A 55,414-nucleotide genomic window follows, 5' to 3' on the forward strand; every position below is an offset into this window, starting at 1 on the left:
TGAGACCGGCACGGTCGCCCCGAACCTGCTCGAGCGCGATTTCGAAGCCAGCGCACCGAACCAGAAATGGGTCACCGACGTGACCGAGTTCCGCGTCGGTGAGGACAAGCTCTACCTGTCGCCGGTGATGGACCTGTTCGACCGACAGATCATCGCCTTCTCGGTCGGCACATCACCGAACCTGCAGTTGACCAACAGCTCCCTGCGTGCCGCGATCGCGACCCTCGGCGACGGGCACACCCCGCTGGTGCACTCGGATCAGGGATTCCAGTACCAGCACGAGTCCTGGCGACGCTTGCTCGCCGATGCCGGCGCGACCCAATCGATGTCCCGCAAGGGCAACTGCTTCGACAACGCCGTGATCGAGAACTTCTTCGGCCACCTCAAAGAAGAACTCTTCCACCACGTCCGATACCTGAACAGCGACGCATTGGCCACCGCGCTGGACGAGTACATCCACTGGTACAACACCGCACGCATCTCCACAAAGCTCAAGGGCCTGAGCCCGGTGCAATACCGGACCCAGGCCCTTTGCCGCTTAGGCTCCTACTTGGCCAGTCCAACTTTCGGGGACCAGTTCAAGGTCGGGGGCCCTTCTCGTCTCTGCTGCGATCAGAGCGGGATGTTCTTGTGCTGTCCGCGGCCCGCAGGGGCGGCCGCCAGCGCGGCGGTGACCCGGCTGCGGGTCTTCGCGGGGTCGATCAGCTCGTCGACGACGCCGATCGCCATGGCGCGGCCGACGCCGCCCGCGATGGCCTCGTGCTCGGCGGCGAGGCGATCGTGCAGTGCCTCACGCTCCTCCTCAGGCGCGGCGGCCAGTGCCCGCTTGTGCAGGATGCCGACGGCGGCCTTGGCGCCCATCACGGCGACCTCGGCATCCGGCCAGGCGTAGACGGCGGTGGCGCCGAGGGCCCGCGAGTTCATCGCGATGTACGCGCCGCCGTAGATCTTCCTGGTCACCACGGTCACGCGGGGGACGGTGGCCTCGGCGAACGCGTGCAGCAGCTTGGCGCCGCGACGGACGACGCCCTCCCACTCCATGCTCACGCCGGGCAGGTAGCCCGGGACGTCGACGATCACGACCAGCGGGATGCCGAACACGTCGCAGAGCCGGACGAAGCGCGCGGCCTTCTCGGCACTCTCCGAGTTGAGGCAGCCGCCGAGGCGCAGCGGATTGTTGGCGATCACGCCGACGGTGCGACCGCCGAGGCGACCGAGACCGGTGACGATGCTGCGGGCGTAGTTGCCCTGCAGCTCCTCCAGGGTCGACTCGCCCTCGACGTTGTCGAGCAGCTCGTGCACGATCGGACGCACATCGTAGGCACGCTTGGCCGATTCGGGCATCAGCGCACGCAGGTCGGTGTCGCCGTGTTCGGCCGCGGCCTGGTCGAAGGTGCCCTGGTCGCAGAACATCGACACCAGGCGGCGCGCACGGTTGAGCGCATCCAGCTCGTCGGTGGCCGCGATGTGCGCGACGCCCGACTTCTTGGTGTGGGTGTCCGGGCCGCCGAGGGACTCCATGTCGACCTGCTCGCCGGTGACCGAGCGGACCACGTCGGGGCCGGTCACGAAGACCCGTCCCTCGGGCGCCATGATCACGACGTCGGTGAGCGCGGGGCCGTAGGCGGCGCCGCCAGCGGCGAAGCCGAGGACGACGGAGATCTGGGGGATGAGGCCGGACGCGCGCACCATCGCCTCGAACACGAGGCCGACCGCGTGCAGGGCCTCCACGCCCTCCGCGAGCCGCGCACCGCCCGAATGCCAGATGCCGACGATCGGGGACTTCTCCTCGATCGCGGTGTTGATCGCGTTCACGATGTGCTTGCAGCCCTCGACACCCATCGCGCCGCCCATGACGGTCGCGTCGGAGCAGTAGGCGATCGTGCGAACTCCGTCGATCTCGCCGGTAGCGGCGAGCACACCGGACTTGTCACGATCGTGCAGCGGGACGGTGGTCCCTGCGTCGAAGAGGTTCTCGAGTCGCGCCATCGGGTCGCGGGGATCGAGCTGGGCATCGGATCGGGTGATCGGGGCCAAGATGGTCATCGCTTGTCCTCCTTGTACTGGCCGCCTGAGGCGGTAGTCGGGGTGGGGGCCCCGGGATGCGAGGCCCCCACCATCGAGCTAGTCCGACCGGTCAGGCGCGGCCGAAGGCGAGCGCGACATTGTGCCCACCGAATCCAAATGAATTGTTGAGCGCGAAATCGATCTGGCCGTAACGGGGTTCACCCTTCACGACATCGAGATCGATCTCTGGATCCTGGTTGTCGAGATTGAGCGTGGGCGGAATGACTCCGTCACGCACAGACAGGACCGTGAGCACGGCTTCGAGCGCACCGACGGCGCCGATGGAGTGCCCGAGAGCTGACTTCGGTGCGTACACCGCAGCGTGGCCACCGACCGCGGACTTGATGGCAAGGGCCTCGGCCGTGTCCCCGATCGGCGTCGCCGTGGCGTGCGCGTTCACGTGGGTGATGTCGGACTTCGCCAGACCGGCGGTCTGGATCGCCCGGGTCATCGCACGGGCCGCGCCCGTGCCCTCGGGGTGCGGCGCCACGATGTGGTAGCCGTCCGAGGTGATGCCAGCACCCATCAGGCGTGCGTGGATGGTGGCCCCGCGCGCCTTGGCGTGCTCCTCGGTCTCGAGGACCATCAGTGCCCCGGCCTCGCCGAAGACGAAGCCGTCGCGATCCTTGTCGAAGGGGCGCGAGGCGGCCTTCGGATCGTCGTTGCGCGAACTCAGTGCCCGCATCATCGCGAAGCTCGCGATCGGCACGGGATCGATCTGGCCTTCGACTCCACCGGTGACGACGATGTCGGCGTCACCCATGATGAGCATCCGGTACGCGTGCGCGATCGCTTCCGAGCCCGACGAGCACGCCGAGACGGGAGTGATCACGCCTGCGCGGGCGCCGAGCTCGAGCCCGACGACCGCGGCGGGACCGTTCGGCATCACCATCTGCACAGAGAAGGGCGACACCTTCCGGTATCCCTGGGTCTTGATCTTGTCGACGGCGTCGATCAGTGCCTCGCCGCCCCCGAGTCCGGTACCGAGGACAACGGCGAGCCGGTCCTTGTCCACCTCGGGGCTGCCCGCGTTCTGCCACACCTGGCGTCCGAGCACGAGAGCGAGTCGCTCCACGAAGCTCATCCGCCGGATCTCGACCCGGGAGAGTGCATCGTCGGGGCTCACCTTCAGGTGCCCGCCGATGCGGACCGGAAGGTCGTACTCCGCGATGAACGGATCGTCGAGGACGTCGATCCCGCTCTCGCCTGCGAGCAGGCCCTTCCACGTGGCATCCACGTCACCAGCGATCGACGTCGAGGCCGCGAGGCTGGTGACGACGATGTTGGGGAAGTTCCTGGTGGAGGTCACGGGCCTGCTCACTCCTCGTTCGCGGAGTCGAGCTTCGCCTTGACGGCGTCAGCGGCTTCGCCACCCTCGGCCTCGAGCTTCTGGATGTAGCTGACGGCGTCGCCGACGGTGCGCAGGCTGGCGAGATCCTCGTCGGGGATCTTCACGCCGTACTTGTCCTCGGTCTGCACGGCGATCTCCACCATGGAGAGCGAGTCGATGTCGAGGTCGTCGACGAAGGACTTCTCGATGGTCACCTCGGACGGCTCGATGCCGGTGACCTCCTCGATGATCTCCGCGAGTCCGGCAATGATGTCTTCCTGGGTGGTGGCCACTTCGTGGCTCCCTTCTTGTTTGGTGTTACTTGGGTCTGGCCTTGGCCGGTCGGCAGACCGGCCAATGTGGTGTGTGATCCTGCTGCGAGGCGCCTAGGGCCGCAGGATTGCGGCGGTCCTCATCCGAGTCCTGTGAGCTCGGACAGCGCTGGGATGTCGTCCGGCGTCTTGAGCGCCAGGGTGGGCGTGCCCTTCATCTCCCGCTTGGCGATACCCACCAGGGTGCCGGCCGGGGGGAGTTCGGCGATCGCCGTGACCTGGGCCGCGCGCAGCGATTCGGTGCACAGGTCCCAGCGCACGGGCCTCGTCACCTGGGCCGCCAGCTTGGCCAGCGCGTCGGCGCCGGAGGTGACCGGCTGACCGTCGGCGTTGGACAGGAGGGTGCGCGTCGGATCCGCGGGGCTGATGCGGGATGCCGCTTCGGTGACGGCTTCCTGCGCGGGCGCCATGAACGCGGTGTGGAACGCGCCCGCCACGGGCAGGGCCCGGACGCGGGCCTTCTCCGGCGGCGCGGCGGCGAGCTCCTCCAGGGAGCTGAGCAGGCCTGCCGCGACGATCTGGCCTGCCGCGTTCCGGTTCGCGGGCTCGAGGCCGAGCTCGGCGAGGCGGGCGAGGACGACCGCTTCGTCGCCGCCGAGCACCGCGGACATGCCGGTCGGCTGGAGCGCGCACGCCTTGGCCATCTCGGAGCCGCGGAGCGCGGCGAGCGCGACGGCGTCGTCCGAGGAGATCACTCCGGCGATGGCGGCCGCGGCCAGCTCACCGACCGAGTGGCCCGCGGCGATCACGTCCGCGGGGACGAGGCCACGGCGCTCGAGTTCCTCGAAGGCGAGCAGCGCGGCGGCGACCACGAGCGGCTGGGTGACCGAGGTGTCGGTGATCTCGTCGGCCGTGGCGGTGGTGCCAAGGCGTTCGAGGTCGAGGCCGGAGGCCTTCGACCAGATGGAAATGCGGTCTGCAGTGCCCGGCAGCTCCAGCCAAGGGCTGAGCATGCCGGGGGTTTGGGAGCCCTGACCCGGGGCAAGCAACGAAATCACAAGATAAGGGAACACTGTCCAGCGGTATGTGGGTGATGTTTTTGACCATCAACCTTGGACAAGTGTTTTGTAGGGTTCCCACAAAATCGCATGTGGGGAACCGGCATCGGAAGTGGGCGGCGGAACGTTACAAGTCGATCGCACGGTTTGTGAAGAATGTGATTGGAGTGACTGGATGGGTTGTTTCGTGACCGGCTTGAGCCAAGCGACCCACCGTTGACGCGACTCTGAGAACGTAGGCGTCGCGCGGGTTCATGGGGTCCCGGCCGGTGATCTCACTGATCCTTTTAAGTCGATACCGGACAGTGTTGGGGTGCACGAACAGCTTGCGGGCGCAGGTCTCGACGGCGGCCCCGCAGTCGAGATAGGTCTCGAGGGTGTCGGTCAGTGCGGACCCCGCGACGGCCAGCGGCCGCACGAGCAGATCGATGAGCGAATCGAGGGCCGCCCGGTCGCCGAGCAGGGCCCGCTCGGGTAGCAGTTCACCCGCGTGGACCGGCCGCGGGGCGCCCCGCCAGCCGGCAACGGCCTCCATGCCCGCGAGGGCCTCCACCGCGCTGAAGTGCGCGGCGCTGAGGGTGCGGGTGGTCGGCCCGATCACCACGGGACCGTCGGAGAAGTTGGTGAGCAGATCCGTCATGAACTGATCGCCGTAGGGATCCTGCATGTCGCCGCTGACGACCATCACCAGCCGGGACCCCTGCACGACCGCGAGCGCGGCCCGCTCGTGCTTCTGGGCGATCGAGTGCACGGTGCTGACCACAGACACGCCCTGGTCCGGCGGCGGGGTGCCGACGAGAACGGTCGCGGGCGCGGTCGCGTCCCAGTTGAGTGTCGCTGCGCGGGAGAGCATGTCGGAGCCGGTGTCGCCGCGGACCACCGCATCGACGACGAGGGCCTCCAGTCGGGTGTCCCACGCGCCGCGGGACTCGGCGGCGCTCGCATAGACGGAGGCGGCGGCGAACCCGAGTTCGCGGCCGTAGCGCAGCACCGCCTCGGTGAGGGCGATGAGCTGTTGCTCGTTCCTGGCCAGCGCGGGCAGCCATTGCTCGAAGAACTCCATTGCCACCCGCACCATGTCGACGGTCTGGCGCAGGGTCAGCCTGCGGGCCAGGTCCTGGGGGATGACCTGGAACGCCTCCATGCTGAACCGGATGTCGCCCTCGGGGTCCTTGAGCCATTCGAGGAAATTGACCACCGCGGTCTGCACGAGCAGTTGCACACTCGCCCGCTGGGCGGCGTCGAGGTCGCCGACGAACGGGAGCTGGTCCTGCATCGAGGTGATCGCCTCGGTGGAGAGTCGGCCGGAGAACTGCTTGACCCGGCGCAGCAGCGCGTCGGGCAGGGGGTCGCGGGGCTGACGTTGCCTGCCGAAAGCAGGCGCGGCCGTCGTCTGTGTCCCGTCGTCGGCGGAGCCGTCCACCGGGGTTTCCTGCTCGCCCATAGTCTCGAAACTTACGCCCATCGAGACCTCAGGCGCCCGGGGGCACGATCGACGTGCTCCCCGGGCGCCTGATTTGTCAGGTGTCTATAAACGCCCGTGTACAGATAGTCGTCAGGCGCTGCCGGGGTCCTTCAGCGACTTCGGCGCCGCGAGGACGTCGTCGATCCGGTACTGCTTGGCGGCCGCCGCGGGGGTGTTGTGCTCGATCTTGCCCTCCTTGGCGAGGCCGGCCAGCACCGCAACCACGATCGACTCTGCGTCGACGTTGAAGTAGCGCCTGGCCGCGGTCCTGGTGTCGGAGAAGCCGAACCCGTCGGTGCCGAGCGTCGTGTACGCGCCGGGCACCCACTGCCGGATCTGGTCCGGGACCGCGCGCATCCAGTCCGAGGCCGCCACGAACGGGCCCTCGGCTCCTGCCAGCGCGGTGGTCACGTACGGCACCGCTGCGGTGGCCTGCGGGTTCCGCAGCGCCTGCCGCTCGCACTCGACGCCGTCGCGGCGCAGCTCGCCCCACGACGTCACCGACCACACGTCCGCCGCCACGCCCCAGTCCTCGGCCAGCAACTCCTGGGCGCGCAGGCCCTCCGGCATCGCGACGCCGGAGACCAGGATCTGTGCTCGCGCACCGGTGCCCTCGCTCTTGCTGTAGAGGTAGATGCCCTTGAGCAGGCCCTCGACGTCGAGGTCCGCCGGCTCGGCGGGCTGCACGTACGGCTCGTTGTAGATGGTCAGGTAGTAGAAGACGTTCTCGCCACCGAAACCGTCCTCGCCGGGCGTGCCGCCGTACATCCGGCGCAGGCCGTCCTTGACGATGTGCGCGATCTCGTACGAGAAGGCCGGGTCGTAGGTCACCGCGGCGGGGTTCGTCGACGCCAGCAGCAGCGAGTGTCCGTCGGCGTGCTGGAGGCCCTCGCCCGTGAGCGTGGTCCGGCCGGCAGTGGCGCCGAGCACGAAACCGCGGGCCATCTGGTCGGCGGCAGCCCACAGCCCGTCGCCGGTCCGCTGGAAGCCGAACATCGAATAGAAGATGTACAGCGGGATCATCGGCTCGCCGTGGGTGGCGTAGGAGGTGCCGACCGCGGTGAACGAGGCGGTGGAGCCTGCCTCGTTGATGCCCTCGTGCAGGATCTGGCCGATCGAGCTCTCCTTGTAGGCGAGCATCAGGTCGGCGTCGACGGAGGTGTACAGCTGGCCGTTGCGGTTGTAGATCTTCAGCGACGGGAACCACGAGTCCATGCCGAACGTGCGGGCCTCGTCGGGGATGATCGGCACGATCCGCTTGCCGATCTCCTTGTCGCGGAGCAGCTCCTTGAGGACCCGCACCAGCGCCATGGTGGTGGCGACCTCCTGCTTGCCCGAGCCCTTGCGGATCGCGTCGAGGGCGCTGATGTCCGGCACCGTCAGCGGCGCGACGTCGGTGCGGCGGGAGGGCAGGAACCCGCCCAGCTGCTTGCGGCGGTCGAGCATGTACTGGATCTCGGGGGCGTCCGCGCCGGGGTGGTAGTACGGCGGCAGGTACGGGTCCTTCTCCAGCTCCGCGTCGGAGATCGGGATCCGCTGCAGGTCGCGGAACGCCTTGAGGTCGTCGAGGGTCAGCTTCTTCATCTGGTGGGTCGCGTTGCGGCCCTCGAAGTGCTTGCCGAGGGTGTAGCCCTTGATGGTGTGCGCCAGGATGACCGTCGGCTGGCCCTTGTGTGCCAGCGCCGCCGCGTACGCCGCGTGGATCTTGCGGTAGTCGTGCCCGCCGCGCTTGAGGTTCCAGATCTCCTGGTCGGAGAGGTCCTTGACCAGTTCCTTGGTGCGGGGGTCGCGGCCGAAGAAGTGCTCGCGGACGTACCCGCCGTCGTTGGCCTTGTAGGTCTGGTAGTCACCGTCCGGGGTGGTGTTCATCAGGTTGACCAGCGCGCCGTCCTTGTCGGCGTGCAGCAGCGCGTCCCACTCGCGGCCCCAGACGACCTTGATGACGTTCCAGCCGGCACCGCGGAAGAACGACTCCAGCTCCTGGATGATCTTGCCGTTGCCGCGGACCGGGCCGTCGAGGCGCTGCAGGTTGCAGTTGACGACGAAGGTGAGGTTGTCCAGGCCCTCGGTGGCGGCCACGTGCGCCAGGCCCCGCGACTCCGGCTCGTCCATCTCGCCGTCGCCGAGGAAGGCCCAGACGTGCTGGTCGGAGGTGTCCTTGATGCCGCGATCGTGCAGGTAGTGGTTGAACCGGGCCTGGTAGATGGCGTTCATCGGGCCGAGGCCCATGGACACCGTGGGGAACTCCCAGAAGTCGGGCAGCAGTCGCGGGTGCGGGTACGACGGGAGGCCGCCGCCCGCGTCCGCGTGGCTGTGCTCCTGGCGGAAGCCGTCCATCTGCTCGGCCGGGATCCGGCCCTCGAGGAAGGCGCGGGCGTAGATGCCGGGCGAGGCATGACCCTGGATGAAGATCTGGTCGCCGCCGCCGGGGTGGTCCTTGCCGCGGAAGAAGTGGTTGAACCCGACCTCGTAGAGGGCCGCGGAGGACGCGTAGGTGGAGATGTGGCCGCCGACGCCGACGCCGGGGCGCTGCGCGCGGTGCACCATGACCGCGGCGTTCCAGCGGATCCAGGCGCGGTAGCGGCGCTCCACCTCCTCGTCGCCGGGGAACCACGGCTCGTTCTCGGTCGGGATGGTGTTCACGTAGTCGGTGGAGGTCAGCGCGGGAATGGACACGTGGTTCTCGCCCGCGCGCTCGAGCAGTCGCAGCATCAGGTAGCGGGCGCGCGCCGGGCCCGAGTTCTGCAGCAGGCCGTCGAAGCTGTCCAACCACTCGCTGGTCTCGTCGGGATCGATGTCGGGGAGATATGAGGCCACCCCCTCACGAATCACGCGGACGCGGCCGTCGCCGCTGGGTGCGGGCTGCTGCGCTGGCGAGAATTGGTCCTGGGTGCGCTCGGACAACGTATGACTCTCCTTCATCGGGGAGGACGCTCGGTGCGGCGCCCAATCCATGCGAATCGCCTGTGTGACGGCGGTCCGCTTTACGCGTGATGGTGATCTGGCTCAATCCTGCCGTATCGGCCAGCGAGGGTCGACGGCGAGTCACAATCTGGTACGTCACAAAATCTTTGTTCGGTTTTTCGGTGGCGTCGGCTTGCGCGAGAGCCGTTCACCCTGTTCGCTTTCACTACTGATCCACACGGACCGGGTGCTGGAGGTTTCGGCCCCGACAACAAAAGGAGGACACCACCGTGGTCGCCGCGGCGGACGCCCAGAACTATGCCCAGAAACTCGGCATCACCAATGACATGGTTGTTCAGGAACTGGGTTGGGACGAGGACACCGACGATGCGCTGCGCGCATCGGTGGAGGAGACCATCGGTGGGGAGCTCCTCGACGAGGATTCAGATGAGGTGATCGACGTAGTCCTGCTGTGGTGGCGGGACGGCGACGGAGACCTCGTCGACGCACTCATGGACGCGATCGGCCCCCTGGCCGACGAGGGTTTCGTGTGGGTACTCAGCCCCAAGACCGGACAGCCTGGCCATGTCGAGCCCAGCGAGATCGCCGAGTCGGCGCCGACGGCGGGTCTGACCCAGACCTCGGCGGCGAACCTCGGCATGTGGAGCGGCAGTCGGCTGGTTCAGCCGAAGGCCCGCCCGGCCAAGCGCTGATCGCACTACTCCAGAAGGAACCCCCATGCCTCTCGACGTCGGTGCGATCGCTCCCGATTTCACCCTCAAGGACCAGAACAACCAGGAAGTGTCGCTCTCGGACTACCGGGGCAAGAAGAACGTCCTGATCGTGTTCTATCCGCTCGCCTTCACCGGTACCTGTCAGGGTGAGCTCTGCAAGGTCCGGGACGGGCTGCCGAAGTTCGAGAACGACGATGCCGCGGTGCTCGCGGTCTCCGTCGGTCCGCCGCCCACGCACAAGATCTGGGCGGCGGAGCAGGGGTACACCTTCCCGCTGCTGTCGGACTTCTGGCCGCACGGTGAGGTGGCCCAGGCCTACGACGTGTTCAACGACAAGGCCGGGTTCGCGAACCGCGGAACCTTCGTCGTGGACAAGGAGGGCTACATCCGGTTCGCCGAGATGAACGGTCCAGGAGAGGCCCGTGACCAGGCAGCTTGGGAGAATGCGCTCGCCGCGCTAGATTCCTGAGTGCAATTCGACGGGAAACCGTCGGATTTCGGGCGTGTAGCTCAGTGGTAGAGCTCTGGTTTTACACACCAGCGGTCGGGGGTTCGAAACCCTCCGCGCCCACCCGCAGCCCGGACAGCTGAGTCGTCGATCTCGCTGTCGGACAGCCAACAAGCCCCCCGCCTCGACGAGGCGGGGGGCTTGTTCTGTTTCGTGGAGTGTGGGCCGTAGCCGGTCGGTCAGGAACCCAGCGGGAGGTAGCCGAAGAACACGTCGTCCACGCTGCCGAACATGCCCAGGAAGCCGAAGTCCGTCGACCCTGCCGACCCGAACGGGTTGCCCTGCCGGTGCCAGGTGGTGCAGCCGACGGAGTCGAGCCGGTCGCCGACCTTCAGATCGACGATCTGGTATTTGAAGTCAATGTTGTGGCTCGGCGGATTGTCGCCGTCGGGGGTCATGACGACCTTGCAGGTCCAGCGCGTGCTCTCCGTCATGCGGGAGTAGTACGACCCCGGCTCCACGTCGACACCCGCCACGTAGGCGTGGCTGGTGGTGCCGGGAATGCTCACCGGGAGCGCGCTGGCGACTCCCGCGGTGCCGATGATGAGGCCGACTGCGGCGATGGTGGCGCCGACGATTCCTGCGGATCTACGCACTGTGGTTCCCCTCGTGGGTTGTGGAGTGAACCAGGCCACGCTAGTGGCCTCACGACGCTCGGGTCGTGAAAGTCGGCAATTCACGTGTGCCGTCCGCGCGGGTGGTCAGCCGCCGTATTGCGAACTCCACCAGGCGTCCTCGGCCGCGAGCCGATCGGCCACGCTCTGCGGCATGACGGCGCAGCTGTGCGGACCGAGTGGGTTATCGCTGGCCGCATCGGTGATGCCGACTGTCGCGACCGCTCCTTCCCAGCCGCCCATCTGCCGAATCCGCCCCGGTAGCTTGTTCTGGGCATTCGCGACGGTGCTGGCCACCAGCCATGTCCCGTCGCTCTCGATGTCGACGCCTCCACCCGGCGCTCGTCGGACGTCTTCGCCGAGCGGAAGAAGACCGGCCAGAGTTGCTGCGTCCCAGGGGTTGCTGTCCCACGGCGGACGGTTGAAGTAGTACCAGCTGGCGGCGCAGACGCCGTACAGGTTCGGCCCGAACTGGGCATAGTTCAGATACAGCTCGAGCTGCCGCTTGTCGCCCACGAGGCTGAAGGGCCAGGACAGCCCGGCCTCCACGCCCTTGCGGAAGACTCTTGCTCCTGCCGACTCGCCCCGGACGAGGAAGATGTTCTTCACGAGCTGCTGGGGGATGGTCGAGCCGGAGAGGTCCTTGCCGGTCTCGAGATAGGTCTGCGTCCGGTCGATGAATTCGCCGATGTGGAACGGCCCCTTGCGCGTGCCGAGTTCGGCGTCCTCGTGGGCGAGTACGGCCGCGACGTAGTGCCTGCTGATGTAGTCGAGTGAGACTTCCTCGAAGACGGTGTTGCCGTCGGCGCTGTCCGTCAGCATGAACATCGTGCGGGGCGGCGTCCACACGCGATAGATCGCGGGCGTCATGACGAGCCACACGACGAATCCGATCGCCATCCGTTTCGTCCACCGCCGCCAGGCGGGCCTCCGCGACCTGGGTGCTGCGGTGTCGGGGAACTCCGGGGTGGGAGGGACCGGAGGAGGTGGCCCCGGGTTCGGCGGCAGTGGTGGCGGCCATGCCGGGGCTTCCTGCCTCGCCTGCCGGAACCTCCGCCTCGCCGGGGGAGGTGGCCCGTACGGCGCGAGGTCGGCGGGCCTCGGGGTGTCGGGCGGCAGTGCGGGCCACGGCCGCCGCGACGTCGCGGCTGAGTACCGGGGCTGGGGCCGGGGAATCGGGCGGTTCTGGCTGTCGCCGGGTCGCTTGTTCATGGTGCCTTGGAGAGCGGTGAGCGCGCGCCCGCGTTACTGCCCGTCCGTGACGGTCGGCCCGTGAACGACGAGGCTCCGGTCGGCAGGCACCATGAGCACCGTGCGCTGCGCGCCGTCGACATCTCCTTCAGCGGCGGACCGCGCGAATCTCGTGAACACACCTAAAGGTTACCTAAGGCGAGTTGTGGCTCAGGTCACATGGATTGGCGGTCCGGTCGGTCAGGCGATCTGGTCGCTGCGTTCCGCGGGCGTGCCGTAGAGGTCGTCGAGGAGCCTCTCGCGGGCTCCCGCCCGACGCAGGCTCTCGAGCAGATCCGGCGACCGCAGCAGGTATGAGGTTTCTCGGAGGGCCTCGTAATGGGACCGTGAGATCAGGACAGCGCTACCGTGCTTGCCGCCGATCTCGATCGCGGCGGACTCGTCGTTTGCCCTCCGGATCAACTTCTTCAGTCGCTTCCTCGCGGTCTTCACTTTCATTGCGGCCACAACGCATCTCCATTCCCGACGGATCTGACTCGTGAATCCTGCCACTACGTGGTCGGGTTGAACCCACTTCTGTGCCTCGGACACTCCCAAATTCTGTATCCGCCGCACGGAATGGCGCGTCTTCGACCTCGTCCCGCGCCCGGGGGCCGGCCGGATCGCACGGACTAGGGTCACCTGTGTGCGCCTGATCAACATCATCCAGTCCTGGCGGCTCGTCCCGGTGTGGCTGCGAATCCTGCTGCTGCTCGCCGGCGGCGCGAAGGTGTGGGGAGCCGGGATCTACGCGGGATGTCACTTCGGCGGCAAGGACATCCGGATGGGCCTCGGCACTTTCGTGAACAGGGGCGTGTTCTTCGACGGCACCGCGCCGATCACGCTTGGCAGGCAGGTCGCGGTCGGGCACCAGGTCGCGTTCATCACCAGCACCCACGAGATGGGCCCGGCCGACGGGCGTGGTGGTCGCGTCTACGACCTGCCGATCGTCGTCGGGGACGGCTGCTGGATCGGTGCGAGGGCGACGATCCTGCCCGGCGTCACCGTCGGGCCCGGTTGCATGATCGGCGCGGGCGCGGTGGTGACCAAGGACTGCGAGCCGAACGGCCTGTACGCCGGGAATCCGGCGCGACGGGTGCGGGATCTGCCCGCCTGATCACCGATTCCCTCGCGCGGCTTCGCGATTCGCGCGCCGTGCAGCGCGCGCCGTGCAGCGCGCGCCGTGCAGCGCGCGCGATCCTGCGGGCGGCGCGGGAACTCGCGCCGCCCACGGATGGGCGGCCCTACTTGTCGCAGGCGATGCCGTCCTTGTCCCGGTCCAGTTTGGGGCTGTAGCCGGGGTCGCCCTTGTACAGCGGTGCCGCTCCCGCCGCGATCGCGTCCTCGCACGATGAGAACTTGCCCGACGGCGAGGGCGCTTCGACGAGTGGTTGCGGCTTCGTGATCACCGGCGGCGGGGCAGGCATGCGTGTCGAAGTATCCGGAACGTAGGCGGGCGCGGGTGCACGGGTGGTGAGGGGGACGTCAGGAACGTAGGTCGTCGGCCTCGGCACGTCGACCAGCGGCGCAGACTTCACGGGCGCGGGCAGCGCAGAGGAGCGGGCCGGTGTGGTCGCGGGCGTGGACGGGCGCGCCGTCGTCGTGGGTACGGTCCTCGAGATGGTCGGGGAGGAGGCGGGTGCGCTCGTGGACGAGCCCATCACCCCTGCGGTGACGGCGAGCACCGCTACGGCGGCCGCGCCTGCCACCAGCAGTGGGACGGTCTTCGACTTCTTCTTCTTCGGTTCGGGCTCCGGCTCCGGTTCGGGCTCCGGCTCGGCCGGGATGACCGGCAGCAGGGTGGTGGCGGTCGAATCCGGCGGCACGGGGCGCGTTGTCAGGGTCCATTCGTCGCCGTTCCAGTAGCGCTGGAATTCCGCGGCTCCGCTCGGCTCGGGATCGGGATACCAGCCGGGAGGGGGACCGCCGGGGTTCGTCATGGGTGGTGTTACTCCTTTTGGGATGTGTGCCCGCCATGACTACCAGACGGGACGGACGCCACCGACATTCCCCGGCTCGTGACCGTCCGCCGACGTACGCTTGACCGATGAAGATGGGAGCGGTGCTGACGCTCGTCGGGCTCGCGGTGCTGGCCTTCGGCCTCGGGCTGGCGGCGGCTCGGCTGGAGAGCGTCGGCTGGACCATCGCGCTCGGACTGCTGTGGCTCGTGATCGCCGCGGGCGCCCTCGCCCGGGTCCGTCGCAGCGGCTGACCGGTAGCTGTCAGTTCCCTTCCTGCGGGGCCGAATCCGTGATCCCTGCGCAGGACGGCCCCCACAGGCCGGCGCCCGCCGCCCGTGCCTCGCCCTCGGCCCGCGCGATGTCCTCGGTCAGTCGACCGGTGCTGCGGCCGTAGGGGTACGCCTTGGCCATTCCGGCCCGGACGGCGCCGGTCCCGTAGTCGGAACCGTCGGGCAGCGTCAGGTAGGCGAGGGTGCGGCCGTAGTCGTCGACGGAGTCCGCCTGGGGATCGGTCGAGACCCGCACCGCGACACCGTCGAGCGCGGCGCGGGCGTAGGCGGTGGACTCCGGTCCCCAGCATCCGACGGTGTATCCCGCCTTCACCGTCTCGGGGGTGTCGATGCCAAGCACCCGGACCGTCAGTTCTCCCTCGCCGTCGCGCGCCCGCACCGTGTCGCCGTCGTACACGTACTCGACCGTCATCGCCCGCGGGTCGACCCGCGCCGCGGGTTCGGTGACCGTCCACCGGTCCGCCGCCACCAGCGCCACACCCACCGCGACGGCGGCCCCCGCGCCGAGGGCGAGTACCCACTTCCTCCTTGGCGCAGGGGCGTTCATCGGTCCGAGCCTAATCGGCGAGCACCCGGCGCATCACCGGTCGAGCCACGAGCGCGCTGGCCAGCACCAGGGCGATGCCCGCGGCCAGCGTGACACCGAGCTGCACCAACGCCATCGGGGTGGTGAGAACGACGGCGCCCGCGAGGGGGAACAGGAACAGCAGCGCGCCGCCCGCGCCTGCCAGCGCCATCACCACGACCGGGGTGCGGACCTGCCGGATCCGGGCCCGGTCCATCACCTCGACGGGGGTGCCTGCCAGGGCGAGGCTTCGGTAGACCTGCCGGTTGTCCAGGATCGTCGACACCTGGGTGAGCGCCGAGGAGATCGCGGCGAGCGCGAAGGTCGCGCCGAGGGTGAACAGCACGCCGGTCCGCATGTCCGCGAAGATGAACTCCTGCCCTGGCTGGAGCTCCTGGCCCTCACCGTCGCCGATCGCGGCGAGCAACGAGGTGCCCGCCGCGACGAAGGCGGCCATCGTGACGCCGCTGACGGTGCGCCACACGGATTTCGGGTTGTCGAGCACCCGGCGCGCGGCGATCAGCGAGGCGGCGTCCCTCGACCGGGCGAGCATGATGCGGCCCAGCAGGGAGATCACGAACGGTCCGATCAGGGCGACGACGCCGAAGCAGACCGCGAGCCCCACCAGGATGGCCGCGACGCCCGGCATCGCGCCGCCGACGGCGGTCCACCCGATCAGGACCGCGACGGCGAGCACCGCGATGAGCGCCTTGGGAGCGGGCCGGGGATTGCCCTGCGCGACGCCGAGCGGGCTGACGAACACCTGCCGCATGCCCAGCATCGAGGTGAGCGCGGCCAGCGCCGTCATCCCGAGCACCACCCCGAGCAACGGCAGGGCGCCGACCCAGAGCTCGGCGAGGTCGAAGGTGCGGCCCTGGAACCGCAGCTGCGCGACCAGCGGCAGCGCGGCGAGGTAGCCGACCACGCCGATCAGCGCGCCGACCAGGCCCTGCGCACCCGATTCGGCAGAGCACAGGGCGACGATCTGGCGCGGGGTGGCGCCAATCAGCCGCAGTGCCGCGAGCCGCTCGTCCCGGCGCCGCGCTCCGAGTCGCGCCGCGGCGAGTCCGAGGGTCACGGCGGGCACCACCATGAGTACCGAGGCCACGCCCGCGAGGGAGAGGTACATCTGCGCCTCCGGCTCGCCGGTGCGGCCGTCGAAGGCGCCGTACCCGCCGAGGACCGTGAGCAGCAGCGCGGTGGAGGCGGCGAAGGCGGTGACAGGAAGGGCGTAGGTGCTGATCGCCTTTCGGCCCTCGCCCCGCACCGTCAGCAGGGCGACGCGGGCGGTGGCGCTCATGCCGCCACCTGCTGCGCGACGAGGGAACCGGCCTGCATCACCAGCGTGCGATCGCACCAGCGGGCCACCTCGAGGTCGTGGGTGACCACCACGAGGGCGGACCCGATCTGCTGTGCCGACTCCCGCAGCAGGCGCATCACCTCCCAGCTGGTCTGCGCGTCCAGCGCGCCGGTCGGCTCGTCCGCGAACAGCACCGAGGGTTTGGTCGCAAGGGCGCGGGCGATCGCCACCCGCTGTGACTGCCCGCCGGACATCTGGCCCGGCCGACGGTCCTGCAGACCGTCGAGGCCGAGTGGGGCGAAGAAGGTGTTCGCGGTGGCCTTGGCGTCGCGGATGGAGGCACCGTTGAGGATCAGCGGCAGTGCGACGTTCTCGATCGCGGGCAGTTCCGGGAGCAGCTGCCCGGACTGGAAGACGAAGCCGAAGGCCTCGCGCCGCAGCCGGCTGCGGTCGTTCTCGCCGAGGTTCTGGATGTGTTGCCCCGCGAGCAACACCGCGCCGGAGTCCGGTTTGACGATCCCCGACATGCAGTGCAGCAGGGTCGACTTGCCCGATCCGGACGGGCCCATGATCGCGGTCGCGGTGCCGGCCTGGATCTCCAGGCTGACGTCGCGGAGCACCGGGGCCTGCCCGAAGGACTTGCCGAGGGCGTGCACGGACAGGACGGGTGGCGGGGTCGGGATGGTCATGGTTCCACCGTCGCCGATGCGGGGTGTCCGAGTCATCGGACCGTCGCCGGATTCCGGGTGGCCCCGCATCATCCCCGGGTATGACTCGGACCCCGAGGCCGACCCGGATCGGCCGCCGGGGCCGCCGGGGGGCGAACCCGATGCCGGTTGATAGAAATACCGGCGTGAACTTCAGCGGTCGCGCGACGGCGAGGGCGGCCGGGATCCTGCTCGGGTACGCGGCGGATCGGGCCGTGGCCGACCCCGTGCGGTGGCACCCTGTGGCCGGGTTCGGTCAGACCGCGGCGCTCCTCGAACGGCGCACGTACGCCGATCGGCGCGCGGCGGGCACCGTGCACACCGCAGTCCTGGTCGGTGCGGTCACGGGCGTGACCCTGGTCGCCGTGCGATTCGGGCGCGGGCTGGGCTGGGCGGGGGAGACCGCGATCACCGCGGCCGCGACCTGGACCGCGCTCGGCGGCACCTCCCTGGTCCGCGTCGGCGCCGAGATGGCCGCGCGCGTCGAGGGCGGCGACCTCGCCGCGGCCCGCGCGCTCATCCCGTCGCTGTGCGGGCGCGACCCGAACTCCCTCGACGCCGAGGGCCTGACAAGGGCCACCGTCGAATCGGTCGCCGAGAACACCTCCGATGCCACCGTCGGGCCGCTGTTCTGGGCGGCCGTCGCGGGGGCCCCTGGTGCGCTCGGCTACCGGGCGATCAACACCCTCGACGCGATGATCGGCTACCGCTCGGACCGGTACCTGCGCTTCGGCTGGGCGGCGGCCCGGCTCGACGACCTGGTGAATCTGGTGCCCGCCCGCGTGACCGGGCTGCTCGCCGTGCTCACCGCGCCGGCCGTGGGCGGATCGCCCGCCGCCGCGGCGGCGGCGTGGCGGCGGGACGCGGCGGCGCATCCCAGCCCCAATGCCGGTGTCGCCGAGGCGTCGATGGCCGGCGCGCTGGGGGTGCGGCTCGGCGGTCGCACCGAGTATCCGCACGGCGTCGAGGAGCGGCCGACGCTCGGCGACGGTCCGCCGCCTGCCACCGCGGACCTGCGGCGGGTGGTGCGGCTCTCCTCGGCGGTGCAGATCGGCGCCGCGCTCGGGTCAGCGGCGCTTGCCGTAGCGATCGGCGAGCTTCGCCTCCGTCGCGGTCAGTGCCGCGGGCTCGGGCTGCGCTGAGCGACCGAACCGGCGCCGCGGCAGCGTGATGTCGTCGGTGGCGCCTGCGGGTTCGGCGGCGGGCGCAGGGGTGGCGGGGGCCGCCGCCGGCTCTGCGGCGCGGGAGCGGCGGCGCTCGCGGATCTCGGCGCGCGCGAAGTAGATCAGCCCGAGCGGGGCCATGATCCCGAACGCCAGCCACTGCAGCCCGTACGACAGGTACGGGCCCGCATCGAGCTGGGGCAGCGGGATCGGCTTCAGACCGCCCGGCTGGTCGGGGGCGAGCTGGAAGTAGGCGTCGACGGGCTCGAGGCCGAGCGTGGCACCGATCTGGCCCGCGTCGATGAAGTAGACCTGCTCGTAGCCGTTCTCCCGGATCGGGTCCTTGCCCGGCACGGTGCCCTCCGAGACCCGCGCCCGCGCGGTGACGGTCACCTGGTCGGTTGGCGCGGGTGCGAACGACGGCGGCACGGCGCCCTGCTCCGGGCGGGCATACCCGCGGTTGACCAGGACGATCCGGCCGTCGGTCAACCGCAGCGGGGTGATGACCTCGTAGGCGGGCGAATCCTCGATCGAGCGCAGCCGGATCAGGACGTCGCTGCCGGGCAGGTAGCTGCCGGTCAGGGTCACCTGGCGCCACTCGTCGTCCCGGTCCAGCGGTCCCGACTCGGGCAGGATCGACTCGACGGGCACCGGCTCGGCGTTGCTCGACTCCTCGATCAGCCGATTGCGGTGCTCGGTGTCGGTGTTCTTCCCGAGCTGCCACGGGGCGAGCACGGTGAAGCACATGAAGGCGAACCCGGCGACGACGGCGGCCAGCGCCAACCAGCCCGGACGCAGCAGAAACTTCAGCCTTCGCACGGTTCCACGGTACTTGCCGCGCCGACCAGCCCGGTCGACCGGTGTCCGATTCAGCGCTGCTCGCGTACCCACTGCAGCAGTCCGGGCACGGCGGCCTCGATCTGCTCGCGCACGAGCTCGAAGTCGGCGCGGTCGCCGTAGTACGGGTCCGGCACCGAGTCGCCGTCCGCGTCGGGATCGAAGCTCCGCAGCAGACGACGCCGCTCCGTTGGCACCCCGAGATGCGCCAGCGCGCGGTCGTGGCCGGTGTCGAGCGCGACCACCAGGTCGGCGTCGAGATGGTCGCGGTCGACCTGCGCCGCCCGGTGCCCGGTGGGGTAGCCGTGTCCGCGCAGCACCGCGTTGGTGCGGTCGTCGGCCTCGTGCCCGACGTGCCAGTCGCCGGTGCCCGCGCTCGACACCCGGACCCGCCCGTCGAGGCCAGCCTCGCGCAGGTGTCCGAGCAGGATCTTCTCGGCCATCGGGGACCGGCAGATGTTGCCGGTGCAGACGAAGGTGATGTGCAGTGGGAGGTCGGCGACATTCCCCGTCGCCGCGCTCGCCTCAGCCGGCATGGAGGACCCTCCCGAGCTCGTCGACGGTGTCAACCGACCATCGGGCGCCCTCGGCCTCCGCGGCGGAGCCGTAGCCCCAGCCGACGAACACCGTCGGGATGCCCCAGTGCGCGGCGCCGTGCACGTCGTGTTCGCGGTCGCCGACCATCACCACGTCGGGGGTGCCGCCGCTGCGCGCGTCGATCGGTTCGATGCCGAGTCCGCGGAGCGCGTGCTCGATCACGTCGACCTTCGCGCGCCGCGAGGTGTCGTCGGAGGCTCCGGCGATGACCTCGAAGTGCTCGGCGAGCGCGAAGTGTTCGAGGATCCGGCGCGCGAACCGTTCCGACTTGGACGTCGCGACCGCCAGCCGGGACCCGCGGCCCGCGGCGGTGGCGAGCAGGTCGCCGATGCCGTCGAACACCGCGTTCTCCGCCCAGCCGACCTCGTCGTAGCGCTCGAGGTAGCTGGCGAAGGCGCGCTGGGTGGTCTCCTCGTCGAGCCCGAGCGAGCGCAGGGTGTCCACCATCGGCGGCCCGACGATCCGGTCCAGCAGGGCGCCGTCGGGTTCGGGGGCGCCGACCGCGGCCAGCGCGTGCCGGAAGCCGGCCACGATGCCCGGCGCCGAATCGGTGAGGGTGCCGTCGAGGTCGAAGAGTGTCACGGTGGGGCTCACGCCCACCATCCTGCCCGTTGTCCTGCCCGGCGACGCGACCGCCATAAACTCCCCTCGTGGACACCCGCTCCCCGCAGTGGACCGACCTGCGGCATCACGGCGACATCGACGCCGAACCCGGACTGCTCGACTTCGCCGTCAACGTGCGCGGCGACGGGCCGCCCGACTGGCTGCGCCGACGCCTGGTCGAGGCGCTGGGAACGCTGGGCCGATACCCGGAGGTCGCCGCGGAGGAGGCCGCGCGGGACCAGGTCGCAGCGCGGCACGGCCGCCGCCGCGACGAGGTGCTGCTGCTCTCGGGCGGCGCCGAGGGGTTCGCCATGCTGCCGCGGCTCGCGCCCGCGCGGGCGGCGCTGATCCACCCCTCGTTCACCGAGCCCGAGTGGGCGCTGCGGGAGGCGGGAGTCGCGGTCACGACGGTGATGCTGGACGAGCCGTACCGGCTCGATCCGGCCGCTGTCCCCGAGGACGCGGACCTGGTGGTGATCGGCAACCCGACCAACCCGACCTCGGTGCTGCACCCCGCCGCGGACATCCTGGCGATGCGCAGGCCCGGCCGGATCCTGGTCGTCGACGAGGCGTTCGGGGACGCCGTGCCGGGCGAGCCGGAGTCGCTGGCGGGGCTGTCCCTGCCCGACGTGCTGGTTCTGCGCAGCCTGACCAAGACGTTCGCGCTGGCGGGGCTGCGGTGCGGGTACGTGCTCGGTCCACCGGAGTTGTTGGCACGCCTGCAGGTCGGGCGGGCGCACTGGCCGCTCGGCAGCCTGCAGGTGGAGGCGATCCGGGCGTGCAGCGAGCCGGCCGCCGTCGCGTGGGCGCGCCGCGAGGCGGACGTGATCGAGGCCGAGCGCGCGGAGATGGTCGCGATGCTGACCGAGGCGGGCGTCGCCGTGCACGGTCCGGCGCGGGGGCCGTTCCTGCTGCTGCGGGTGCCGGACGGCGAGGCGGTGCGAGCGCGGCTGCGGGACAAGGGGATCGCGGTGCGCCGATGTGACACCTTCCCCGGCCTCGGCCCCGACCACCTGCGGGTCGCGGTCCGGGACTCCGCCCAGGCGCTGGTGTTGGTCGACGCGATGAGAGAGGTGCTGTGATGGCTGTTCGGCTGGCCGAGGTGATCGACGCGCTGGAGCAGGCCTATCCGCCCGCGCTGGCCGAGAGTTGGGACTCCGTCGGCCTGGTGTGCGGCGACCCCGCCGACGAGGTCAGCCGGGTGCTGATCGCCGTCGACGCCACCGAGTCGGTGGTCGAGGAGGCATTGGCCTGGGACGCGCAACTGCTGCTCGTGCACCATCCGCTGCTGCTACGAGGGGTGGACACCGTCGGCGCGCACACCCCGAAGGGTGCGCTGGTACACCGGCTGATCCGGTCCGGGTGCGCGCTGTACACCGCGCACACCAACGCCGACTCCGCGGATCCCGGGGTGTCCGACGCGCTGGCGCTGGCCCTTGGCCTGACGGTCACGGGCCCGCTGGACCCGGCGCCGGCCGAGCCGCTCGACAAGTGGGTGGTGATGGTCCCGACGACGGACACCGACGCCGTGCGCGGGGCGCTCTTCGCCGCCGGCGCGGGCGAGGTCGGGGACTACCGCGACTGCAGCTGGACGGTCACCGGCACCGGACAGTTCCTGCCGGGCGCGACCGCGAACCCGGCGCTGGGCGAGGTCGGCCGGCTCGAGCGGGTCGCCGAGGACCGGGTGGAGGTGGTGGCCAGGCGGTCGCTGCGACGCCGGGTGCTCGGCGCGCTGCGCGACGCCCACCCCTACGAGGAGCCGGCCTTCGACGTCCTCGAGCTGGCGGACACCGGGTCGCCGCGGGGCATCGGCCGGATCGGTGAGCTCGCGGCGCCGGAGACGTTGCGCCAGTTCACCGCCCGGGTGCGGGCCGCGCTGCCCGAGACCACCTGGGGCGTGCGCGCGGCGGGAGACCCGGACGCGCAGGTGCGGACGGTGGCGGTGTGCGGCGGGTCCGGCGACTCGCTGCTCGGCGTCGCCGCCGCCCGCGGTGTGGACGCCTACGTGACGGCCGACCTGCGTCATCACCCAGCGGACGAGCACCTGCGCGCGGGCGGCCCCGCGCTGGTCGACGTCGCGCACTGGGCCAGCGAGTTCCCCTGGTGCGTGCAGGCCAGGGGAGTGCTCGACGCCCGGTTCGCCGGGACCCCCGGCTGGGCGAGCGCCGTGTCCGCGGTCCGCACCGACCCGTGGACGCTGGGCGGCTGCTAGGGCACGTCTCCCAAATCCCTACCGGCGGCTAGCTCGTCGCCCGCACCCGCTCGGGCACGCTCTCGTAGCGGCTGACGTCGATGGCGTTCGCCGCCCGGGTGGAGATCCAGGCCAGCAGCCCGCTCAGCGGGCCGAAGGTCAGCACCTTGTACATCCGGTTGCGCTGGCCGAGCTTCTTCGCGGTCGGCGGGGCGAGGAAGGGACCGGCGCCCTTGGCGACCTTCTGGCAGGCCGTCGCGTAGCCGCGGATCTGCTCCTCGTACCGCGCGAACGCGGCGCGGTGGTCGCCGTCCGCGGCGGCCAGCTCGGCGGCCAGCACGTAGGCGCTGATCAGCGACATGCCTGCACCCATCCCGCCGCAGGTGGCGCCGTAGCCGGCGTCGCCGATCAGGGCGATCCGGCCCTGGCTGTAGCGGTCCATCTCGACCACGCTGATCGAGTCGAAGTAGAAGCTCGTCGCGGACTCGAGCTCGCGCATCAGGGTCTGCGTCCGCCAGCCGACGCCGGCCATGACGTCGGCGAGTATCCGCTTCTGCTGGTCGATGTCGCGGTGGTCGTAGTCGATGGGGGCCGACTCGAACAGGCACATGACCTCGCACTCGTCGCCGCTCCTGGTGCCGTACGCCATCACGCCGACGCCCGGCTCGTTGTAGAGGACGGTGTCGTCGCCGAGGTCGATCGTGTTGGGCGCGTTGAAGATAGCGACGTAGTAGCCGGACTGGGTGAGGAACCGGGACTCGTCACCGAAGGTCAGCTTGCGGACGTTGGAGTGCAGGCCGTCGGCGCCGATCACCAGGTCGAAGGTGCGCGGTGCGCCGTGTTCGAAGGTGACGTGCACGCCCTCGTCGGTGTCGGTCAGTCCGGTGATCGAGTCGCCGAAGACGTACTCGGTGTAGGCCTCGGTCTTGTCGAACAGGAGCTGGGCGAGGTCGCCGCGCTGGATCTCGACGTCGCCGCCGGTGAACTCGGGGGGCAGGCTGGCGAGCGTCCGGCCGTCGGCGTCGATGACGTTCAGCCGGCCGCCGGGCGTGCGGAGTTCGCGGATCTCGTCGAGCAGGCCCATCCGGGTCAGCATCTGCAGGTGTGCCGCGCCACGGAAGTCGACAGCCTGGCCGCCCTCGCGCAGTCCCGGTGCGCGCTCGACGACGGTGGCGGAGAAACCGAATCGGTGCAGCCAGAACGCCAGGGCTGGGCCGGCCAGGCCGGCCCCGGAGATGAGGACGTTGCCGCTGCGTGCCGTTGTCGACTCGATCATGGGTGCCTCCATATAGTAAGTGTGAATCGCATTCACTGTGAATGCCGTTCACGATTGAGTGTAGGTTATACACAGTTTCGATTTGCGGTCAATCGCGGGCCGCGGCGACAACGGAGGAGAGCAGATGACCAGGGCATTCGAGCTGCTGTGGCGAGACGAGGAACCCGCGCGCCGGGGACGGCGCCCGAGCCTGAGCGTCCGGGAGGTGGTCGCGGCCGCCGTCGCCATCGCCGATGCGGGTGGGCTCGATGCGGTGTCGCTGCAGCGAGTGGCCGCCGAGTTCGGGTTCACCACGACATCGCTGTACCGCTACGTCCCGGACAAGGCGACGCTGCTCACGCTGATGCTGGACGAGGCGATCGGTCCGCCGCCCGACCTCGGCGACATCGAGGACGGCTGGCGGCCGCGGTTGGAGGCGTGGGCGCGCGAGCTCCACCGCCTGTTCGTGCGGCGCCCCTGGGTGCTCGCGTCGACCGGTGACGAGGGGGTGATGGGTCCGAATCAGCTCGGCTGGATGGACTCCGCGCTGCGCGCGTTCGCCGAGACCGGGTTGGCGCACCGCGATGTCCACCAACTGTTCCTGCTGCTCCTCGGGCATGTGCGAGGCGTCGCCGGTCAGGCGTCGTTGCCCGAGGCGACGGCCGAGCTGTGGCGCGGGGAGTGGCTCGGTTCGGTCTCGTCGATCGTCGATCGGCGCCGGGACGACTATCCCGCGCTGATCGACGCCATCGACGGCGGCGCATTCGAGCCGGGGGACGGGGACGGGCTCGAGCTCGGGCTGCGATGCGTCCTCGACGGAATCGAGGTATTCGTCGCGCGGGCGCGGTGACCCTGCGCAGCTGTACTGTCGGCGGCCCGCAGAGCGGTACGGTAGCGGGGCCAATATCCCCACTCAGCACAAGCAGGAGCCCGCCCGCGTGAACGTCGAACCCCGGATTCAGGCCAAGTTGCTCGACCTCGCCGCGGTGGATACCGAGCTGGCCAGGATCGCGCACCGCCGCCGGACGCTGCCCGAGCAGGAAGAGGTGCAGCGCCTCGAGTCCGACCGCGTGGCGCGCAAGGACGCCGCGGTCGCGGTGGAGATCGTCCTCGACGACCTGGATCGGGACATCAAGAAGCTCGAGGGTGAGGTGGACGCCGTCCGTCAGCGCGAGGAGCGCGACAGGAAGCTGCTCCAGAGCGGCACCGTCGGGGCCAAGCAGCTCACCGAGCTGGAGCACGAGCTCGGCAGCCTCGAGCGCAGGCAGTCGATCCTCGAGGACGAGCTGCTCGAGGTGATGGAGCGCCGCGAGGCCTCCCAGTCCGACTACGAGCACGCGGGCGCGCAGCTGAGCCAGATCGACGACGCCCTGATCGACGCCTCCCGTCGCCGCGACGACGCCGCCGCCGACCTCGACGCGGCCGAGCAGCGGTGCGTCGCCGATCGGGCCGCGCTCGAGCCGGAGTTCCCGGCCGACCTGCTCGCCATCTACGACCGTCAGCGGTCGGCAGGCGGCCCCGGTGCCGCGCTGCTGCAGGCCCGCCGGTGTGGCGCCTGCCGGATCGAGATCGACCGCGGCGAGATCTCCCGCATCGCGAAGGCCGACCCCGAGACGCTGATCCGCTGCCCCGAGTGCAACGCGATCATGGTGCGTACCAAGGAATCCGGGCTGTGACCCAGTCCGGGAGCTCCGGGCCCGGACATGTTTTCGTCGAGGCCGACGGCGGGTCGCGCGGGAACCCGGGGCCTGCCGGCTACGGCGCGGTCGTGTTCGACTCCGACCACGACCGGGTGCTGGCCGAACGGGGCGAATCCATCGGTATCGCGACCAACAACGTCGCCGAGTACCGGGGGCTGATCGCCGGGCTGACCGCGGCCGCCGAGCTCGGCGCCCGTTCGGTGTCGGTGCGGATGGACTCGAAGCTGGTCGTCGAGCAGATGTCCGGGCGCTGGCAGGTCAAGCACCCGGACATGAAGCCGCTCGCCAGGCAGGCGGGCGAGCTGGCCGCCGGTTTCGACCGGGTGGACTACACCTGGATCCCCCGGGCCGAGAACTCGCACGCCGACGGGCTCGCGAACGAGGCCATGGACGGCCGGCCGACGAACCTGACGGCCCCCGCCTCCGCGGCGGAAACCGAGAAGCAGGCGCCCGCCCCGGTGTCGCCGGGATGGACGGGCGCGCTCGGCAAGCCGACCAGGATGCTGCTGCTGCGCCACGGGCAGACCGCGCTGTCGGTCGAGCGCCGCTACTCCGGCCGCGGCAATCCCGAGCTGACCGACCTCGGTCTGACGCAGGCCCGCGCGGCCGCGAAGCGGATCGGCGAGCGCGGCGGCATCACGGCGGTCCTGACGTCGCCGCTGGGACGCGCGCGACAGACCGCCGAGGCGGTGGCCGCCGAGCTCGCCCTGCCGGTCCGGGTCCACGAGGGTCTGATCGAGACGGATTTCGGTGACTGGGAGGGACTGACCTTCGGGGAGGCGTCAGCGCGCGACCCGGAGCTGCACCGTCGGTGGATCTCCGACACCTCCGTCCGGCCGCCCGGCGGCGAGAGCTTCGACGAGGTGCGAGCGCGCATCGAGCGGGTGCGCGACGAGCTGGTGGCCGAGTTCCCCGGCGCGAACCTGCTGCTGGTCTCGCACGTCACGCCCATCAAGACCCTGCTGCAGATGGCATTGGACGTCGGGCCGTCCCTGCTCTACCGGCTGCATCTGGACCTGGCCTCGCTGTCCATCGCGGAGTTCTACCCCGACGGCGGCGCCTCGGTGCGCCTGGCCAACGACACCTCGCACCTGTAGTGCGGCTGCGCCGCCCGTGAGTGATCTGTACCCCAATCGGGGTACAAATCGCGCACGGGCGCGTGGCGCGTTTCTTAGCGGGGGTAACATGCTCCGGGTGAACTCGCTGCTGACCAGTCGACGGTATGTCGACAACTGTCTGCAGGCGAGCGCTGTCTGTACGCGCTGACCCATCCGCTTGTGTCACCCGGTCGACGTTTGTCCCGGGTCTGGCCCCCGTCAGCACTCCTCGCGCACCCACGCTGGAACGAGCGTGCCTTCAGCTGCGCACCCTTCACGAAAGGTCCGTCACATGTCGGCCCCCACCCTCACCCGCACCAGGCGTCTGCCCGGTTGGGCAACCTCCTTCGGACCGCAGATCGTCGCCGGCCTGATCGCAGGCGTCCTCATCGGCCTGCTGGCCCGTTCGATGCCCAAGGCGGACGGCGGCAGCGCGAACTGGCTGACCGGCACGGTCACCACCATCGGCTCGAGTTACGTCGCGCTGCTGACCGTCGCGGTGATCCCGCTGGTCTTCACGGCGATCGTCAGCTCCATCGCCAATCTCCGCCAGGTGGCCAACGCCGCCCGTCTCGCCGTCCAGACCCTGCTGTGGTTCGCGATCACCGCGTTCATCGCGGTGCTCATCGGCATCGCGGTCGGGCTGATCACCCAGCCCGGCTCGAACACCTCGGTCAATCCCGACGATGCCGGGGTGCCGAAGGGCTCCGGCTCCTGGTGGGCGTTCGTCACCGGCCTGGTGCCGCAGAACTTCCTCGCGCTCGGTGCGAAGACGACGGTCACCGACGCGGGCGCCGCGACCACCTCGCTGAGCTTCAACGTCCTGCAGTTGCTGGTCATCGCGATCGCGGTCGGGATCGCGGCGCTCAAGGTGGGGAAGAAGGCCGAGCCGTTCCTGGCGCTGAACGCCTCGCTCCTCGCGATCGTGCAGAAGGTGCTCTGGTGGATCATCCGGCTCGCCCCGATCGGGACCGCCGCGCTGATCGCGAAGGCCGTGGCCACCTACGGGTGGGACGCGATCGGTCAGCTGGGTGTGTTCACGTTGGCCGTCTACATCGGCCTGGCCATCGTCTTCTTCGTCGTGTACCCGATTCTCGTTCGCGTGCACGGACTCTCGGTCAAGCAGTTCTTCTCGGGCGTGTGGCCTGCCACCCAGCTCGGGTTCGTGTCCCGGTCCTCGATCGGCACCCTGCCGCTGACCGAGCGGGTCACCGAGCGCAACCTCGGCGTGCCGCGCGAGTACGCGTCGTTCGCGGTGCCGCTCGGCGCGACCACCAAGATGGACGGCTGCGCCGCCATCTACCCGGCCATCGCCGCGATCTTCGTGGCCCAGTTCTACGGCGTCGACCTGAGCCTGACGGACTACCTGCTGATCGTCGTGGTCTCGGTGATCGGTTCGGCCGCCACCGCGGGCACCACCGGTGCCACCGTGATGCTCACGCTGACCCTGTCCACCCTTGGTCTGCCGCTTGCCGGCGTCGGACTGTTGCTGGCCGTCGAGCCGATCGTCGACATGGGCCGCACCGCGCTCAACGTCACCGGGCAGGCGCTGGTCCCGACCATCGTCGCCAAGCGGGAGGGGATCCTCGACGAGGAGCTCTACAACGCGCCCCGCAACGGTGATCCGTTCGCCGAAGAGGACCCCGATCTGCCGCCGTCCGCGGAGAAGGTCCCCGCGACCGTCTGACCGGACCCACCGGATCGCATCTGAGCGAAGCGCCCCGTCTCCCTGGTGTGGAGGCGGGGCGCTTCGTGATCTCGGGGGACCGTGTCAGGACGCGTCCGGGCCCGCGAGGCGTTCCGCCTGTGCCCGCCCGACGGCCCCCGCCCGCTCGAGGCAGTCCGCGATGACCGCCAGCTCCTCGTCGCGGTAGGTCTCCAGCACCGCGCCGAAGGCCTTCCCCGGCACGTCCCATGCCGCGCCGATCCGCGCCCTGGCCTCGGGGGCGAGCGTGACCAGTGACTTCCTCCGGTCCTGCGGATCGGCGTGGCGTTCCACGAGTCCTGCCTTGGCCATGCGGTCGACAAGGCGGGTCGCCGATCCCGAGCCAGCCCGGTCAGCCTGGCGATCTCGCCGGTGCTCACCGGCCCCGGCTCGACATCGAGCAGCGCGACGCACTGCAGGTCGGTGGGGTGCAGGCCGAGGTGATCTCTCTACGCCGCGGCTCAACAGATCGATGCCTTCATCGCCGCGGCGACGGCGGCGGGTGTCGAGCACATCGTGCTGCTGTCCTCGTCGTCCGTCCTCGCGCCGGATGCCGCAGCCGACATCATGGCCAGGTCTCACCTCGACGTCGAGAACGCCCTGCTGGCGTCGCCGATCCGCGCGACGCTGCTCCGCCCCGGCGCGTTCGCGGGCAATGCGCAGTCCTGGGCGTGGCCCATCAGGTCCGGCAGTCCGGTGAGCCTGCCGTACCCCGGCGCCCACAACGACCCGATCCACGAGGCGGACGTCGCCGAGGCCGCGCTGGCCGTGCTCACCGATCCCGGCCTCGCGGGTCGCGCGTACACCCTCTCCGGTGCCGAATCCGTCACCTTCGCCGCCCAGATCGATGTCCTCGAAGACGTCATCGGCAGGCCCATCGCCGTCAACCACGTCACCCGTGACGCCTGGAAGGCCGAGATGGCCGAGTTCGCCGCCTGCTGACCCGACGCGAGTCCTTCGTCAGTGTCAGAGCGCCAGCCACAGCGCGGCGACGGCGCCGACGATGGTCGGGGGAGTGCTGATCAGGCCGAGCATCGTGAAGGTGTTCAGCGAAGGCGGCTGACCACAGCGGGTCCCGACCCGGCGCCACAGCAGCGTCGCCAGGGACCCGGTGTAGGTGAGGTTCGGCCCGAGGTTCACCCCGATCAGCATCGCCAGCAGCAGTCCGGTCGGTGCGCCCGGCCCCAGGGCGCCGATCATCAGGAGTGTGGCCGGCAGGTTGTTGACCAGGTTCGCGGCGATCGCGGCGATGGACGCTGTCACCAGCAGTGCGGTGAACGATTCCGAATGCGGCAGCAGTCCGCCCACCCAATCGCCGACCTCCCCGGTGGTCAGGGGAGCGACCAGGATCCCAAGCGCGAGGACGAACACTGCGAAGTAGGGATCCGCCGCGGCGAGCATCGACCGTGGCCTGGTGCGCCCCTCCTTCAGAGCGGGCAGCCCGAGGAGGGCAACGCCCGCGACCGCGATCCACACCGGGGCCACCCCGATGATTCCGGACAGCGCGAAGCCGAGCAGGGTCAGGCCGAGGACCGTCAGCGCCCAGCGCGGCGGCGGCGCGAGCCGGCCCGGCGTCGAGGGCGGGGCCGGTTGGGGCGGCGCGGCGAGGTCGCGCGCGAAGAAGAGCCGGAACACCACGAACTCCACGGCGATCGCGACGAACCACGGCAGGGCCATCAGGGAGGCGAAGTGGAGGAAGCCGAGGCCCGTCGCCGAGAAGGCCAGCAGGTTCGTCAGGTTCGAGACCGGTAACAGCGTCGACGCCGAGTTGGCCAGGTGCGCCGCGGCGTAGTTCACCGGGCGCGGCGAGACGCCCATCCTGGTCGCGGTCGCCAGGATCGCGGGCGTCAACAGCACCACCGTGGCATCCAGGCTCAGCACCGCGGTGGTAATCGCGCAGGCGGCGAACGCCAGTCCCAGCAGCCGCTTCGGGCGACCTCGGCTGCCGCGCCGCAGGACCGACGCGGTCCAGGTGAACACGCCGTTCGCGTCCGCGAGGTGGGCGAGCACGAGGATCGCGGCGAGGAACGCCACGGTCGGCCCGAGCGCACGCACCTCCTCGAGGGCCTCTGTCGGGGTCACCGCCCCGAGGCCGACCACGATCAGGGCGGCAGGAGCGGCGACGGCGACTTCGGGTAGTCCGTGCGGTCGGATGATCGCGGCGGCCAGCACCAGGGCGACGAGGGCGCCGACCAGCCAGACCATTCGGTGAGTACCTCAGCCGACCGTCACAGCAGCTTGCGCAGGGTGCGCAGGTTCCGGTTGGTCGTCGTCGACTTGTACTTGGCCTTGGCGCTGAGCTTTCCGAACGGGCTCTGCAGGGTCTGGCCGCGTTCGACGTGCCAGTACAGGACGCCGTCGCCGAGTGCGACGGACTCGTCGCCGAGCGCGAGAGACTGTGCGGCGGCGAACATGTCGTCCAGCGACGCCGGGTCGGAGGACAGCAGAACGTACGGGTGCCACCCGTCCCGGTCGGCCTCGAACGGGAACGACTCGACGATCGCGGCCAGCGTCGGATGATCCACCAGCACGATCCAGGCGTCGTAGCCGAACCTCTCCCGCAGACAGGCCTCGATATCGGACTTGATCGCCTGCCGGTCGGTGCGGTCGGAGTCGAAAAGCACGTTGCCCGAGGCCAATACGGTCTTGACGCCGTCGAATCCGAGTCCGGAGATCGCGTCCTTGAGGTCCGCCATCTTGATGTTGATCCCGCCGACGTTGACGCCCCGGAGCAACGCGATGTATCTGGCCATGGCTAGACCGTAGACAGTCGACGCCGGTCAAACAAGCGTTCGAGTGTCAGAGCCGAGCGCGGCAGGCAGTAGTCTGTAGCGGCGGACGAGTTGGTCGGGCGGCCGCGGCTCGGGGAACCGTGCGCTCGCGCGCGCAGGCCCAGGGCCGAGGAAAGTCCGGACTCCACAGAGCAGGGCGGTTGCTAACGGCAACCCGGGGTGACCCGCGGGACAGTGCCACAGAAAACAGACCGCCGGCGCGTGAGCGTCGGTGAGGGTGAAACGGTGCGGTAAGAGCGCACCAGCACCCCAGGTGACTGGGGTGGCTAGGTAAACCCCGCCCGGAGCAAGGTCGAAGGCCGCACCTTCTCGAAGGTGCGGCTGCGCAGGTGTTCGAGGGCTGCTCGCCCGAGCCTGCGGGTGGACCGCTCGAGGTACCCGGCAACGGTGTGCCCAGATGGATGGTCGCCACCCGGCGCCTCGGCGCCGGGGACAGGATCCGGCTTACAGACCAACTCGTCCGCCCACTTACCGAGAAGGTGCGGGTCGGGAGTCGATACTCTCTGCCGATGACACTGCTCAAGTCGTCGAGGGACGCCTTCCTCACTGTCGCCTCGCTCGTCTTCCTCGGGGCCTACGCACTCCCGATCCTGGTGGTGGGACTTCCGCAGGGAATGCGGCTCCTCTGCGACGTCACGATGATCGTCACGTGGGTCGCCTTCGCGCTCGACTACGGCGACCGACTCGTGCGGGCACGCGAGAAGTGGGACTTCATCAGGGCCAACCTCTTCGAACTGGTGGCACTGCTGCTCCCGGTGCTCCGTCCGCTGCGCCTGGTGGTGGTGTTGGCCGCACTCAGCCGCAGCATGGCCGGATCGTTCCGGGGCAGGGTCGGCGCATACGTGGTCGGCGGGGCCGGGCTGCTCGTGTTCTGCGCCGCCCTCGCGGTCCTCGACGCCGAACGTGCCAATCCGGACGCGAACATCACCGGGTTCGGGGACGCGCTCTGGTGGGGGGTGACGACGGTGACCACCGTCGGCTACGGGGATCGGTACCCGACCACTGCGGAGGGCCGCCTGATCGCGTTCGGGCTGATGCTCGGCGGCGTCGCGCTGCTCGGCGTCGTGACCGCGTCCCTGGCGTCCTGGTTCGTCGAACGGGTCGCCGCGGCCCAGGAGGACGGGACGAAGCACGCCACCGACGAGATCCACCGGCTCACCGCGGAGGTCGCCGACCTGAACCGGAGGCTCGCAGAGCAGGCGGGGATGCGCGGGCAGACCCCGGTGGCCGACGGATACAGCTATGCCCCCACCGAATCGGCGGGGGCATAGCCGGTGAAGCCGGACCTAGACCGGGTTGACGACCAGGGTGGTCGCCCAGTGAGTGGCGGCTTCGGCTCCGAGATGCGGGAGGAGGGCATCGTAGAGCAGGTAAGACATGGGGGCCATGCGGGTGATTCTCCATTTCATACGGGTTGAGGCGGAGCAGCGCGGAATCTCTCGAGTCCTGGATACGGGTGCGGTGGATGTGACACGCCGTACCCTGCCGCGCGTAAGAGTCTCATGCTTGCGTGCAGTCCTCAAGCGAACGGGCCGAAAAGATTTCGAGTCTTCGGTTCGGATGGTGAGGGTCGCGGGAACCGGGCACACTGAAGACATGAGCGAGGACGAAGAGCACCTCTGGTACTACTGCGTGTCGGACGGTTCGGTGCGTCAGGGCAAGGACGCCCGCGGGCTCGACCGGATGGGCCCCTATCCCGATCGCCAGACCGCCGAGCGTGCGTTGGAGATCGCCGCGGAGCGCAACAAGGCCGCGGACAAGGCCGAGGACGACTGGAACAACTGACGGTCGGCCGCGTGGTCGCCGCGAGCCATTACTCTCGGCAGTTGTGATGACGCGTATCTCAGCCCGCGGGATCGACTTCGGTGCCATCCGGACCGACTTCTCGCTGACCGCCGATTTTCCCCCGAGGGCCGTCGCGGAGGCGGAGTCCGCGGTCGACCGGTTCGCGGCCGAGCGCGCGGACCGCACCGACCTGGCGCTGGTCACCATCGACCCGCCGACGTCCATGGACCTCGACCAGGCCCTGCACCTCGAGCGCACGCCAACCGGGTTCGTCCTGCACTACGCGATCGCTGACGTCGGGGCCGTCGTGGTCCCCGGCGGCGGCCTGGATGCGGAGGTCCGGCGGCGCGGGCAGACCTTCTACCTGCCTGACGGGTCGCTGCCGCTGCACCCGCGGGTGATGTCCGAGGGTGCCGTCAGCCTGCTGCCCGATCTGGTGCGGCCTGCCGCCCTCTGGCGAATCGAGCTCGACGAGCGGGCGGAGCCGGTCTCCGTCGAGGTCACGCGCGCCCTGGTGCGATCGGTCGCACGGTTCGATTACGCGGGGGTGCAGGCGGATTCGGAGTCCGGATCGTTGCATCCCTCGATCGCGGCGCTGCCCGAGTTCGGCAAGCTGCGACTCGCATCCGCGATCGACCGCGGCGCGATCGAGCTCAAGCTGCCCGAGCAGGAGGTGGTCGGCGACGGCGACGGCTGGCGGCTCGAGCTGCAGCCACGCACCGAGGCCGACGACTGGAACGCGGAGGTGTCGCTGCTGACCGGGATGTGCGCGGCACAGCTGATGATCGACGCGGGCATCGGACTGCTGCGCACGCTGCCTGCCCCGGCGGCTGGCGCGGTCGCGGCCCTGCGCAAGGCCGCGAGCGCACTCGGCATGGACTGGCCGACGCAGGTCCCGGTCGGCGAGTTCCTCGCGGGGCTGGAGCCGAACACGCCAGCGACGCTGGTGATGATGACCGAGGCGACCTCCCTGCTACGGGGAGCGGGCTATGCCGCGTTCGACGGCGAGGTCCCCGAGCTGGTCACACATTCCGGGATCGGCGCCCCGTACGCCCACGTCACCGCTCCGCTGCGGCGCCTCTCGGACCGGTTCAGCACCGAGGTGTGCCTGGCGGTCTGCGCGGGAACGCCGGTGCCGCAATGGGTTCGCGAGGCGCTGCCCTCCCTGTCGGATCTGATGAGGGGCTCGGACACGTTGGCCAACAAGGTCGACCGTGCCTGTGTGGACCTCACCGAGGCCACCCTGCTCGCCGGCCGCGAGGGGGAGGTGTTCGAGGCGGTGGTGCTGCGCGGGGTTGACGGCAAGCGCGAGGCCGAGGTCTTCGCGCCGCAGGCGACGGTCATCGGCAAGTGCCTCGGCGATCCGCCGGAGGGCGAGGCGGTGTCGGTCCGCCTGGTTCAGGCCGACGTGGCCGAGCGGACGGTGAAGTTCGGCTACCCGGCTACAGCTTCCGGCTCGCAGACCTGATCTTGCGCACCAGCTTTCGCGACCGCGGCACGGCGACTCGAACCCGGTCGGCCTCGACGGCTGTCAGCACGCCGTAGGTGAAGGTGTCCTCGCCCGCGCCGCGGGCCAGGTCGGCCGCGGCCAGCAGCCGGGACCGTGCGACCACGGAATCGTGGTGATCGCCGAGCACGGTCTGCAGCTTCTTCGCCGCCTTGCCTGCCCGCACGGGCGAGGGACGGGTGGATGCGGCGGCCTCCGCGGCGTACCGGAGCGCCTTGGCGCGCTTGCGGACCGTGTGCAGGCGCTCCGGCGTCGGTTCGCCGGTGCCTCCCGCGGTGAGTCCGGCCTTCCTCGCCGCCTTGCGCACCCTGCGACGGGCGTGGTGCAGCCCGGACCGGACCGCGTCGTGCCGCTGCGGGGCCGCCGCGAGCAGGGCGTCCAGCGCGGCGAGGAGCGCCTCGTAGCGCGGGCCGTCGAGCGTGGCGACCGCCTCGGTGTGCGCGTCGCGGTAGGCGAGCTCGTTGGTCTCGATCAGGCGGTGGCGGACGGGCCCGCGGATCAGTTCGGGAGGCTGCGCGTCGAGGAGCTCGCGAAACCGCTCGGCCATCACCTCGGCGTCCCTGGCGTTGCCGAGAACCGTACCCAGCCATCGGAGTTCGGCCCGCACGCCGTCGGTGTCACCGTCCGGGAACAGCGACCGGTAGCTGCCGAGCGCGCTGCGCAGGCGCCGCGCCGACACCCGCATCTGGTGCACGGAGTCGAACTCGTCGCGGCGCACCCCGTCGGCGTGCGCATCCAGTTCGTCGGCGTGCTCGCGCAGCGCCGCCAGCACGACCGTGGTTCCGTCCGATGTGCGCCCCTTGCCCATACCTCAGGTCTACCCGCCCGCGTCCGTCGCTGTCGAGAGTTGCGCGCGTCAGCCGCGAAAGGTGTCGGTCGCCTCGACCAGGTGATGGGTGATCCCCGGCTCGTTGGCGGCGTGCCCGGCGTCGTCGACGATCACCAGTCGGGCCGACGGCCAGGCCCGGTGCAGGGCCCACGCGCTGGTCGTCGGGCACACCACGTCGTACCGGCCCTGCACGATCACCGCCGGGATCGTCTCGAGCGCGGCGATGTCCCGGAGCAACTGGCCTTCCGCGAGGAATCCGTGATTGCGGAAGTAGTGGTTCTCGATCCGCGCGAACGCCAGGGCGAAGCGCGGCTCTGCGCTCTCCTCGACACGCGCGGGCCTCGGCAGCAGCGAACTGGTGGCGCCCTCCCAGGTGGACCAGGCGACGGCGGCAGCAAGCGCGACGTCGGCGTCGGGGGAGTGCAGCAGGCGGTGGTACGCCTCGACGAGGTCGCCGCCGCGCTCGGCCTCGGGCACCGGGGCGAGGAAGCCCTCCCACAGGTCGGGGTAGATCGCGCTCGCGCCGCCGTTGTAGTACCAGTCGATCTCGCTGCGGCGCAGCAGGAACACCCCGCGCAGCACGAGCTCGGTGACCCGGTCCGGGTTGGCCTGCGCGTACGCCAATGCGAGCGTCGAACCCCAGGAACCGCCGAAGACCTGCCAGCGCTGCACCCCGAGATGGGTGCGCAGGGCCTCGATGTCGGCGATGAGGTGCTGTGTGGTGTTCACCGACAGGTCCGCGCCGTCGGCGACGTGCGGGGTCGAACGCCCGCAGCCGCGCTGATCGAACAGCACGATCCGGTAGGCGTCGGGGTCGAAGAACCGGCGGTGGTCCGCGGTGGTGCCGCCGCCGGGCCCGCCGTGCAGGAACACGACGGGCTTGCCGTCGGGATTGCCGCTGACCTCCCAGTAGATGCGCTGCCCGTCGCCGACGTCGAGGTGCCCGGCGCGGTGCGGCTCGATCTCGGGGTACAGGTCCCGCATCGGTGTCAGAACCCGATCAGGCCCGATGCCAGGTCCGGGATCCGCAGCGATTCGATCGCCTCGGCGCGCACATCCGGGCACTGCGCCTGGGTGATCGCGTCGATCCGCGCCTTGTTGCCCATCAGCTCGATGACGTTGAGGCCGTTCTGGGCGGCCCAGGTGCCGACGACCGTGTTCAGCCCGCCCTTGCCGATGGTCGGGGTGTAGGTGCGCCAGCTCTGCAGCTGTGCCTGCATGTCCGAGCACAGCTGGGCGGCCTGCGCCTCGGTGACGCCGCCTGCGACGACGCCGCCCGGCGCCGGGGCGGCGGAGGTGCCGGGCAGGGTGCCCGTGCCGCCGCTCGGCGCGGGGGCGGGTGCAGGGGCGTTCTCGGTGGCGCAGCCGCTCGCGAGAGCAACGACAGCAGCGGCTCCGGCGACGGCGGCCGCGAGACGACGATGGAACATGTAGGCACCCTGTCTTTCGGTGAAGTGTGTGGCGCGCGCGGGATACCGCGCGCGCCGTTGTCATCGAGTGTGCCATCGCGCGACGACAACCCGCCCCGCGAGAGGGCGGATCGTCGTCGCGCGTGGAGCAGGCGTCAGAAGCTGTGTTCCTCGGCGGGGAAGGTGCCGGACCGGACCTCGGCGGCGTAGGCGGCCGCCGCGCCGCGCAGGTCGTCGCCGACGGCGGCGAACTTCTTGACGAACTTGGCGGTCTTGCCGCTGGTGTACCCGGCCATGTCCTGCCAGACCAGCACCTGGGCATCGCACTCGGAGCCAGCGCCGATGCCGACGGTCGGGATCGTCAGCTTCCTGGTGACCTGCCCGGCGATTTCGGCGGGCACCATCTCCATGACCACGGAGAACGCGCCGGCCTCCTGCACGGCGATGGCGTCGGCGACGAGCTGCTCGGCGCCGTCGCCGCGGCCCTGCACGCGGAAGCCGCCGAGGCTGTTCACGGACTGCGGGGTGAACCCGATGTGCGCCATCACCGGGATTCCCGCCGCGGTGATCGCGGCGATCTGCGGGGCGACGCGCTCGCCGCCCTCGAGCTTGACCGCGTGTGCCTGGCCCTCCTTCATGAACCGGGTGGCGGTGGCCAGTGCCTGCTCGGGGGAGGACTCGTAGCTGCCGAACGGCAGGTCGGCGACGACGAGGGCGTTCGGGGCGCCGCGGACCACGCCGCGGACCAGGGGGATCAGCTCGTCGATGGTGATCGGCACCGTCGTGTCGTAGCCGTACACGACGTTGGCGGCGGAGTCGCCGACCAGGAGTACCGGGATGCCGGCCTCCTCGAAGAGCCGCGCGGTCGAGTAGTCGTACGCGGTGAGCATCGCCCAGCGCTCACCCTCGGCCTTCATGGCCTGCAGGTGATGGGTGCGGATCTTGGTTCGCTTGGCGGCCGGCTGAGCGGGCGCGGAACCGTAGGGCGCAGTGTTATCGGACATCAGTGTCCCTTTCGTGCCTCGAGGCCCAGTGCGGGTCCCCGGGTTGTGGGTGATGACGTAGCTCAGTCTGCCACCGGCCGATCACCCCGAGAACAGGCGGTGACGTGCAATTGGTCACACCGGCCGTGGTCGATTGTGGGAAGGATCGGCCCCGCATTCCGGGGCCGATCCTTCCCGCATTGGTTACGAGCGGCTGCCGAGTGCCGAGACGATCTGCTGCAGGACGGAATCCGGGTCGTGTCGAAGCTGGTGCCAGGTGAAGCGCAGCACGTGCCAGCCGGCGTTGACCAGGATGTTCTGTCGCCGGGCATCGTTGTTGAACCGGGCCACGTCGCGGTGCCAGGCCCACCCGTCCACTTCGATCGCAACGCGGCTGCGTACGAACGCCACATCGATCTCGTAGCCACAGCTGGTGACGTGGGTACTCCAGCCGGTCAGTTCCGAGCCCCGCAGCAACCGCAGCAGCATTCGCTCGGCTTCCGACGCGCCGCCCTCGCCTGCCGAGCGGAGCAGCCGGGTGGCCGCGGCGGTGCCGAACCGTCCGCTGTTTCGCTCGTGCACTGCCTCCAGGATCGCGAGGGTCGTGTGCCGTTGCAGCGCTCGGTCCATCAATGCCGATCCGTCCCGGAGCTCGACGGCGGCCTCCAGGACGGTCAGCGGGAGCTCGGTGATGCGCAGGCCGCGAACTGTGCCGATATCGCTCCAGTGCAGGTCGCGCCGCCGGATGCGGATCCGATCCCGGTTCTTGACGGCGCGGGCGCGGGGGATCGTGACCAGGTCGTCGGCGGGAGGTCGGTCGGTGAGACCGAGCCACCAGGCCGCGCTGGTTCCGCTCGCCACGGCGTCCGGTCCGGCGGCGAACACCGACGCGCGCAACCGCGCCGCCCGAGTGAGCTGCCGGTCGGACCGTAGGTAGACGCCCCGGTACAGACGACGCCACTGACCGGTGCTGACCCGGCGGTCGACGGCTGTCGTGCTCATGCCCGCCGACCGCGCCTGCCCCAGGGTGATGACGCCGTCCTGGTTTGCCATCACGGCGTGCACGGCGATCGGAGTCATGTCGTCTTGGACGTCGGCCGGACCGCCTCGCGTTCCAACCGACGCGCAGTTCGGCAGGATCGGCCCCGGAATGCGGGGTCGATCCTGCCGAAAGAGCGCGGACCGGCCCGTTTCGGGGCCCGTGGCACCATCGATGGCATGCCGATATCGCGCCGAGTCCCTGTCGCCCTGGCCGTGGGAGCGCTCGTCGCAGCCATGGCCGCCGGATGCGGGAGCGTGGTCGACGGGGCCGCCAAGGGTGAGCCCGCAGGCGGGGCTGCGGGCGACTTCGGTCCCGGTGCGGGCACGGTGCCCGCGGGCTTGGAGGCGTTCTACACGCAGACCCCGCAGTGGGAGTCCTGTGAGCGCTACAGCACCGACGGGATGCCGCTGTCCAGCAGGATCGAGTGCGCCGAGATCACCGTGCCGGTGGACTACGCGGACCCGTCGGGCGACACCGCCAAGATCGCGATCTCCCGGAGCCAGGCGACCGGCTCGAAGATCGGTTCCGTGCTGGTCAACCCAGGCGGTCCCGGCGCCTCCGGCTTGTCGATGGCGACCGAGGGCTCGGGCACCGCGTTGGGCGAACGGTTCGACGTGATCGGGTTCGACCCGCGCGGGATCGGTGCGTCGACACCGCAGGTGCGCTGCCTGACGCCCGCAGAGAACGACGAGAAGCGCGCGGATCCCGGCGTGGACATGAGCCCGGAGGGGATCGCCAGGACCGAGGCGAAGAACGCCGACTACGCGCGCAAGTGCGCCGAGCGGACCGGCGCCGAGTTCCTCGAGCACGTCGGCACCCGCGAGGTGGTTCGGGACATGGACGTGATCCGGTCGGTGCTCGGCGACGAGAAGCTCAGCTATCTCGGGTACTCCTACGGCACCCGGCTCGGCTCGAGCTACGCCGAGACGTTCCCCGCGAACGTGCGCGCGATGGTGCTCGACGGTGCGCTCGACCCGAACCAGGATCCGGTCGAGGAGGTGGTGCTGCAGGCGGCCGGCTTCCAGACGGCGTTCGACGCGTTCGCGGCGGACTGCGCGGCGTCGGACGACTGCCCGCTCGGCACCGACCCGGCCCGGTTCACCGCGAGGTTCCAGGAGCTGGTCGATCCGCTGGTGGACAAGCCGGCGGACACCACCGATCCAAGGGGCCTCGGCTACCGGGACGCGATCACCGGGGTCCAGCAGGCGCTGTACTCGCAGAACCTGTGGGGGGCGCTGCGCGGAGGGCTCAGCTCGCTGGCCGACGGCCACGGCGACACCCTCCTGCAGCTGGCCGACACGTACGAGGGTCGCCAGGCGGACGGCAGTTACAGCAACATCGATGACGTGTTCAACGCGGTTCGGTGCGTCGACGACCCGCCGGTCACCGATCGGGCCGAGGCCGGCGCGGCGGACACCGAGTTCCGGCGGGCCGCCCCGTTCCTCGACGACGGCCGCGGCACGGGCAATGCCCCGCTGGACACCTGCGCCTTCTGGCCGGTGCCCAGCTCGGGGGCCCCGCACACGATCGATGCGCCGGGCCTGCCGCCCCTCGTCGTGATCTCGACGACCGAGGATCCCGCCACGCCGTACCAGGCCGGAGTGGAGCTGGCCAAGCAGCTCGGGGCCTCGCTGATCACGTACCGGGGGACCCAGCACACCGTCGCGATGAGCGGCGTCTCCTGCGTCGACGACCCCGTCGTCGAGTACCTCACCGAGCTGACCGAACCCCAGCCCGACCTCACGTGTTAGTAACCGATTTCACGATGTAACACAGATTTAACGGACTTTGCCTACTCTCGCGGACATGGATCGCCAAAAGGAATTCGTGCTCCGCACCCTCGAAGAGCGCGACATCCGTTTTGTCCGACTGTGGTTCACCGATGTGCTCGGCTACCTGAAGTCGGTGGCGATCGCCCCGGCCGAGCTCGAGGGTGCCTTCAGCGAGGGCATCGGGTTCGACGGCTCGGCCATCGAGGGCTTCTCGCGGGTCTCGGAGGCGGACACCGTCGCCAAGCCGGATCCGTCGACGTTCCAGATCCTGCCGTGGGCGCACAAGGACGGCGCCCAGCACTCGGCGCGCATGTTCTGCGACATCGCGATGCCGGACGGGACCCCGTCGTGGGCCGACCCCCGCCACGTGCTGCGCCGACAGCTGAGCAAGGCGAGCGACCTCGGGTTCAGCTGCTACGTGCACCCCGAGATCGAGTTCTTCCTGCTCGAGAACGGCCCCGTCGACGGCACCCCGCCGGTGCCCGCGGACAGCGGCGGCTACTTCGACCAGGCCGTGCACGACTCGGCGCCGAACTTCCGCAGGCACGCCATCGACGCGCTCGAGTCGATGGGCATCTCGGTCGAGTTCAGCCATCACGAGGCCGCGCCAGGGCAGCAGGAGATCGACCTGCGTTACGCCGACGCACTGTCGATGGCCGACAACGTGATGACCTTCCGCTACATCGTGAAGGAGGTCGCGATCAACGAGGGCGTTCGCGCGACCTTCATGCCCAAGCCGTTCAGCGATCAGGCCGGGTCGGCCATGCACACCCACATGAGCCTGTTCGAGGGCGAGAACAACGCCTTCCACAACCCGGATGACCCGATGCAGCTCTCGGACACCGGCAAGGCGTTCATCGCGGGCATCCTCGAGCACGCCAACGAGATCAGCGCGGTGACCAACCAGTGGGTGAACTCCTACAAGCGGCTGATCCACGGCGGCGAGGCCCCGACCGCCGCGTCCTGGGGACCGTCGAACCGCTCGGCCCTGATCCGGGTGCCGATGTACACGCCGAACAAGGCGTCGTCGCGCCGCGTCGAGATCCGCAGCCCAGACTCGGCCTGCAACCCGTATCTCACCTTCGCGGTGCTGCTCGCCGCCGGACTCCGTGGCATCGAGAAGGGCTACGAGCTGCCGCCCGAGGCCGAGGACGACGTCTGGTCGCTGACCTCGGCGGAGCGCAGGGCGATGGGCTACAAGGAGCTGCCGAGCAGCCTCGACACCGCGCTGCGCGAGATGGAGCGCTCGGAGCTGGTGGCCGAGGCCCTCGGCGAGCACGTGTTCGATTTCTTCCTGCGCAACAAGCGGCGCGAGTGGGAGGAGTATCGCAGCCAGGTGACCCCGTTCGAGATCAAGACCTACCTGGGTCTGTAAGCGCAGATGGTCAAGCCGCCTACCGCCCGTTCCACCATCCCCAGCGTCGGCCGTCTCGGCCTCGTCGAGCCGACCGCGGGGGACGAGCTCGCCCACCTCGACTGGGCCAACCCGGAGAGCCTGGAGCTGCTCTGGGCGCTCTCGCGCGCCGCGAATGCCGACCTGGCACTGCGCACCCTGGTCCGTGTGAAGGACGGTCTCGGTGACGGGTGGGCCGAGCTCGATGCCGAACTCCGCACCGATACGGCCTTGCGGGGCAAACTGTTCGGGTTGATCGGTGCATCCAGCGCGTTCGGTGACCACCTCGTCGCCGACCCGTCCGGGTGGAAGCTGCTGGCGGGGGAGTCCCAGCTGCCGAGCCGAGACGAGCTCACCGACGAGCTGCTGGCCAGCGTGCAGGCCACCCCCGACGGCAGCGCGTCCGAGACCAACCTGGTGTACCGGGCGGGGATCACCGGACCCGCCGCGATCGCCGCGCTGCGCAAGACCTACCGCGACCAGCTGATGGTGCTGGCGGCCGCCGACCTGGCGGCCACCGTCGAGAACGAGCCCGTCTTGCCGTACCAGACGGTCGGGCGACAGCTCTCCGACATGGCCGACGCCGCGCTCACGGGGGCGCTCGCTGTCGCGGTCGCGGAGATCTATCCCGACGGGCCGTGTCCGGCCCGGCTCGCCGTGATCGCGATGGGCAAATGCGGTGCGCGCGAACTGAACTACGTCAGCGATGTCGACGTGGTGTTCGTCGCGGAGCCCTCGGATGCGTCCACCAGCCGGCTCGCGGGCGAGCTGATGCGGGTGGGTTCGGCCGCCTTCTTCGAGGTCGACGCGGCGTTGCGGCCCGAGGGCAAGCGCGGCGAGCTGGTGCGTACCCTCGACTCGCACATCGCGTACTACAAGCGCTGGGCCAAGACCTGGGAGTTCCAGGCGCTGCTCAAGGCGCGACCGGCGACCGGCGACCTCGGCCTCGGCGAACGCTACGTCGACGCGCTGAACCCGATGGTGTGGACGGCCTCGGAGCGCGAGGATTTCGTCGTCGACCTGCAGGCCATGCGCCGTCGGGTCGAGGAGATGGTGCCGCCGGAGCTGCGCGAGCGGGAGATCAAGCTCGGCCGTGGCAGTCTGCGCGACGTCGAGTTCGCGGTGCAGTTGTTGCAGCTGGTGCACGGGCGCGCGGACGAGTCGCTGCACGTGAAGAGCACCGTCGACGCGCTGACCGCCCTCGCGGCCGGCGGCTATGTCGGGCGCGACGACGCCGCGAATCTCGCTGCGTCGTACGAGTTCCTGCGCTTGATCGAGCACCGGCTGCAGTTGCAGAAGCTCAAGCGAACCCACACGCTGCCGCCCGCGCACGACGAGGAGGCGCTGCGCTGGCTCGCCCGCGCCGCGCACATGCGTCCGGACGGCCAGCGGGACGCGCTCGGCGTGCTCAATGCCGAGGTCAAGCGCAACGCGCACCGGATCCGTCGCCTGCACGCCAAGCTCTTCTACCGCCCGCTGCTGGAATCGGTTGCCCGGCTGGACAAGGACGCGATCCGGTTGAGCCCGGACGCGGCGACGCGTCAGCTCGCGGCGCTCGGCTACACCGCGCCCGAGAACGCCCTCGGTCACCTGAAGGCGTTGACCGGCGGCGCATCGCGCAAGGGGCGGATCCAGGCCCTGCTGCTGCCGACGCTGCTCGAATGGCTCAGCGACACCCCGGATCCCGACGCCGGACTACTCGCCTACCGCAGGCTGTCCGAGGCCATGCTGGAGCAGGACTGGTTCCTTCGGGTCCTGCGTGACGAGGGCGCGGTGGCCCAGCGCCTGATGATCGTGCTCGGGTCGTCCGCGTACATCCCGGACCTGCTGATCAAGGCCCCGGACGTGCTGCGGCTGTTCGCCGATGGGCCGGCGGGCCCCCGGCTGCTCGACATCGACCCGGACGAGGTCGCCCGCGGGATCCTGTCTTCCTCTGCGCGCTATGACGACCCGGCGCGTGCTGTCGGTGCCGCCCGCTCGCTGCGCAGGCACGAGCTGGCGCGGGTGGCGTCGGCCGACGTGCTGGGAATGCTCGACGTCCCGCAGGTGTGTCGCGCCCTGTCCTCGGTGTGGGCGGCCGTGCTCGGTGCCGCGCTCGACGCGGTGATCCGGGCCAGCGAGGCCGAACTGGGCGGACCGGCACCCGCGTCGTTCGCGGTGATCGGGATGGGCAGGCTCGGCGGCGGGGAGCTCGGTTACGGCTCGGACGCGGACGTGCTGTTCGTCTGCGAGCCCAGGCCGGGCGAGGACGAGGTCCGGGCGGTCAAGTGGGCCAACAGCATCGCGGATCGGGTGCAGAAGCTGCTCGGCGCGCCGAGCACGGACCCGCCGCTCGAGGTGGACACCGGCCTGCGCCCGGAGGGCCGCAACGGTCCGCTGGTGCGGACGCTGGCGTCGTACGAGGCGTACTACCGACAGTGGGCGCAGGCCTGGGAGATCCAGGCGCTGCTGCGCGCGCACACCGCCGCGGGCGACCCGGATCTCGCACTGCGGTTCCTGCACATGATCGACCAGACCCGGTACCCGGAGGGCGGGGTCTCCGAACAGGCGGTCCGCGAGATCCGGCGGATCAAGGCCAGGGTCGACTCCGAGCGGTTGCCGCGCGGCGCCGACCCGGCCACCCACACCAAGCTCGGACGCGGCGGGCTCGCCGACGTGGAGTGGACGGTCCAGCTGATCCAGCTCCGGCACGCCCACGATGTGCCCGCCCTGCACAACACCTCGACCCTGCAGACGCTGGATGCGATCGGCGCCGCGGAACTGATGAGCGAGACGGACATCGAGCTGTTGCGCGAGGCCTGGCTCACGGCGACCAAGGCCCGCAACGCCCTGGTCCTGGTGCGCGGCAAACCAACCGATCAGCTGCCGGGACCTGGCCGGGTTCTGTCCGCGGTCGCGGCGGTCGCCGGCTGGGACTCCGGCGACGCCGGGGAGTTCCTGGACAACTACCTGCGCGTCACGCGCCGGGCGAAGGCCGTGGTGGAGCACACCTTCGGCGCCTGACCGCGGATCTCACGGGCAGAGCGCGTGCGAGAGCAGGGCCTCGCTGTCGGTCTGCCGGGTCGGGATCTGGGTGAGGGTGATGGTCACCGCCCTGCCCTCGGTGCTCGCGCCGGACAGGGTGTAGTAGCCGGGGATTCCCCCGGTGTGGCCGACGTACCTGACCCCGCAGGGCAGGTCGCTGGATCCGACGCCGAGGCCGTACCCCATGCCCCCGGCCTCGTCGGCGGCCGGTTGCGCCTTCGTCATCTCGTCCAGTTGTGCACGGGGAACCACCTTTCCGTCCAGCAGGGCCAGCCAGAACCTGTTGAGGTCGCGGCCGGTGGAGACCAGGGCACCCGCGGACCATGGCACCGAGGGCTCGATCATCGAGACGTCGGCGACGACGCCGTCGACGTCCTGGTATCCGGACGGGTGCGGGCCCCGGATCGCGCGCTCGCCCGGGCCGGGAAGGTAGGTGTCCTCGAGGCCGAGGGGCCCGAGGATGCGGGTGGTGAGCTCGTCGGTGTAGCTGTGCCGGGTCACCGCCTCGATCAGCATGCCGAGCACGATGTAGTTGGTGTTGGTGTAGAGGAAGCGGGAACCCGGTGGGAACTGCGCCGGTTTGGCCATCGCGATCGCCACCGCCTGTGCCGGGGTGATCGTGCGGTTCTCGGTCGCGGCGACCAGTTCGTCCGCCCCTGGCTCGCCCGCGAACTCGGGCAGCCCGCTGCGATGCTGCATGAGCTGCCGGACCGTGATCGCCGTGCCGTCCCCGCCCGCACCCGCGATCAGGCCGGGCAGGTAGCTCTCGATGGCGCGGTCGAGATCGATCTTTCCCTCCGCCACCAGCTGCATGATGACCGCGGACGTGAAGGTCTTGGTGATGCTGCCCACTCGGACGCGGCTGTCGTCGGCGATCTCGGCGCCCGTCGTGCGATCGCCGACACCGCTCGTCAGGACCGTGGTGGTGCTGCCCGCGCTCACGGTCGTCACGGCGCCAACGACCCCCGCGCTCGTCAGCCCGTCGAGGTCGGTCTGCAGGGTGCGGGTGCGCTCGAAATCCGCACAGCCACTGAGCAGTAGGGCGATCGCGGCGATGGCGGCGGTGATCGCCGGCTTCTGTGGTCGCATGGCGATGACCGTACGGACGGGGCCGATCGGTGTCATCGGGGTTACCCCCGATCTGTGCCCTGATCTTCGGTCGGGGATGGGCCGCGGCGACCTGACGGGCCCCGGCGTCGGCGGCGTTCGTGGGTTGCCCCGCCCGGACATCGCACCTACGGTGGAAACGCAGCACCTCGTTAGGCGAGGCTCCTGCACGAACACAGGCCACTGATCTGACGACGTCGAGAGACGCCCAAGATCAGGACAGATCTCCCCGGCTTAAGGGGTGATCCCAAGTGGCTTCCCTCCGGGATACGTCGTGCAGTGTCAAAGCCCTTACGTGGAGGTGTCATGTCGACGGAATCCCGACCGGACGATGGTGGATTCGGCCTCGTGTGCTCGCAGGTTCCACCGCGGCGGTGTCCATCCGCTCGCGGCAGCCCGACGCACGAGGAGGTGACCACCGTGGATGACCCGCCCAGTCGAGTTTTGACGCAACGCATTTCGGCCGACGGTGGTCGCTGAGGCGACTGGTCTCGCCCACCGCGGTCCTTCCCTTCACGACCCTTGCGCCGATTCGGTACAGGGGACTAGGAGTTGAAAATGGATACGACGGTGATCATCCTGCGCGTCGTGCTCGGCCTCACGCTGGGCGCGGCGGTCGGGATCGAGCGACAGTGGCGGTCCCGGCTGGCCGGGCTACGGACCAACGCCCTGGTCAGCCTCGGGGCGACGCTCTTCGTGATTCTCGGTGCCTACAGCTTCGACGGTCCGGGAGCCGACCCGACTCGTGTTGCCGCACAGATCGTTTCGGGTATCGGTTTCCTCGGGGCCGGCGTGATCATGAAGCAGGGCGCCTCGATCACGGGGCTGAACACGGCGGCGACGCTGTGGGCGACCGCAGCGATCGGCGCGCTGGCAGGCGGTGGGATGTACTGGGCGGCGGTGATCGGCACCGTGGCCATCATGGCGGCGAACACCCTGCTGCGCCCGCTCGGCCGGTTGATGGACCACCAGCCGGCCACCAAGGGGCGCGAGATGCCCGCGGCCGAGTACGTCTTCGAGGTGACGTGCCGCGATGACGCCGAGGCCCACGTGCGCGGGCTCGCCGTGCAGGCGGTCTCCCGCCCGGAGTTCCGGCTGCGATCCGTGCGCTCGTTCGATCTGCCCGAGACCGGCGAGGTGACGGTGCTGGCGGAGCTGACGGCCGACGAACGGGACGACCGACTGCTCGAGAGCGCGGTCAGCAGGCTCAGCATGGAGCCGCTGGTGACGCACGTGCGCTGGACGGTGGAGACCGACTCTCGCTGCGCTCGGCCCGCCGCCGAGTGTGCACCTGCCGTCACCCGCTCTCGGCCGACGTCACGGTAGGTGCACACTCGGCGAAACGCCGCTGGAACTCGGACGACCGTCCATGAATGGGTGCCTGGCGGAGCCCGGAATTTTGCGGCGTTTCGCTCACCCGTCGCCGCGACCGGAAGTTACAGTCAGTCCCGACTCGTCCTTCGTCGTCAAGGTGGGGATCGACATGAAACTGATGACCCGAACGTCAGTATCGGCACTGTTCGCCGCGGCGGTGCTAGCGGCAGGAGCGGGAACCGCATACGCAGGCCCGATCGCCCAGGAGGACGGCCCGCCGCGACCGGTGATCCCGGGGGTGCACCTGGTCGACCAGAAACAGGCGGCGCTGGAGAACATGCTCAACGAGCTCAATCTCGGTTGGGCCAACGGCGGCGCGGCAGGAACCGCGATCGGCGCGGCCATCGGGCTCGGCGTCGGATGCCTCTCGATGTTCCCCGGCAGCCTCGCCGGATGCATGATCGGGTTGCCGACCGGTGCCGTGACCGGCGCGCTCATCGGAATCGGCAATGGAAACCCCAAGGCGCAGAAGGCGATCGAGGATTACATCAACACCCCATAGCGGGGTGTCGCGCTCGCGCCTGGATTCGGTGCGAGCGCGTGGGCGCACATCAACCGGGGAGTCGGTACGGATCCCGAGCGGGTAACAGACAAATCGCCCCAAGTACCCAAATGTCACGAAACGGGTACCCGTCCGGGTAGTTCTCCCGATGTCTCGATTGGGTAACGAAGGAACTCTGGGTTCCGCCAGTCGACCGAGCCACACGAGGCATCGGTCAGCGGACCACCCGGAGGACCCCTCGTATGAGCAAGCACCGCCTGCAGAAGAACAACCGACTGACCCGTGGAATGCTGCTGGGGGCGATCACCGCGGGAGCGGTGCTGATCCCCGTCGCCCCCGCGATGGCACAGCCACTGAGCATCCCCGGTCTCGGGAACATCGAGGTCCCCGGCCTGCCGCCTGCCGGCGCGATCTCTCCAAATGCGGTGGTCAGCCACGGGCAGCGCGCACTGGACGCGGCGCAGACCAAGATCGGCGCGCCCTACGTGTGGGGCGCGACCGGCCCCGACTCCTTCGACTGCTCGGGTCTGGTCCAGTGGGCGTACCGGCAGGCCGGCGTGTCCGTCCCGCGGACGACCTATGACCAGATCAACGGCGGAACGCCGGTCGGCAAGGGTGACCTGCAGCCGGGCGACGTCGTGCTGTTCTACGGCACCGAGCATGTCGGCCTGTACGCAGGCGGCGGGATGGTCGTGCACGCGCCGACGCCCGGCCAGTCGGTCAAGCGGGCGCCCCTCGACTCGATGCCCTTCACCGCGGCCCGGCGGTACTGACCCCCTCAGGACAACGGCGCCCCGACCAGAACTGGTCGGGGCGCCGTTGTGTGTTCAGTTGTCAGCTGTGACGACTTAGACGTCGTAGTACAGCTGGAACTCGTACGGGTGCGGCCGCAGGTTGACCGGGGCGATCTCCTGCTCGCGCTTGATCGAGATCCAGGTCTCGATCAGGTCGGTGGTGAACACGCCGCCCTCGGTGAGGTACTCGTGGTCCTCCTCGAGCCGGTTGATGACGGCCTCGAGGCTGGTGGGGGCCTGCGGGATGTTGCGGGCCTCCTCCGGCGGGAGCTCGTAGAGGTCCTTGTCGACCGGGGCCATCGGCTCGATCTTGTTCTTGATGCCGTCCAGGCCGGCCATCATCTGCGCGGCGAAGTTCAGGTACGGGTTGCCCGAGGAGTCCGGCGCGCGGAACTCGAGGCGCTTGGCCTTCGGGTTGTTGCCGGTGATCGGGATGCGCACGGCCGCGGAGCGGTTGCGCTGGCTGTACACCAGGTTGATGGGGGCCTCGTAGCCCGGCACCAGGCGGTGGTACGAGTTGATGGTCGGGTTGGTGAACGCCAGCAGCGACGGCGCGTGGTGCAGGATGCCGCCGATGTAGTGGCGCGCCATGTCGGACAGGCCCGCGTAGCCGGACTCGTCGTGGAACAGCGGCTTGCCGTCCTTCCACAGCGACTGGTGCACGTGCATACCCGAGCCGTTGTCGCCGAACAGCGGCTTCGGCATGAAGGTGGCCGACTTGCCGTGCTGCCAGGCGGTGTTCTTCACGATGTACTTGAACAGCTGCAGGTCATCCGCGGCCGCGAGCAGCGTGTTGAACTTGTAGTTGATCTCCTGCTGGCCGCCGGTGCCCACCTCGTGGTGGCCGCGCTCGAGCTCGAAGCCCGCGTTCTGCAGGTTGGTGGAGATCTCGTCGCGAAGGTCGACGTAGTGGTCGTACGGCGCGACGGGGAAGTAGCCACCCTTCGCGCGGACCTTGTAGCCGAGGTTCGGGGTGCCGTCTGCGTTGCGCTCGTTGCCGGTGTTCCAGGAACCCGAGACCGCGTCGAGCTTGTAGAACGCGCCGTTCATGCTCGAGTCGTAGGCGACGCTGTCGAAGATGTAGAACTCGGCCTCGGCACCGAAGAACGCGGTGTCGGCGATGCCGGTGGACTTCAGGTACTCCTCGGCCTTGCGCGCGACGTTGCGGGGGTCGCGGCTGTAGGACTCGCGGGTGAACGGGTCGTGCACGAAGAAGTTGATGTTCAGCGTCTTGGCGGCGCGGAACGGGTCGAGCTGCGCGGTGCTGACGTCGGGCAGCAGCATCATGTCCGACTCGTGGATCGACTGGAAGCCGCGAACCGAGGAACCGTCGAACGCGAGGCCGTCCTCGAAGACGTCCTTGTTGAACGCCGAGGCCGGGATCGAGAAGTGCTGCTGGACGCCCGGCAGGTCGCTGAACCGGATGTCGACGTACTCGACCTTTTCGTCGGCTATGTAGTTGATGACCTCTTCGGCCGTGGTGAACGCCACGCGTGTGCTCCTTCAGTTGGTGCCTGCCGATTGTGCATTCCGGCGGCTTGCGTCGACACAGACGGTATGGACCTGGTGTTGCCCAGCAATCAAGGTTGTGTTTCGCCAGTGTTACACGTCTTGGAAAACGGTATATCTCACACCCCGTGATCGACCCGCCACGCTGGGCCTATCCTGGATGCATGGCGCGAAGTACCGGATCCTGGCTCTCTGGCCCCTCGGCGGCCCTTCCCAAGGGGGAGGACGGCACCGAGAACCGCTACAAGGGCGAGCTGCTCGGATTGCCGGAGACGGGCCCCGGCTCGTTGGTCGGCACCGGTCGACGGCTCGCGGCGTTCATGATCGACTGGCTGATGGGCGGGGGTGTCGCGCTGCTGTTCCTCGGCGGGAACGCGCTCGACGGCCGGCTCGGCAGCATCATCCTGATGGTCTGGTTCGTCGTCGGCGTGGTCACCGTGTCGCTGTTCTCGTTCACCCCCGGTCAGTTCTGCGTGGGACTGCAGGTGGCCCGGGTCGACGCACCGGTGCCCGTCGGCGTCGTGCGGGCGCTGGCCCGGCAGGTGCTGCTGGTGTTCGTCGTGCCCGCGCTGATCACCGACCTCGACGGCCGCGGCATGCACGACCGCGCCACCGGCACCGCGCTGGTTCGCTCGCGCTGACTCCACCAAGCCAGAAGTGCCCTCGACGTGATTCACGTCGAGGGCACTTTGGTTGTGAGGGGAGGGTTAGCGCCTGCGCATCGTGCGCTGGACGCCCTTCATCTTGGCGCCGCCGGGCAGCGGACCCTTCGGCATGGCCGGGCCGCCGCGGGTACCGAGTGCCGCCAGCCGCGCCTCGATCGTGTCCATCCGCTTGGTGTCGATGTTCTTCGGCAGCTTCGCGAGGTACTTCTGCAGCTGCGACAGCGGCACCTGGCCCTCGTCGTTGCCGATGATGATGTCGTAGATCGGGGTGTCGCCCACGAGTCGCGCGGTCTTCTTCTTCTCCTGGGCGAGAAGGGACTTCACCCGCTGAGGCGAACCCTCGGCGACCAGGATGACGCCCGGCCTGCCGATCACCCGGTGCACGGCGTCGAGCTGGGTGGTGCCCGCGATCGCGTTGGACACCCGCCACCCGCCCTGCATGTTGTCCAGTGCCCACGCGCCTGCGCCCGCCTGGCCCTCGGCCTTGCCGTACACGGTCTTCTGCACACGCCTGCCGAAGATGATGAACGCGGCGAGCACACCGAGCAGAATGCCGATCGGCAGCAGGAACCACTGGATTCCGAAGATGAGGCCGACCAGGAAGAACACCACGGCGAGGCCGACGACGGCGCCGATCATCAGCGGCAGCAGCAGCTTGTCTTCCTTGCGCTGCATCTGGAACGCCTGCCAGAGCTGGCTCCTGCGCTCCTTCGATGCCTGCTTACGGGCCGCTTTCGCCGCAGCCTTCGCCTCTTTGGTGGGCTTGCCCTTGCCGTTCGCCATACGTCACAGGATACGTCCCTGGCCGCAGGCGAATCGCACCCGAGTGGTGGTCGGGCTCAGGCGCGGGCGAGCCGCTCCATCAGCGAGCTGGCTTCCTGCGAGGCGCTGCCCCCGTCGGCGAGATGTGCCTGGCCCTCGGGCAGCTCGCGGCCGTGGTGCGCCATCGCCTGTGCGTAGAGGCGACCGGCCCGGTAGGAGGAGCGGACCAGCGGTCCGGCCATCACGCCTGCGAAGCCGAGTTCGGTGGCGAACTCGGAGTGCTCGACGAACTCCTCCGGCTTGACCCAGCGCTCGACCGGGTGATGCCGCGGGGACGGACGCAGGTACTGCGTGATGGTGATGATGTCGCAGCCGGCCTCGTGCAGGTCGATCAGCGCCTGCTGGATCTCCTCGGGCGTCTCGCCCATGCCGAGGATCAGGTTCGACTTGGTGACCAGTCCGAAATCGCGGGCGGCGGTGATGACCCCGAGCGAGCGCTCGTACCGGAACGCCGGACGGATGCGCTTGAAGATCCGCGGCACGGTCTCGACGTTGTGCGCGAGGACCTCCGGCCGCGACTCGAACACCTCGGCCAGCAGGTCCGGTTTGCCGTTGAAGTCGGGGATCAGGTTCTCGACGCCGGTGCCGGGGTTGAGGGCGTGGATCTGACGAACCGTCTCGGCGTACAGCCAGGCGCCGCCGTCCTCGAGGTCGTCGCGGGCGACGCCGGTGATCGTCGAGTACCGCAGGCCCATCGCCTGGACCGACTCGGCGACGCGGCGCGGCTCGTCGCGGTCGAGCGCGTCCGGCTTACCGGTGTCGATCTGGCAGAAGTCGCATCGACGGGTGCACTGTTCGCCGCCGATGAGGAAGGTGGCCTCGCGGTCTTCCCAGCACTCGTAGATGTTGGGGCAGCCCGCTTCCTCGCAGACCGTGTGCAGACCCTCCCGCTTGACCAGACCCTTGAGCTCGGAGTATTCCGGGCCCATCTTGGCTCGGGTCTTGATCCAGTTGGGTTTGCGTTCGATGGGGGTCTCCGCGTTTCGGATCTCGATACGGAGCAGCTTGCGTCCTTCTGGGGCCACAGTCACGGCTCCGATGCTACGCCCGGCGTGCGGACGCCGATCGACCGGGAGACGGCAGGCGATGAACCTCAGGCGAACCGGTGGGTGGTGAACCGGGTCGGCGCGACCGCGGCCGCCTCGTCGAAGGTGATGCGCTCGATGTCGTGCTCGGTGACCTGGAGCTCGCCGTCGAGCGCGGCCGATACCGCGGCGACCACCGCAGGGGTGATCTCGGCGACGGTGACCGTCCGCCCGAGTTCGCGCGAGAGCGAGGTGACGCCCGCGTCGGCGATGCCGCACGGGATGATCTCGTCGAAGGCCCCGAGGTCCGCGTCGCAGTTGATCGCGAAGCCGTGCATCGCGACCCCGCGCTGCATCCGCACGCCGATCGCCGCGATCTTGCGCTCGGGCAGCCAGGAACCACCGGTCAGCGAGGCGGGCAGCCACACGCCCGAGCGGCCCTCGACACGACCGCACCCGATGCCGAGATCGGTGCAGACCGAGATCAGTGCCTCCTCGATGCGCCGGACGTAGTTCACGACGTCGACCGGCACGGCGAGCTTGACGATCGGGTAGCCGACCAGCTGCCCTGGCCCGTGCCAGGTGAGCTTGCCGCCGCGGTCGACATCGATCACCGGCGTGCCGTCGGTGGGCCGATCCTCCGGGGCCGTGCGGCGTCCGGCGGTGTACACGGACGGGTGCTCGAGCAGCAGCAGGGTGTCGCGCCCGCCGTCCGCGGCCCGTTCGGCGGCGAGCTCGCGCTGCAGATCCCACGCCGTCAGGTAGTCGACTGTGCCGAGGTTCCTCACCTCGAGGGAATCCGTGCTGAACCGAACCGAGGAAGTGGCGCCCATGGGGCACACGTTACGCCCGGCCCGCCTGCCCGCTCGGCGCGGTCCGGGCCGGAGGCGGTCAGTCCGACAGCGCGGCGTCGATCGCCTCGCCGATCGTGTTGTGGTGGAAGGTGAATCCGGCACCCTCCAGTGCCGCGGGCAGGACCCGCTGCCCGGTCAGGGCGACCTCGTCCGCGATCTCGCCGACGAGGGCGCGCACCGCGAATCCGGGCACCACCCACGGCGTCGGGCGGTGCAGGGCGCGGCCCAGCTCGGCGGTGAAGGACGCGTTGGTCGCGGGCGATGGCCCGGCGAGATTCACCGGCCCGCTCAGCGTCTCGGTGCGCAGCGCGAACGCGATGGCGGCGAGCTCGTCCTCGAGGGAGATCCAGGACAGGTACTGCCGCCCGGTGCCGAGCCGGCCGCCGAGCCCGAACCGGAACAGCGGACGCAGGCGACCGAGCAGCCCGCCCCGCGGTGAGATCACCGACGCGCTCCGCAGCAGCACGGTGCGCACCCCGGCCTCGCGGGCGGGCGCGGTCGCCGCTTCCCAGTCGCGGCACAGGTCGGCAAGGAACCCGGTTCCCGCCGTTGCGGTCTCGTCGACGACCCGCTCGCCGGTGTGGCCGTAATAGCCGACCGCGCTGGCGTTGAGCAGGGTCGGCACCCCGGCGTCCGCCACCGCCCGCGAGATCACGTCGGTGGCCGTGATCCGGCTGTCCCGCAGCGTCTGCTTGAACACGCCGTTCCATCGGGTGTCGCCGAAATTCGCGCCGCACAGATTCACCACCGCGTCCGCGTCGGCGAGGGCGCGTTCGTCCAGTTCGCCGCGCTCGGGCGTCCACCGGAACTCGTCCGGACCCGCGGCGGGCCGCCGCACCAGTCGCCGGATCTCGTGGCCGTCTGCCCGCAGCGATGCCACAAGGGACGACCCGATCAAGCCGGACGAGCCGGCGATTGTCACTCGCATCGTGCTGCCTCCTGACGCCGTCGGGGGCACCATCGGTGATCCGATGGTGCCCCCGACGGGCGTGTCCGTGCTGCCGATCTATCGGTCGAGCGGGACGAGCTAGAGCCCCAGGTCCGCCTCGAAGGACGCTTCCTCGAGCCGCTGCTTGATCGTGGTGAGGAACCGGCCTGCGTCGGCGCCGTCGATCAGGCGGTGGTCGTAGGTGAGCGGCAGGTAGCACATCGACCGGACGCCGATGGACTCGTTGCCGTTCTCGTCGGTGATCACCATCGGGCGCTTGACGATCGCACCGGTGCCGAGCATGGCGGCCTGCGGCGGCACCAGGATCGGGGTGTCGAACAGGGCGCCCTGGCTGCCGATGTTGGTGATCGTGAAGGTGCCACCGGCGAGCTCGTCCGGCTTGAGGCCGCCGGAGCGGGCCCGCTTCGCGATGTCCGCGATCGCCCGGGCCAGGCCGGCCAGGGACAGGTCGCCCGCGTTGTGGATCACCGGGGAGAGCAGGCCCTGCTCGGTGTCCACAGCGATGCCGAGGTGCTCGGCCGCGTGGTACGTGATCTCCTTGGCGTCCTCGTTGTAGCTGGCGTTGACGTTCGGGTGTGCCCCGAGCGCCTCGACGACGGCCTTCGCGAAGAACGGCAGGAAGGTCAGGTTCACGCCCTCGCGCTCGGCGAACCCGGCCTTGGCCTGGGCGCGCAGGGCGGCGATCTTGGTGACGTCGACCTCGAAGGTCTGGGTCAGCTGCGCGGTGGTCTGCAGCGACTCCCGGGTCTTCACCGCGGTGATCTGGCGGATCCGGTTGACCTTCTGGGTGGTGCCGCGCAGGTGCGCGAGCTCGGGCCGGACACCAGCGGCCGGTGCGGCCGGTGCCGCGGCAGCGGCGGCCGCAGGGGCGGCGGCCGGGGCCTTCTTCGCCTCGGCGGCGGCCAGCACGTCCTGCTTGCGGATGCGTCCACCGACGCCGGTGCCGGTGACCGTCGCGAGGTCGACGTTGTTGTCGGTGGCCAGCTTCCGGACCAGCGGGGTCACGTACGGGCTGCCGTCAGCGGACGGTGCGGCCGCAGCGGCGGGCGCAGGCGCGGCCGGAGCGGGGGCCGGCGCCGGGGGAGCCGGGGGTGCCGGAGGTGCGGCGGCCGGTGCCGGGGGTG

At 70.0% G+C, this 55,414-nt stretch carries 55 protein-coding genes, 1 tRNA gene, 1 other RNA gene, 1 pseudogene and 1 riboswitch; of the genes and pseudogenes, 25 read left to right on the forward strand and 33 right to left on the reverse strand.

Going from position 1 to position 55,414, the window contains the following annotated elements:
* Positions 1-25: 25 nt before the first annotated feature.
* Positions 26-472 (forward strand): annotated as a pseudogene (locus tag RM1_RS26920) (IS3 family transposase); the annotation flags it as partial.
* Positions 473-612: 140 nt separating this feature from the next.
* Here the strand turns inward: RM1_RS26920 and RM1_RS26925 are convergent.
* From RM1_RS26925 to aceE, 6 genes are all read right to left on the reverse strand, one after another.
* Positions 613-2,046, reverse strand: a complete 1,434-nt coding sequence (locus RM1_RS26925; protein ID WP_072753789.1) for an acyl-CoA carboxylase subunit beta — start codon at positions 2,044-2,046, stop codon at positions 613-615.
* A 91-nt stretch (positions 2,047-2,137) separates the two neighbouring features.
* Positions 2,138-3,376, reverse strand: a complete 1,239-nt coding sequence (locus tag RM1_RS21985) for a KasA/KasB family beta-ketoacyl-ACP synthase (protein ID WP_425528722.1) — start codon at positions 3,374-3,376, stop codon at positions 2,138-2,140.
* An 8-nt stretch (positions 3,377-3,384) separates the two neighbouring features.
* A complete protein-coding gene (acpM, locus tag RM1_RS21990) occupies positions 3,385-3,690 on the reverse strand; it encodes a meromycolate extension acyl carrier protein AcpM (protein WP_027500004.1) in 306 nt (101 codons plus the stop codon).
* Positions 3,691-3,809: 119 nt separating this feature from the next.
* Complete coding sequence (locus RM1_RS21995; protein WP_072753791.1) at positions 3,810-4,727, reverse strand: ACP S-malonyltransferase; 918 nt, start codon at positions 4,725-4,727, stop codon at positions 3,810-3,812.
* 127 nt (positions 4,728-4,854) lie between these two features.
* Complete coding sequence (locus tag RM1_RS22000; protein WP_072753792.1) at positions 4,855-6,171, reverse strand: PucR family transcriptional regulator; 1,317 nt, start codon at positions 6,169-6,171, stop codon at positions 4,855-4,857.
* Positions 6,172-6,282: 111 nt separating this feature from the next.
* Positions 6,283-9,114, reverse strand: a complete 2,832-nt coding sequence (gene aceE, locus RM1_RS22005; RefSeq protein ID WP_245816543.1) for a pyruvate dehydrogenase (acetyl-transferring), homodimeric type — start codon at positions 9,112-9,114, stop codon at positions 6,283-6,285.
* 272 nt (positions 9,115-9,386) lie between these two features.
* Here aceE and RM1_RS22010 point away from each other — a divergent pair, with 272 nt between their 5' ends.
* From RM1_RS22010 to RM1_RS22020, 3 genes are all read left to right on the forward strand, one after another.
* Positions 9,387-9,809, forward strand: coding sequence for a DUF3052 domain-containing protein (locus RM1_RS22010; RefSeq protein WP_027500007.1), 423 nt, complete (start codon positions 9,387-9,389; stop codon positions 9,807-9,809).
* A 25-nt stretch (positions 9,810-9,834) separates the two neighbouring features.
* Positions 9,835-10,299, forward strand: a complete 465-nt coding sequence (locus RM1_RS22015; RefSeq protein WP_027500008.1) for a peroxiredoxin — start codon at positions 9,835-9,837, stop codon at positions 10,297-10,299.
* Positions 10,300-10,329: 30 nt separating this feature from the next.
* A tRNA-Val gene (locus RM1_RS22020) sits at positions 10,330-10,401 on the forward strand.
* A 116-nt stretch (positions 10,402-10,517) separates the two neighbouring features.
* Here RM1_RS22020 and RM1_RS22025 read toward each other — a convergent pair.
* From RM1_RS22025 to RM1_RS22035, 4 genes are all read right to left on the reverse strand, one after another.
* The gene (locus tag RM1_RS22025; protein WP_072753793.1) at positions 10,518-10,934 is read right to left on the reverse strand and encodes a hypothetical protein; all 417 of its coding nucleotides are present in this window, start codon (positions 10,932-10,934) and stop codon (positions 10,518-10,520) included.
* A 105-nt stretch (positions 10,935-11,039) separates the two neighbouring features.
* Entirely contained in the window at positions 11,040-11,852 is an 813-nt protein-coding gene (locus RM1_RS22030; protein WP_072753794.1) for a biosynthetic peptidoglycan transglycosylase, read from the reverse strand.
* A gap of 345 nt (positions 11,853-12,197) precedes the next feature.
* Positions 12,198-12,323 carry a hypothetical protein gene (locus RM1_RS27085; RefSeq protein ID WP_281252195.1) on the reverse strand — a complete coding sequence of 42 codons (126 nt, stop codon included), beginning with the start codon at positions 12,321-12,323 and terminating at the stop codon, positions 12,198-12,200.
* A gap of 60 nt (positions 12,324-12,383) precedes the next feature.
* Positions 12,384-12,641 (reverse strand): type II toxin-antitoxin system Phd/YefM family antitoxin, encoded by a 258-nt coding sequence (locus RM1_RS22035; protein WP_072753795.1) that lies wholly within the window; start codon positions 12,639-12,641, stop codon positions 12,384-12,386.
* Between the two features lie 187 nt (positions 12,642-12,828).
* On the opposite strand from RM1_RS22035, the gene RM1_RS22040 reads away from it, so the two are divergent.
* Positions 12,829-13,299: an acyltransferase gene (locus RM1_RS22040; RefSeq protein WP_072753796.1), complete on the forward strand. Its 471-nt coding sequence runs from the start codon at positions 12,829-12,831 to the stop codon at positions 13,297-13,299.
* 127 nt (positions 13,300-13,426) lie between these two features.
* Here RM1_RS22040 and RM1_RS25975 read toward each other — a convergent pair whose 3' ends face one another.
* Positions 13,427-14,122, reverse strand: a complete 696-nt coding sequence (locus RM1_RS25975) for an excalibur calcium-binding domain-containing protein (RefSeq protein ID WP_083576896.1) — start codon at positions 14,120-14,122, stop codon at positions 13,427-13,429.
* Between the two features lie 107 nt (positions 14,123-14,229).
* Here RM1_RS25975 and RM1_RS26480 point away from each other — a divergent pair, with 107 nt between their 5' ends.
* Positions 14,230-14,394: a hypothetical protein gene (locus RM1_RS26480; protein ID WP_169922363.1), complete on the forward strand. Its 165-nt coding sequence runs from the start codon at positions 14,230-14,232 to the stop codon at positions 14,392-14,394.
* A gap of 10 nt (positions 14,395-14,404) precedes the next feature.
* On the opposite strand, the gene RM1_RS22055 is transcribed toward RM1_RS26480, so the two are convergent.
* From RM1_RS22055 to RM1_RS22065, 3 genes are read right to left on the reverse strand one after another with little or no spacing between them, the layout of a single operon-like run.
* Positions 14,405-14,980, reverse strand: a complete 576-nt coding sequence (locus RM1_RS22055; protein ID WP_072753797.1) for a thermonuclease family protein — start codon at positions 14,978-14,980, stop codon at positions 14,405-14,407.
* 10 nt (positions 14,981-14,990) lie between these two features.
* Entirely contained in the window at positions 14,991-16,298 is a 1,308-nt protein-coding gene (locus RM1_RS22060) for an FtsX-like permease family protein (RefSeq protein ID WP_072753798.1), read from the reverse strand.
* A complete protein-coding gene (locus RM1_RS22065; protein ID WP_072753832.1) occupies positions 16,295-16,987 on the reverse strand; it encodes an ABC transporter ATP-binding protein in 693 nt (230 codons plus the stop codon). Before RM1_RS22065 ends, RM1_RS22060 begins: the two co-directional genes overlap by 4 nt.
* A 140-nt stretch (positions 16,988-17,127) precedes the next feature.
* Here RM1_RS22065 and RM1_RS22070 point away from each other — a divergent pair, with 140 nt between their 5' ends.
* Positions 17,128-18,147: a cobalamin biosynthesis protein gene (locus RM1_RS22070; protein ID WP_072753799.1), complete on the forward strand. Its 1,020-nt coding sequence runs from the start codon at positions 17,128-17,130 to the stop codon at positions 18,145-18,147.
* Here RM1_RS22070 and RM1_RS22075 read toward each other — a convergent pair.
* The 3 genes from RM1_RS22075 to RM1_RS22085 are packed head-to-tail and all read right to left on the reverse strand — an operon-like array spanning position 18,073 to position 20,205.
* Positions 18,073-18,987 (reverse strand): SURF1 family cytochrome oxidase biogenesis protein, encoded by a 915-nt coding sequence (locus tag RM1_RS22075; RefSeq protein WP_072753800.1) that lies wholly within the window; start codon positions 18,985-18,987, stop codon positions 18,073-18,075. The two genes, RM1_RS22070 and RM1_RS22075, sit on opposite strands and share 75 nt — an antisense overlap.
* A gap of 50 nt (positions 18,988-19,037) precedes the next feature.
* The gene (locus RM1_RS22080) at positions 19,038-19,541 is read right to left on the reverse strand and encodes a low molecular weight protein-tyrosine-phosphatase (RefSeq protein ID WP_072753801.1); all 504 of its coding nucleotides are present in this window, start codon (positions 19,539-19,541) and stop codon (positions 19,038-19,040) included.
* Positions 19,531-20,205: an HAD hydrolase-like protein gene (locus RM1_RS22085; RefSeq protein ID WP_072753833.1), complete on the reverse strand. Its 675-nt coding sequence runs from the start codon at positions 20,203-20,205 to the stop codon at positions 19,531-19,533. The genes RM1_RS22080 and RM1_RS22085 overlap by 11 nt, the downstream gene beginning before the upstream one ends.
* A 47-nt stretch (positions 20,206-20,252) precedes the next feature.
* Between RM1_RS22085 and cobC the strand changes: the two genes are divergently transcribed.
* Both cobC and RM1_RS22095 read left to right on the forward strand, forming a co-directional pair.
* A complete protein-coding gene (gene cobC, locus RM1_RS22090) occupies positions 20,253-21,287 on the forward strand; it encodes an Rv2231c family histidinol phosphate aminotransferase CobC (RefSeq protein ID WP_072753802.1) in 1,035 nt (344 codons plus the stop codon).
* Positions 21,287-22,417 (forward strand): Nif3-like dinuclear metal center hexameric protein, encoded by a 1,131-nt coding sequence (locus tag RM1_RS22095; protein WP_072753803.1) that lies wholly within the window; start codon positions 21,287-21,289, stop codon positions 22,415-22,417. The genes cobC and RM1_RS22095 overlap by 1 nt, the downstream gene beginning before the upstream one ends.
* A 28-nt stretch (positions 22,418-22,445) precedes the next feature.
* Here RM1_RS22095 and RM1_RS22100 read toward each other — a convergent pair whose 3' ends face one another.
* On the reverse strand, positions 22,446-23,672 hold the full coding sequence (locus tag RM1_RS22100; protein WP_072753804.1) for an FAD-dependent monooxygenase: 1,227 nt from the start codon (positions 23,670-23,672) through the stop codon (positions 22,446-22,448).
* A 124-nt stretch (positions 23,673-23,796) separates the two neighbouring features.
* On the opposite strand from RM1_RS22100, the gene RM1_RS22105 reads away from it, so the two are divergent.
* From RM1_RS22105 to RM1_RS22120, 4 genes are all read left to right on the forward strand, one after another.
* The gene (locus RM1_RS22105; protein WP_072753805.1) at positions 23,797-24,501 is read left to right on the forward strand and encodes a TetR/AcrR family transcriptional regulator C-terminal domain-containing protein; all 705 of its coding nucleotides are present in this window, start codon (positions 23,797-23,799) and stop codon (positions 24,499-24,501) included.
* Between the two features lie 88 nt (positions 24,502-24,589).
* Positions 24,590-25,327: a zinc ribbon domain-containing protein gene (locus RM1_RS22110; RefSeq protein ID WP_027500025.1), complete on the forward strand. Its 738-nt coding sequence runs from the start codon at positions 24,590-24,592 to the stop codon at positions 25,325-25,327.
* Entirely contained in the window at positions 25,324-26,448 is a 1,125-nt protein-coding gene (locus tag RM1_RS22115; protein WP_072753806.1) for a bifunctional RNase H/acid phosphatase, read from the forward strand. Before RM1_RS22110 ends, RM1_RS22115 begins: the two co-directional genes overlap by 4 nt.
* Positions 26,449-26,740: 292 nt before the next feature.
* A complete protein-coding gene (locus RM1_RS22120; protein ID WP_072753807.1) occupies positions 26,741-28,135 on the forward strand; it encodes a dicarboxylate/amino acid:cation symporter in 1,395 nt (464 codons plus the stop codon).
* Between the two features lie 84 nt (positions 28,136-28,219).
* On the opposite strand, the gene RM1_RS27250 is transcribed toward RM1_RS22120, so the two are convergent.
* Positions 28,220-28,735, reverse strand: coding sequence for a MarR family winged helix-turn-helix transcriptional regulator (locus tag RM1_RS27250; RefSeq protein WP_439958210.1), 516 nt, complete (start codon positions 28,733-28,735; stop codon positions 28,220-28,222).
* Here RM1_RS27250 and RM1_RS22130 point away from each other — a divergent pair.
* Positions 28,622-29,095: an SDR family oxidoreductase gene (locus RM1_RS22130; RefSeq protein WP_083576898.1), complete on the forward strand. Its 474-nt coding sequence runs from the start codon at positions 28,622-28,624 to the stop codon at positions 29,093-29,095. The genes RM1_RS27250 and RM1_RS22130 overlap by 114 nt on opposite strands.
* A gap of 24 nt (positions 29,096-29,119) precedes the next feature.
* Here RM1_RS22130 and RM1_RS22135 read toward each other — a convergent pair whose 3' ends face one another.
* The gene (locus tag RM1_RS22135; protein WP_072753810.1) at positions 29,120-30,358 is read right to left on the reverse strand and encodes an SLC13 family permease; all 1,239 of its coding nucleotides are present in this window, start codon (positions 30,356-30,358) and stop codon (positions 29,120-29,122) included.
* A gap of 23 nt (positions 30,359-30,381) precedes the next feature.
* Positions 30,382-30,906, reverse strand: coding sequence for a DUF1697 domain-containing protein (locus RM1_RS22140; RefSeq protein ID WP_072753811.1), 525 nt, complete (start codon positions 30,904-30,906; stop codon positions 30,382-30,384).
* 86 nt (positions 30,907-30,992) lie between these two features.
* On the opposite strand from RM1_RS22140, the gene rnpB reads away from it, so the two are divergent.
* The 4 genes from rnpB to RM1_RS22160 all read left to right on the forward strand — a co-directional run bounded on the left by rnpB (position 30,993) and on the right by RM1_RS22160 (position 34,198).
* An RNA gene (rnpB, locus tag RM1_RS22145) (RNase P RNA component class A) lies at positions 30,993-31,408 on the forward strand.
* Between the two features lie 46 nt (positions 31,409-31,454).
* A complete protein-coding gene (locus RM1_RS22150) occupies positions 31,455-32,216 on the forward strand; it encodes a potassium channel family protein (protein ID WP_072753812.1) in 762 nt (253 codons plus the stop codon).
* Positions 32,217-32,541: 325 nt separating this feature from the next.
* Positions 32,542-32,730, forward strand: coding sequence for a hypothetical protein (locus RM1_RS22155; RefSeq protein WP_072753813.1), 189 nt, complete (start codon positions 32,542-32,544; stop codon positions 32,728-32,730).
* Positions 32,731-32,776: 46 nt separating this feature from the next.
* Positions 32,777-34,198: an RNB domain-containing ribonuclease gene (locus RM1_RS22160; protein WP_072753814.1), complete on the forward strand. Its 1,422-nt coding sequence runs from the start codon at positions 32,777-32,779 to the stop codon at positions 34,196-34,198.
* Here RM1_RS22160 and RM1_RS22165 read toward each other — a convergent pair.
* The 5 genes from RM1_RS22165 to RM1_RS22185 all read right to left on the reverse strand — a co-directional run bounded on the left by RM1_RS22165 (position 34,173) and on the right by RM1_RS22185 (position 38,538).
* A complete protein-coding gene (locus tag RM1_RS22165) occupies positions 34,173-35,045 on the reverse strand; it encodes a CHAD domain-containing protein (protein ID WP_072753815.1) in 873 nt (290 codons plus the stop codon). The two genes, RM1_RS22160 and RM1_RS22165, sit on opposite strands and share 26 nt — an antisense overlap.
* Positions 35,046-35,093: 48 nt before the next feature.
* Positions 35,094-36,050 carry a prolyl aminopeptidase gene (pip, locus tag RM1_RS22170; protein ID WP_072753816.1) on the reverse strand — a complete coding sequence of 319 codons (957 nt, stop codon included), beginning with the start codon at positions 36,048-36,050 and terminating at the stop codon, positions 35,094-35,096.
* 5 nt (positions 36,051-36,055) lie between these two features.
* Positions 36,056-36,496 (reverse strand): hypothetical protein, encoded by a 441-nt coding sequence (locus RM1_RS22175; protein WP_072753817.1) that lies wholly within the window; start codon positions 36,494-36,496, stop codon positions 36,056-36,058.
* Between the two features lie 134 nt (positions 36,497-36,630).
* A complete protein-coding gene (gene panB / locus RM1_RS22180; RefSeq protein WP_072753818.1) occupies positions 36,631-37,479 on the reverse strand; it encodes a 3-methyl-2-oxobutanoate hydroxymethyltransferase in 849 nt (282 codons plus the stop codon).
* 183 nt (positions 37,480-37,662) lie between these two features.
* The gene (locus RM1_RS22185) at positions 37,663-38,538 is read right to left on the reverse strand and encodes a type IV toxin-antitoxin system AbiEi family antitoxin domain-containing protein (protein WP_072753819.1); all 876 of its coding nucleotides are present in this window, start codon (positions 38,536-38,538) and stop codon (positions 37,663-37,665) included.
* A gap of 138 nt (positions 38,539-38,676) precedes the next feature.
* On the opposite strand from RM1_RS22185, the gene RM1_RS22190 reads away from it, so the two are divergent.
* The 3 genes from RM1_RS22190 to RM1_RS22200 are packed head-to-tail and all read left to right on the forward strand — an operon-like array spanning position 38,677 to position 44,668.
* The gene (locus RM1_RS22190; RefSeq protein ID WP_072753820.1) at positions 38,677-40,251 is read left to right on the forward strand and encodes an alpha/beta hydrolase; all 1,575 of its coding nucleotides are present in this window, start codon (positions 38,677-38,679) and stop codon (positions 40,249-40,251) included.
* 55 nt (positions 40,252-40,306) lie between these two features.
* A complete protein-coding gene (locus RM1_RS22195; RefSeq protein WP_027500039.1) occupies positions 40,307-41,647 on the forward strand; it encodes a glutamine synthetase family protein in 1,341 nt (446 codons plus the stop codon).
* Between the two features lie 6 nt (positions 41,648-41,653).
* Positions 41,654-44,668, forward strand: a complete 3,015-nt coding sequence (locus RM1_RS22200) for a bifunctional [glutamine synthetase] adenylyltransferase/[glutamine synthetase]-adenylyl-L-tyrosine phosphorylase (RefSeq protein WP_072753821.1) — start codon at positions 41,654-41,656, stop codon at positions 44,666-44,668.
* Positions 44,669-44,677: 9 nt separating this feature from the next.
* On the opposite strand, the gene RM1_RS22205 is transcribed toward RM1_RS22200, so the two are convergent.
* Positions 44,678-45,778, reverse strand: coding sequence for a serine hydrolase domain-containing protein (locus RM1_RS22205; protein ID WP_072753834.1), 1,101 nt, complete (start codon positions 45,776-45,778; stop codon positions 44,678-44,680).
* Between the two features lie 159 nt (positions 45,779-45,937).
* Positions 45,938-46,104: riboswitch (M-box (ykoK) riboswitch) on the forward strand.
* Positions 46,105-46,354: 250 nt separating this feature from the next.
* Between RM1_RS22205 and RM1_RS22210 the strand changes: the two genes are divergently transcribed.
* The 3 genes from RM1_RS22210 (at position 46,355) to RM1_RS22220 (ending at position 48,445) form a co-directional block, all read left to right on the forward strand.
* Complete coding sequence (locus tag RM1_RS22210; RefSeq protein ID WP_072753822.1) at positions 46,355-47,122, forward strand: MgtC/SapB family protein; 768 nt, start codon at positions 46,355-46,357, stop codon at positions 47,120-47,122.
* A gap of 157 nt (positions 47,123-47,279) precedes the next feature.
* Positions 47,280-47,672, forward strand: coding sequence for a hypothetical protein (locus RM1_RS22215; RefSeq protein WP_072753823.1), 393 nt, complete (start codon positions 47,280-47,282; stop codon positions 47,670-47,672).
* 242 nt (positions 47,673-47,914) lie between these two features.
* Positions 47,915-48,445: a C40 family peptidase gene (locus RM1_RS22220; protein WP_072753824.1), complete on the forward strand. Its 531-nt coding sequence runs from the start codon at positions 47,915-47,917 to the stop codon at positions 48,443-48,445.
* A gap of 75 nt (positions 48,446-48,520) precedes the next feature.
* On the opposite strand, the gene glnA is transcribed toward RM1_RS22220, so the two are convergent.
* Entirely contained in the window at positions 48,521-49,957 is a 1,437-nt protein-coding gene (gene glnA / locus RM1_RS22225; protein WP_027500044.1) for a type I glutamate--ammonia ligase, read from the reverse strand.
* Positions 49,958-50,139: 182 nt separating this feature from the next.
* Between glnA and RM1_RS22230 the strand changes: the two genes are divergently transcribed.
* Positions 50,140-50,616, forward strand: coding sequence for an RDD family protein (locus tag RM1_RS22230; RefSeq protein WP_072753825.1), 477 nt, complete (start codon positions 50,140-50,142; stop codon positions 50,614-50,616).
* Positions 50,617-50,682: 66 nt separating this feature from the next.
* Here RM1_RS22230 and RM1_RS22235 read toward each other — a convergent pair whose 3' ends face one another.
* From RM1_RS22235 to sucB, 5 genes are all read right to left on the reverse strand, one after another.
* A complete protein-coding gene (locus RM1_RS22235) occupies positions 50,683-51,423 on the reverse strand; it encodes a DUF4191 domain-containing protein (RefSeq protein ID WP_072753826.1) in 741 nt (246 codons plus the stop codon).
* Between the two features lie 56 nt (positions 51,424-51,479).
* On the reverse strand, positions 51,480-52,493 hold the full coding sequence (gene lipA / locus RM1_RS22240) for a lipoyl synthase (protein WP_072753827.1): 1,014 nt from the start codon (positions 52,491-52,493) through the stop codon (positions 51,480-51,482).
* 62 nt (positions 52,494-52,555) lie between these two features.
* Complete coding sequence (gene lipB, locus RM1_RS22245; RefSeq protein ID WP_072753828.1) at positions 52,556-53,320, reverse strand: lipoyl(octanoyl) transferase LipB; 765 nt, start codon at positions 53,318-53,320, stop codon at positions 52,556-52,558.
* A gap of 58 nt (positions 53,321-53,378) precedes the next feature.
* Positions 53,379-54,269 (reverse strand): TIGR01777 family oxidoreductase, encoded by an 891-nt coding sequence (locus tag RM1_RS22250; RefSeq protein WP_072753829.1) that lies wholly within the window; start codon positions 54,267-54,269, stop codon positions 53,379-53,381.
* A gap of 99 nt (positions 54,270-54,368) precedes the next feature.
* The coding region (gene sucB / locus RM1_RS22255) for a 2-oxoglutarate dehydrogenase, E2 component, dihydrolipoamide succinyltransferase (protein WP_072753835.1) at positions 54,369-55,414 on the reverse strand (1,046 nt) is incomplete at its 5' end.

Origin of the sequence: Rhodococcus maanshanensis NBRC 100610, assembly GCF_001894865.1 — a bacterium.
Taxonomy (GTDB): Bacteria; Actinomycetota; Actinomycetes; order Mycobacteriales; family Mycobacteriaceae; genus Rhodococcus_G; species Rhodococcus_G maanshanensis.

Bases quoted from the DNA above. Each gene is read 5' to 3' on its own strand.
- RM1_RS26925 (WP_072753789.1), bottom strand. From the start codon at position 2,046: ATGACCATCTTGGCCCCGATCACCCGATCCGATGCCCAGCTCGATCCC.
- RM1_RS22000 (WP_072753792.1), bottom strand. From the start codon at position 6,171: ATGGGCGAGCAGGAAACCCCGGTGGACGGCTCCGCCGACGACGGGACA.
- aceE (WP_245816543.1), bottom strand. From the start codon at position 9,114: ATGAAGGAGAGTCATACGTTGTCCGAGCGCACCCAGGACCAATTCTCG.
- RM1_RS22015 (WP_027500008.1), top strand. From the start codon at position 9,835: ATGCCTCTCGACGTCGGTGCGATCGCTCCCGATTTCACCCTCAAGGAC.
- RM1_RS22030 (WP_072753794.1), bottom strand. From the start codon at position 11,852: ATGGCGATCGGATTCGTCGTGTGGCTCGTCATGACGCCCGCGATCTAT.
- RM1_RS22035 (WP_072753795.1), bottom strand. From the start codon at position 12,641: ATGAAAGTGAAGACCGCGAGGAAGCGACTGAAGAAGTTGATCCGGAGG.
- RM1_RS25975 (WP_083576896.1), bottom strand. From the start codon at position 14,122: ATGACGAACCCCGGCGGTCCCCCTCCCGGCTGGTATCCCGATCCCGAG.
- RM1_RS26480 (WP_169922363.1), top strand. From the start codon at position 14,230: ATGAAGATGGGAGCGGTGCTGACGCTCGTCGGGCTCGCGGTGCTGGCC.
- RM1_RS22055 (WP_072753797.1), bottom strand. From the start codon at position 14,980: ATGAACGCCCCTGCGCCAAGGAGGAAGTGGGTACTCGCCCTCGGCGCG.
- RM1_RS22060 (WP_072753798.1), bottom strand. From the start codon at position 16,298: ATGAGCGCCACCGCCCGCGTCGCCCTGCTGACGGTGCGGGGCGAGGGC.
- RM1_RS22065 (WP_072753832.1), bottom strand. From the start codon at position 16,987: ATGACCATCCCGACCCCGCCACCCGTCCTGTCCGTGCACGCCCTCGGC.
- RM1_RS22070 (WP_072753799.1), top strand. From the start codon at position 17,128: ATGCCGGTTGATAGAAATACCGGCGTGAACTTCAGCGGTCGCGCGACG.
- RM1_RS22080 (WP_072753801.1), bottom strand. From the start codon at position 19,541: ATGCCGGCTGAGGCGAGCGCGGCGACGGGGAATGTCGCCGACCTCCCA.
- RM1_RS22085 (WP_072753833.1), bottom strand. From the start codon at position 20,205: ATGGTGGGCGTGAGCCCCACCGTGACACTCTTCGACCTCGACGGCACC.
- RM1_RS22095 (WP_072753803.1), top strand. From the start codon at position 21,287: ATGGCTGTTCGGCTGGCCGAGGTGATCGACGCGCTGGAGCAGGCCTAT.
- RM1_RS22100 (WP_072753804.1), bottom strand. From the start codon at position 23,672: ATGATCGAGTCGACAACGGCACGCAGCGGCAACGTCCTCATCTCCGGG.
- RM1_RS22105 (WP_072753805.1), top strand. From the start codon at position 23,797: ATGACCAGGGCATTCGAGCTGCTGTGGCGAGACGAGGAACCCGCGCGC.
- RM1_RS22120 (WP_072753807.1), top strand. From the start codon at position 26,741: ATGTCGGCCCCCACCCTCACCCGCACCAGGCGTCTGCCCGGTTGGGCA.
- RM1_RS22135 (WP_072753810.1), bottom strand. From the start codon at position 30,358: ATGGTCTGGCTGGTCGGCGCCCTCGTCGCCCTGGTGCTGGCCGCCGCG.
- RM1_RS22140 (WP_072753811.1), bottom strand. From the start codon at position 30,906: ATGGCCAGATACATCGCGTTGCTCCGGGGCGTCAACGTCGGCGGGATC.
- RM1_RS22150 (WP_072753812.1), top strand. From the start codon at position 31,455: ATGACACTGCTCAAGTCGTCGAGGGACGCCTTCCTCACTGTCGCCTCG.
- RM1_RS22155 (WP_072753813.1), top strand. From the start codon at position 32,542: ATGAGCGAGGACGAAGAGCACCTCTGGTACTACTGCGTGTCGGACGGT.
- RM1_RS22160 (WP_072753814.1), top strand. From the start codon at position 32,777: ATGACGCGTATCTCAGCCCGCGGGATCGACTTCGGTGCCATCCGGACC.
- RM1_RS22165 (WP_072753815.1), bottom strand. From the start codon at position 35,045: ATGGGCAAGGGGCGCACATCGGACGGAACCACGGTCGTGCTGGCGGCG.
- pip (WP_072753816.1), bottom strand. From the start codon at position 36,050: ATGCGGGACCTGTACCCCGAGATCGAGCCGCACCGCGCCGGGCACCTC.
- RM1_RS22175 (WP_072753817.1), bottom strand. From the start codon at position 36,496: ATGTTCCATCGTCGTCTCGCGGCCGCCGTCGCCGGAGCCGCTGCTGTC.
- panB (WP_072753818.1), bottom strand. From the start codon at position 37,479: ATGTCCGATAACACTGCGCCCTACGGTTCCGCGCCCGCTCAGCCGGCC.
- RM1_RS22185 (WP_072753819.1), bottom strand. From the start codon at position 38,538: ATGACTCCGATCGCCGTGCACGCCGTGATGGCAAACCAGGACGGCGTC.
- RM1_RS22190 (WP_072753820.1), top strand. From the start codon at position 38,677: ATGCCGATATCGCGCCGAGTCCCTGTCGCCCTGGCCGTGGGAGCGCTC.
- RM1_RS22195 (WP_027500039.1), top strand. From the start codon at position 40,307: ATGGATCGCCAAAAGGAATTCGTGCTCCGCACCCTCGAAGAGCGCGAC.
- RM1_RS22200 (WP_072753821.1), top strand. From the start codon at position 41,654: ATGGTCAAGCCGCCTACCGCCCGTTCCACCATCCCCAGCGTCGGCCGT.
- RM1_RS22205 (WP_072753834.1), bottom strand. From the start codon at position 45,778: ATGCGACCACAGAAGCCGGCGATCACCGCCGCCATCGCCGCGATCGCC.
- RM1_RS22210 (WP_072753822.1), top strand. From the start codon at position 46,355: ATGGATACGACGGTGATCATCCTGCGCGTCGTGCTCGGCCTCACGCTG.
- RM1_RS22215 (WP_072753823.1), top strand. From the start codon at position 47,280: ATGAAACTGATGACCCGAACGTCAGTATCGGCACTGTTCGCCGCGGCG.
- RM1_RS22220 (WP_072753824.1), top strand. From the start codon at position 47,915: ATGAGCAAGCACCGCCTGCAGAAGAACAACCGACTGACCCGTGGAATG.
- RM1_RS22230 (WP_072753825.1), top strand. From the start codon at position 50,140: ATGGCGCGAAGTACCGGATCCTGGCTCTCTGGCCCCTCGGCGGCCCTT.
- RM1_RS22235 (WP_072753826.1), bottom strand. From the start codon at position 51,423: ATGGCGAACGGCAAGGGCAAGCCCACCAAAGAGGCGAAGGCTGCGGCG.
- lipB (WP_072753828.1), bottom strand. From the start codon at position 53,320: ATGGGCGCCACTTCCTCGGTTCGGTTCAGCACGGATTCCCTCGAGGTG.
- RM1_RS22250 (WP_072753829.1), bottom strand. From the start codon at position 54,269: ATGCGAGTGACAATCGCCGGCTCGTCCGGCTTGATCGGGTCGTCCCTT.